Annotated in this window: 47 protein-coding genes and 3 riboswitches; of the genes, 31 read left to right on the forward strand and 16 right to left on the reverse strand. The window is 45.0% G+C overall.

Features of this window, described 5'->3' with window-relative positions; genetic code table 11:
- Positions 1–213: 213 nt before the first annotated feature.
- From BEP19_RS14885 to BEP19_RS14900, 4 genes are all read right to left on the reverse strand, one after another.
- Positions 214–507: a hypothetical protein gene (locus BEP19_RS14885; RefSeq protein ID WP_120190732.1), complete on the reverse strand. Its 294-nt coding sequence runs from the start codon at positions 505–507 to the stop codon at positions 214–216.
- A gap of 216 nt (positions 508–723) precedes the next feature.
- The gene (locus BEP19_RS14890; RefSeq protein WP_120190733.1) at positions 724–1,200 is read right to left on the reverse strand and encodes a hypothetical protein; all 477 of its coding nucleotides are present in this window, start codon (positions 1,198–1,200) and stop codon (positions 724–726) included.
- A gap of 180 nt (positions 1,201–1,380) precedes the next feature.
- The gene (locus tag BEP19_RS18195; RefSeq protein WP_120190734.1) at positions 1,381–2,889 is read right to left on the reverse strand and encodes a L,D-transpeptidase; all 1,509 of its coding nucleotides are present in this window, start codon (positions 2,887–2,889) and stop codon (positions 1,381–1,383) included.
- Positions 2,890–3,767: 878 nt separating this feature from the next.
- Positions 3,768–5,363: a putative polysaccharide biosynthesis protein gene (locus BEP19_RS14900; RefSeq protein ID WP_120190735.1), complete on the reverse strand. Its 1,596-nt coding sequence runs from the start codon at positions 5,361–5,363 to the stop codon at positions 3,768–3,770.
- A 208-nt stretch (positions 5,364–5,571) separates the two neighbouring features.
- On the opposite strand from BEP19_RS14900, the gene BEP19_RS18035 reads away from it, so the two are divergent.
- From BEP19_RS18035 to BEP19_RS14910, 3 genes are all read left to right on the forward strand, one after another.
- A complete protein-coding gene (locus tag BEP19_RS18035) occupies positions 5,572–6,069 on the forward strand; it encodes a Fic family protein (protein ID WP_245983621.1) in 498 nt (165 codons plus the stop codon).
- A 57-nt stretch (positions 6,070–6,126) separates the two neighbouring features.
- A complete protein-coding gene (locus tag BEP19_RS18040; protein ID WP_281269305.1) occupies positions 6,127–6,699 on the forward strand; it encodes a Fic family protein in 573 nt (190 codons plus the stop codon).
- A gap of 103 nt (positions 6,700–6,802) precedes the next feature.
- On the forward strand, positions 6,803–7,141 hold the full coding sequence (locus BEP19_RS14910) for a DsrE family protein (protein WP_120190736.1): 339 nt from the start codon (positions 6,803–6,805) through the stop codon (positions 7,139–7,141).
- A gap of 79 nt (positions 7,142–7,220) precedes the next feature.
- Here the strand turns inward: BEP19_RS14910 and BEP19_RS14915 are convergent, their stop codons facing one another.
- Positions 7,221–7,754, reverse strand: coding sequence for a YhcN/YlaJ family sporulation lipoprotein (locus BEP19_RS14915; RefSeq protein ID WP_170145394.1), 534 nt, complete (start codon positions 7,752–7,754; stop codon positions 7,221–7,223).
- A gap of 157 nt (positions 7,755–7,911) precedes the next feature.
- Positions 7,912–8,694: a YhcN/YlaJ family sporulation lipoprotein gene (locus BEP19_RS14920; protein WP_120190738.1), complete on the reverse strand. Its 783-nt coding sequence runs from the start codon at positions 8,692–8,694 to the stop codon at positions 7,912–7,914.
- Positions 8,695–8,831: 137 nt separating this feature from the next.
- Between BEP19_RS14920 and BEP19_RS14925 the strand changes: the two genes are divergently transcribed.
- The 3 genes from BEP19_RS14925 to BEP19_RS14935 all read left to right on the forward strand — a co-directional run bounded on the left by BEP19_RS14925 (position 8,832) and on the right by BEP19_RS14935 (position 10,650).
- Positions 8,832–9,482, forward strand: coding sequence for a L,D-transpeptidase family protein (locus tag BEP19_RS14925; protein ID WP_120190739.1), 651 nt, complete (start codon positions 8,832–8,834; stop codon positions 9,480–9,482).
- Between the two features lie 63 nt (positions 9,483–9,545).
- Positions 9,546–9,788: a hypothetical protein gene (locus tag BEP19_RS14930; RefSeq protein ID WP_120190740.1), complete on the forward strand. Its 243-nt coding sequence runs from the start codon at positions 9,546–9,548 to the stop codon at positions 9,786–9,788.
- 169 nt (positions 9,789–9,957) lie between these two features.
- Complete coding sequence (locus BEP19_RS14935; RefSeq protein ID WP_120190741.1) at positions 9,958–10,650, forward strand: polysaccharide deacetylase family protein; 693 nt, start codon at positions 9,958–9,960, stop codon at positions 10,648–10,650.
- A 107-nt stretch (positions 10,651–10,757) separates the two neighbouring features.
- Here BEP19_RS14935 and BEP19_RS14940 read toward each other — a convergent pair whose 3' ends face one another.
- The 3 genes from BEP19_RS14940 to BEP19_RS14950 form a co-directional block, all read right to left on the reverse strand.
- A complete protein-coding gene (locus tag BEP19_RS14940; protein ID WP_245983623.1) occupies positions 10,758–11,354 on the reverse strand; it encodes a cysteine hydrolase family protein in 597 nt (198 codons plus the stop codon).
- 306 nt (positions 11,355–11,660) lie between these two features.
- Complete coding sequence (locus BEP19_RS14945) at positions 11,661–13,196, reverse strand: SpoIID/LytB domain-containing protein (protein ID WP_120190742.1); 1,536 nt, start codon at positions 13,194–13,196, stop codon at positions 11,661–11,663.
- Between the two features lie 385 nt (positions 13,197–13,581).
- Positions 13,582–15,714 (reverse strand): S-layer homology domain-containing protein, encoded by a 2,133-nt coding sequence (locus tag BEP19_RS14950; RefSeq protein WP_120190743.1) that lies wholly within the window; start codon positions 15,712–15,714, stop codon positions 13,582–13,584.
- A gap of 246 nt (positions 15,715–15,960) precedes the next feature.
- Here BEP19_RS14950 and BEP19_RS14955 point away from each other — a divergent pair, with 246 nt between their 5' ends.
- Positions 15,961–17,025, forward strand: a complete 1,065-nt coding sequence (locus tag BEP19_RS14955; protein WP_170145395.1) for an S-layer homology domain-containing protein — start codon at positions 15,961–15,963, stop codon at positions 17,023–17,025.
- A gap of 218 nt (positions 17,026–17,243) precedes the next feature.
- On the opposite strand, the gene BEP19_RS14960 is transcribed toward BEP19_RS14955, so the two are convergent.
- A complete protein-coding gene (locus BEP19_RS14960) occupies positions 17,244–18,005 on the reverse strand; it encodes an SIMPL domain-containing protein (RefSeq protein WP_170145396.1) in 762 nt (253 codons plus the stop codon).
- Between the two features lie 176 nt (positions 18,006–18,181).
- Between BEP19_RS14960 and BEP19_RS14965 the strand changes: the two genes are divergently transcribed.
- The 5 genes from BEP19_RS14965 (at position 18,182) to BEP19_RS14985 (ending at position 22,482) form a co-directional block, all read left to right on the forward strand.
- Positions 18,182–19,027, forward strand: coding sequence for a decaprenyl-phosphate phosphoribosyltransferase (locus BEP19_RS14965; RefSeq protein WP_281269306.1), 846 nt, complete (start codon positions 18,182–18,184; stop codon positions 19,025–19,027).
- Positions 19,028–19,106: 79 nt separating this feature from the next.
- Positions 19,107–20,069: a lysylphosphatidylglycerol synthase transmembrane domain-containing protein gene (locus tag BEP19_RS14970; protein ID WP_120190747.1), complete on the forward strand. Its 963-nt coding sequence runs from the start codon at positions 19,107–19,109 to the stop codon at positions 20,067–20,069.
- Positions 20,066–20,482: a divergent PAP2 family protein gene (locus BEP19_RS14975; protein WP_120190748.1), complete on the forward strand. Its 417-nt coding sequence runs from the start codon at positions 20,066–20,068 to the stop codon at positions 20,480–20,482. Before BEP19_RS14970 ends, BEP19_RS14975 begins: the two co-directional genes overlap by 4 nt.
- A gap of 90 nt (positions 20,483–20,572) precedes the next feature.
- On the forward strand, positions 20,573–21,664 hold the full coding sequence (locus BEP19_RS14980) for a diguanylate cyclase (protein ID WP_120190749.1): 1,092 nt from the start codon (positions 20,573–20,575) through the stop codon (positions 21,662–21,664).
- A 134-nt stretch (positions 21,665–21,798) separates the two neighbouring features.
- Complete coding sequence (locus tag BEP19_RS14985) at positions 21,799–22,482, forward strand: superoxide dismutase family protein (protein WP_120190750.1); 684 nt, start codon at positions 21,799–21,801, stop codon at positions 22,480–22,482.
- A gap of 307 nt (positions 22,483–22,789) precedes the next feature.
- Here the strand turns inward: BEP19_RS14985 and BEP19_RS14990 are convergent, their stop codons facing one another.
- Complete coding sequence (locus tag BEP19_RS14990) at positions 22,790–23,044, reverse strand: hypothetical protein (protein ID WP_147393809.1); 255 nt, start codon at positions 23,042–23,044, stop codon at positions 22,790–22,792.
- Positions 23,010–24,602, reverse strand: a complete 1,593-nt coding sequence (locus BEP19_RS14995; RefSeq protein ID WP_147393810.1) for a hypothetical protein — start codon at positions 24,600–24,602, stop codon at positions 23,010–23,012. The genes BEP19_RS14990 and BEP19_RS14995 overlap by 35 nt, the downstream gene beginning before the upstream one ends.
- Positions 24,603–24,806: 204 nt before the next feature.
- Here BEP19_RS14995 and BEP19_RS15000 point away from each other — a divergent pair, with 204 nt between their 5' ends.
- The 13 genes from BEP19_RS15000 to BEP19_RS15060 all read left to right on the forward strand — a co-directional run bounded on the left by BEP19_RS15000 (position 24,807) and on the right by BEP19_RS15060 (position 45,075).
- On the forward strand, positions 24,807–25,016 hold the full coding sequence (locus tag BEP19_RS15000; RefSeq protein ID WP_211329364.1) for an RNA chaperone Hfq: 210 nt from the start codon (positions 24,807–24,809) through the stop codon (positions 25,014–25,016).
- Between the two features lie 124 nt (positions 25,017–25,140).
- Positions 25,141–25,638 (forward strand): Lrp/AsnC family transcriptional regulator, encoded by a 498-nt coding sequence (locus tag BEP19_RS15005; protein WP_120190753.1) that lies wholly within the window; start codon positions 25,141–25,143, stop codon positions 25,636–25,638.
- Positions 25,635–26,795, forward strand: coding sequence for an aminotransferase (locus BEP19_RS15010; protein ID WP_120190754.1), 1,161 nt, complete (start codon positions 25,635–25,637; stop codon positions 26,793–26,795). The genes BEP19_RS15005 and BEP19_RS15010 overlap by 4 nt, the downstream gene beginning before the upstream one ends.
- Positions 26,796–26,900: 105 nt before the next feature.
- Positions 26,901–27,632: a WecB/TagA/CpsF family glycosyltransferase gene (locus BEP19_RS15015; protein WP_120190755.1), complete on the forward strand. Its 732-nt coding sequence runs from the start codon at positions 26,901–26,903 to the stop codon at positions 27,630–27,632.
- Positions 27,633–27,711: 79 nt separating this feature from the next.
- Complete coding sequence (locus tag BEP19_RS15020; RefSeq protein ID WP_120190756.1) at positions 27,712–28,797, forward strand: glycosyltransferase family 4 protein; 1,086 nt, start codon at positions 27,712–27,714, stop codon at positions 28,795–28,797.
- A 501-nt stretch (positions 28,798–29,298) separates the two neighbouring features.
- On the forward strand, positions 29,299–31,809 hold the full coding sequence (locus tag BEP19_RS15025) for a copper amine oxidase N-terminal domain-containing protein (protein ID WP_120190757.1): 2,511 nt from the start codon (positions 29,299–29,301) through the stop codon (positions 31,807–31,809).
- Between the two features lie 85 nt (positions 31,810–31,894).
- Positions 31,895–33,406, forward strand: coding sequence for a stalk domain-containing protein (locus BEP19_RS15030; protein ID WP_120190758.1), 1,512 nt, complete (start codon positions 31,895–31,897; stop codon positions 33,404–33,406).
- Between the two features lie 85 nt (positions 33,407–33,491).
- Positions 33,492–34,784: a copper amine oxidase N-terminal domain-containing protein gene (locus BEP19_RS15035; RefSeq protein ID WP_120190759.1), complete on the forward strand. Its 1,293-nt coding sequence runs from the start codon at positions 33,492–33,494 to the stop codon at positions 34,782–34,784.
- Between the two features lie 457 nt (positions 34,785–35,241).
- A riboswitch (cobalamin riboswitch) is annotated at positions 35,242–35,439 on the forward strand.
- Between the two features lie 151 nt (positions 35,440–35,590).
- Positions 35,591–40,792, forward strand: a complete 5,202-nt coding sequence (locus BEP19_RS15040) for an S-layer homology domain-containing protein (protein WP_120190760.1) — start codon at positions 35,591–35,593, stop codon at positions 40,790–40,792.
- 68 nt (positions 40,793–40,860) lie between these two features.
- Positions 40,861–41,814 (forward strand): DUF4430 domain-containing protein, encoded by a 954-nt coding sequence (locus tag BEP19_RS15045; RefSeq protein WP_120190779.1) that lies wholly within the window; start codon positions 40,861–40,863, stop codon positions 41,812–41,814.
- Positions 41,815–41,816: 2 nt separating this feature from the next.
- Positions 41,817–42,710 (forward strand): energy-coupling factor transporter transmembrane component T, encoded by an 894-nt coding sequence (locus BEP19_RS15050; RefSeq protein ID WP_120190761.1) that lies wholly within the window; start codon positions 41,817–41,819, stop codon positions 42,708–42,710.
- Positions 42,683–44,359 carry an ABC transporter ATP-binding protein gene (locus BEP19_RS15055; RefSeq protein WP_120190762.1) on the forward strand — a complete coding sequence of 559 codons (1,677 nt, stop codon included), beginning with the start codon at positions 42,683–42,685 and terminating at the stop codon, positions 44,357–44,359. The genes BEP19_RS15050 and BEP19_RS15055 overlap by 28 nt, the downstream gene beginning before the upstream one ends.
- Positions 44,341–45,075: an ECF transporter S component gene (locus BEP19_RS15060; RefSeq protein ID WP_120190763.1), complete on the forward strand. Its 735-nt coding sequence runs from the start codon at positions 44,341–44,343 to the stop codon at positions 45,073–45,075. Before BEP19_RS15055 ends, BEP19_RS15060 begins: the two co-directional genes overlap by 19 nt.
- A 55-nt stretch (positions 45,076–45,130) precedes the next feature.
- On the opposite strand, the gene BEP19_RS15065 is transcribed toward BEP19_RS15060, so the two are convergent.
- Positions 45,131–45,460 (reverse strand): hypothetical protein, encoded by a 330-nt coding sequence (locus BEP19_RS15065; protein WP_120190764.1) that lies wholly within the window; start codon positions 45,458–45,460, stop codon positions 45,131–45,133.
- A 168-nt stretch (positions 45,461–45,628) separates the two neighbouring features.
- On the opposite strand from BEP19_RS15065, the gene BEP19_RS15070 reads away from it, so the two are divergent.
- Both BEP19_RS15070 and BEP19_RS15075 read left to right on the forward strand, forming a co-directional pair.
- On the forward strand, positions 45,629–46,762 hold the full coding sequence (locus BEP19_RS15070) for a S41 family peptidase (protein ID WP_120190765.1): 1,134 nt from the start codon (positions 45,629–45,631) through the stop codon (positions 46,760–46,762).
- 119 nt (positions 46,763–46,881) lie between these two features.
- Positions 46,882–47,394 carry a hypothetical protein gene (locus BEP19_RS15075; RefSeq protein ID WP_120190766.1) on the forward strand — a complete coding sequence of 171 codons (513 nt, stop codon included), beginning with the start codon at positions 46,882–46,884 and terminating at the stop codon, positions 47,392–47,394.
- A 377-nt stretch (positions 47,395–47,771) separates the two neighbouring features.
- Here BEP19_RS15075 and BEP19_RS15085 read toward each other — a convergent pair whose 3' ends face one another.
- From BEP19_RS15085 to BEP19_RS15095, 3 genes are all read right to left on the reverse strand, one after another.
- Positions 47,772–48,014, reverse strand: coding sequence for a hypothetical protein (locus BEP19_RS15085; RefSeq protein ID WP_120190768.1), 243 nt, complete (start codon positions 48,012–48,014; stop codon positions 47,772–47,774).
- Between the two features lie 309 nt (positions 48,015–48,323).
- Positions 48,324–51,149, reverse strand: coding sequence for an S-layer homology domain-containing protein (locus BEP19_RS15090; RefSeq protein WP_120190769.1), 2,826 nt, complete (start codon positions 51,147–51,149; stop codon positions 48,324–48,326).
- Positions 51,150–51,208: 59 nt separating this feature from the next.
- A complete protein-coding gene (locus BEP19_RS15095; RefSeq protein WP_170145397.1) occupies positions 51,209–52,921 on the reverse strand; it encodes a DUF4430 domain-containing protein in 1,713 nt (570 codons plus the stop codon).
- A gap of 133 nt (positions 52,922–53,054) precedes the next feature.
- A riboswitch (cobalamin riboswitch) is annotated at positions 53,055–53,247 on the reverse strand.
- Positions 53,248–53,375: 128 nt separating this feature from the next.
- A riboswitch (SAM riboswitch) is annotated at positions 53,376–53,528 on the forward strand.
- 131 nt (positions 53,529–53,659) lie between these two features.
- On the opposite strand from BEP19_RS15095, the gene metK reads away from it, so the two are divergent.
- The 4 genes from metK to BEP19_RS15115 all read left to right on the forward strand — a co-directional run bounded on the left by metK (position 53,660) and on the right by BEP19_RS15115 (position 57,671).
- The gene (metK, locus tag BEP19_RS15100) at positions 53,660–54,868 is read left to right on the forward strand and encodes a methionine adenosyltransferase (protein ID WP_120190771.1); all 1,209 of its coding nucleotides are present in this window, start codon (positions 53,660–53,662) and stop codon (positions 54,866–54,868) included.
- Positions 54,869–55,290: 422 nt separating this feature from the next.
- Positions 55,291–56,460, forward strand: coding sequence for a sensor histidine kinase (locus tag BEP19_RS15105; RefSeq protein WP_245983627.1), 1,170 nt, complete (start codon positions 55,291–55,293; stop codon positions 56,458–56,460).
- Between the two features lie 21 nt (positions 56,461–56,481).
- Positions 56,482–57,183: a response regulator gene (locus tag BEP19_RS15110; protein WP_120190773.1), complete on the forward strand. Its 702-nt coding sequence runs from the start codon at positions 56,482–56,484 to the stop codon at positions 57,181–57,183.
- A 56-nt stretch (positions 57,184–57,239) separates the two neighbouring features.
- Positions 57,240–57,671, forward strand: coding sequence for a glycosyltransferase family 2 protein (locus tag BEP19_RS15115; protein ID WP_120190774.1), 432 nt, complete (start codon positions 57,240–57,242; stop codon positions 57,669–57,671).

A 57,671-nucleotide genomic window follows, 5' to 3' on the forward strand; every position in this document is an offset into this window, starting at 1 on the left:
GGTCACAAGCGCCCTTACATTCGGGTCCTCCCCTTAATTTACGCCATCGCCTCTCTGTAAGGGCCTCACCTCCCGTTACGCAGCGAATTTTCGTCGCCCAGCAGTCTGTAACGGTCAAAAGTGCCCTTACATTCGGGTCCGCTCCTCATTAGCGTTCGAAACGCTTTCCGTGAATCATCGTGATGGCGCTGCGAAAAGAACGAGTAATGCGGCTTACTGATTACGCCAATGTTGCATCATCATTCCGTGTCCGCGCGGATGGCTTCCCTTTATATGGTAATGTTGGTACATCTGTTCCAACTCTTCCGTCTCTAAATTCGGATGCATTTGTTTCATATGCGGGCGCATCTCATCAAACGTCCACCCATAACTACCGGGTCCAGTAGGCGATCTATACCCGAAATCGGTTCCGCTTGGAGGAGTGGTTGCTGGACTGGTCGCTGCCCAAGCCCCGCCTGCCACTGCAAGTAGTCCTGTTGCCACTAACGCTAACGTCCATTTCTTCATAACCAAACAACTCCTTTCTTTTCTCCTTCCATTATCGCAGAGTATCGGCCAAAAAAGCCCGCATTCGTCCAACAATTTCATGAACAAATCGCCCTGTTTGCAAAGGGAGACAGACTCGACGAAGGTTCCGATGTCATCCCTTCAAATTTAGTATTCTTAGTATCCGCTCAAAAGTTGGCGCTCTTTCACCGCCACCCAATGCCAACCTAACGCTACCTATTTTTGTTGGCTGTAAGCCCAAAGAATCCGATAATCGGAATTTTCCTCGTCGAGCGCAACGTAGACGTCTTGTCTAATTTGCAAATCCCCAAAAATACTGTGGTAGACCAGGAGCACAGGCGCTTTTTGCGTGTCGGTTAATACGGGTGACAACGGAGACATCCGCCACGACGACTCTTCAACGAGTTCGCCAATGCGCACTTCAAACGTTTCCACCCCGAAGTCTTCCAAAAAAACGCGAGCGCGCGCTTGGATATACTGTTGCTTGTTAAATTTCTCCTTCATTAAAGGATGAAACAGTTCCCACGAGCTGCCGAAATCGCCCGCCTGTTCATATGCGTAAAACTTCTCCACAACTTCCTTTGGACCGAGCGAACTGGATAGGCTCTTTTTGGTCATGAAAAAGGGGTCAATTCGATACACAATAATCGCTAATAAACAAAAGCCGCACACAATCAGCAGCATTCTTCGCATTTGTTGACGCCGATAATGATGGGGAATGAAGATTGGTACCACCTCCAGGGAAAGCCTGTCTTGGTAAAAGTATATGCGCCGCGTAAGAAAAAAAGAGCGAGCCCTTGAGGGCTCGCTCCATCAACATCGTTTCCACTATTCGGTTTGGCGCCTTTTCAGGTCATCCCGCCACCAATCAATCTATTGAATCAAAACAGTTTGATCCACCGCGAATCCAGGTAGTTTTAGAAGAAGGGGCAACGCGGCTTCAGCCCTGCTTGTGTCAGGGGCTGTCCCTGTTACGACGAGTTTGCCGTCTTCCTCGATCACTTCCTGTAAATAGCCAGCAGGTAAGAAGATGTACAGTTCGCCGCGCCAATTGCCAGATGTCGCTTGTTTTGCAGCGATTAGCGAATTATACCAGTTCGTCATCGCTTGATCCATTTGGTCAGCGGTGATAATCTCGAACGGAACTTGCTTGCGATCGAGTTCAGTGTCGCCGATCACGTCAGGTTCACGCAGCACTTCCGGGCTGACAGGATCAAATCCGTCGATCTCAGCGTCTGATTCGCTTGGCTGGATGTCACCGATGATCGTGTGTTCGCTAGCATGCAGCCATGCGTCGCCAACCCACGTTTTAATGCGGTACCAGTCATCGCCCGCTTTTTCAAAAGCGAGTACCCGTTGCGGGCTGACGCTTTGTCCGGTGTCGCCAAGACCAAACGGTTGCTTATATAGTTTGGCGGATTGCGTCAAGGTCAACGCTGTGTCGACTTTTTTAATCTGTGGACCGCCGACAATCGCCTGTTCCGACGTATCTAGCCATGCGTTTCCGAACCACGCTTTGATGCGGTACCAATCGCCCGCCTTTTCAAAAGCGGTTACGCGTTGCGGGCTCAGTGTTTGGCCTGTCCAGCCTTTGCCTTGTGGTTGGGCGTAGAGCCTTTTTGCATCTAAAATCGTGATGGATGTGTCCACTTTTTCAATCTTTGGTCCGCCGACAATCGCTTGCTCAGCTTTAAACCAGGCGTCTCCAAACCATGCTTTGATGCGATACCAGTCGCTGCCCGCTTTTTCAAAAGCTTGTACTTGTTGCGGGGAAATGCTCTGTCCCGTGTAGCCAAGCGCGTAAGGTCGCGTATATAACTTGGCGGGGCTAAGCAATGTAATCATCGTGTCCACTTTTTCAATAGGCGGAGACAAAAGTCCTTGCATCACCGCAATTTCTTCAAAGCCGAGCTTTGACGTCGTGATCACGACGGGGGTGTACAGTTTAACTTGGTCAAATAGCCAACGGACCTCTTGATTGTGCATCCGCACGCAACCCTCCGATACATATCGGCCGATTGAATTCGGATTGGCATTGCCGTGAATCGCGTAGGTCGTTCCCCATGTTCCCCTTGCATTCAGACCCAACCATCGGTCACCGAGCGGATTGCGGGGATCACCGCCTGGAATGTTCTTTGTGTAATACGGTCGGTTTTTAATCTTGTTGACAATTTGGAACGTTCCTTCGGGTGTAAACAACTGTTCTTTACCGGTCGCAACGGAAAACGATTTTACCAGTTTACCGTCTTCATAAAAAGCGAGTCTGTTATTCGCTTTGTTTATAATGATAAATTGATTGCTTTTCGGTGATGTTGCTACCGCAGAACCTGTCCCACTTACAAATAGGCAAAACGCCGCCAAAATAAGCAGTAATCTCTTCACTCCCGTATCTCCTCCTTTAGCTAGCTTTAATTATAATAGAGAACGAAAAGTAGCGCGCTAACTTTCGTTCCGCAAGTGTCGACACTATTTTTACAAAAAAGAGGAAGGCGTCTAGTAGTATCTAGTAGGAATGGTTGGACTTGCCAGCAACCAAAAGCCTAAAAAAAACCCTTCCCCCGAAAGGGAAGGGTCAGCGACTCCCAACACTAAACGCTAGTTTAGCTACTATTATTATATAGCCAATAGGTTATAAAAGCACTATAAAATTTATGTAATAGTTCATAAATATTACAAAACGCGCGTTTCAAGTCATTTTATGGCGCTATTTCTCCCATTTGGGTTTTTATTCCAAGGTACGCAATCTCCAATTTTCAACATACAATTGATACCTCACGCCTTCCATTCGCAAGGAAAAAGGCGAAGATGCTAGCGAATTGACATTTTATGTCGATAATTGAGGAACGATTCGGCTAACAATCTACAGGCCAATCCATTAAAATGAAGATAAATGGAAAATCCGATAGAATAAGAGTGGGGGCTAGAATGTGAACACGTATTACTGTATCCAATGTAAAAAAGAGCACGTTACACAGGAGGATGCGCGATTGTTTAAAACAGGTTATACATTAAAGGAAGAAAACAAAATCCCATTAGGGCTATGCTACCAAAAACAACACAAACTAAACGCGTAAGTTTCTACCTCTAACTCATTTATGCAAAAAAGCGTCACTATAATTTTAAATGGTTTAAAGGGGCGCAGTCAATAGATTATCTTATCAATAGAATAAAGAGAAGGATCAGACGTCAAGGTCTGATCCTTTTTCCTTTACATTTCAGGACGCTGCCTGCTCGCTTATCCTCGCCATGGGCCCAGGCTATTACATCCTTTGCGCCACTTTCCGAACACGAGCGGGAAGGTGCGATAGGTCTTCCTCCGTAACTCCGCCAAGTCGTAGCATCAGCCAACCGTAAACGAGAAAGCCGGGTATGGCGGTGATCAGACAAAGCAGCCCATAACGCAGCAGCGAAGGCCAGGTAACTGGCAACTGCGGTTCCACACCGAAATAACAACCGCCCGTCACGATCAGCATCGCCAGTGAAGCGAGTAGAAATCCCGTCCACCGTTTTGACAAAATCTCCAGCGGAGCGATTTCCTTAATTGAGCGCAGGTTGAGGGCCAAAATGATAATAAACCCAAGTGAAGTCGCCGCGACAACCCCGTAGATGCCAAAGCTTGGCGTTAACGCGAAATTGGCCATTGCTTTCACCACAATTCCCGCAAAAACGTGCCACATCGGCGACGTTGTTCTCCCCATTCCTTGCAAGATAGAGGTGGAGATCGTCATCACGATTTGAAAAATACTCCCAAAACAAAGCATCGCGATAATCCACGAACCAGCCGTGTTTTTAAATAGGAAGCCATTGACCGCAAAGGCGGCAGCCGTTAAGTAAAGGGCGATCGGGGCCCCCGTAATCAACGCGAGGCGCAGGGCCAAACTGCTCATCCGTTGCACCTCGCCAATATCTTTACGGGAATAGGCAGCGGATACGACGGGTAAAATCGCTGAACCCATTGCAATCGCCAAGATCGGCGGAATAGACGCAAACGACTGGGCGCGTCCCGTCAAAATACCGAGCAACTCTTTCGCGTGATCATACCCAACATTGGTTTGCAATAAGGCGATCACTGTTGATGAATCGATAAAATAGAGCACAGGAATCGCGGTAGACGCGAAACTAATCGGAATCGACGTTTTCAACAATTGCTTGTAGATGAAGCTTTTTTTAAGCGTTTGCGCTTCGCCGCCCTGGACCTTCATTTGCTCGAGTCGATCCGCCTTTGTCCGTCTTACATAGAAAAGCATAATCGCAATTGCTCCGACACTGCCAGCAACGGCCCCGAACGAAGCTCCGGCAATCGCTACCTCATGTGAATATCCCGCATACAACAGCAATAACGGAAACGCGACTGCGGTTCCGACCCGCAAGATCTGTTCTGAAATTTGCGACAGACCCGTTGGGCTCATCATTTGCATCCCTTGGAAATAGCCGCGCATCATGGAGATGAGCGGAAACAATAACAACGCGGGAGCGATCGCTCGGATGGACAACACTGCATGCGGATCGTTACTCACGTAGATCGCATAGTAAGGAGCGAGCCCATATAAGAAAATGGCTGCTACCAAGCCTGTGACTAATGCAAACCACTGCGCCGCTCGAAACGTTTGCTGCGCTTCACTATATTGTCCCAGGGCATGATATTCCGCAATTTGTCTGCTTAACGCCGTCGGAATCCCCACCGTCGCGATAATCAACAAAATTCCATAAATATTGTAAGCAATCCCATATGTGGCCATCCCGCTATCGCCAAGAATGCGTTGCAACGGAATCCGCTGGGCAATCCCCAACACCCGCGTTACAAGCGAAGCCATCGTTAAGATGATTGCCCCTTGAATTAAGGCATTTCTGCTCATAAGGACTCCTTTTTAAATGAATGACGCTAGGTAATATGTACGCTATCCATTTTATCATATTTAAATCGGTTGCATTCAATAGATTGTGTAACAAATTATTATCATTACTGTAAACGAATCTTATTTTAGAACAGCCAAATCATTAACTAAAAAAAGGGGGTTTATTTCGTTAATCGGGTATAATGTGAAGAAAGAGGAGGATGGTTTGATGGCAATTCAAGGATTATTACCGCTTCCGATTGGTGTTGAACTGAAAGAGGCTTTAAAAATATATCGAAAGTTAGCTAAAGTGAGCAATAAAATGAGTCGACTTGATGAAAAATTCAAGCATTCAATGGTTGGCGATGATTTAATTCGCATATTATCCTTAAATGAATCCGTGCAGTCGACAAGAATTGAAGGCACTCAGGTTACCTTTTCAGAAATAGTAGAAGAACAAGATGATCCGCAGCCGAGGTGGGAAGTTACAGAGGTGAAGAATTATCAAAAGGCTTTGTTAGCAGGATTTGAGTATATCAAAAATGGATATCCGATCACGACGCGGCTGATCCAAAAGCTACATCAACTATTAATGGCTGGCGCCCGCGGAACAAACCAAGCCAGCGGTGAATTTCAGAAAATCCAAAACTTCATTGGACCTACTAACAAAATAGAGGATGCCTCCTATATTCCTATCCCCGCAAATGAAATCGATACGTACATGTAAAATTGGGAAGTATATATCAACGGTCATCCCTATGGAAAGAGACTTCCCAAAAACCATATTAATGCCGAACAAGAGATATTGGATGAAGACGTGGATCCGATTTTGAAAACAGCGATCATCCATGCCCAATTTGAATCCATTCACCCGTTTTTAGACGGTAACGGCCGACTTGGTAGAATCGTCATCGTCCTTTATTTAATCCAAGCTAAAGTGATTGCTTCTCCTATCTTTTTTGTGAGTGAAGAGCTGGAACGGGAGCGGATGCGCTACTATGATTTATTAAATGGAACGCGTGGCAATCATCCCGATTGGGCTAGTTGGCTTACCTTTTTTCTGAAAGCATGCGAACGGATGGCGGAAAAGTTAAATACAAAGCTAGACTCAGCGGAAAAGTTAGCGATCAACGGCTTAAAAGAATGTGAGAAAGATTCCGAAAAGAAGGTTTGGATGTACACATTTCACAATCCGAACACAACTGCTTCGGCCGCAGCGAATGCGCTAAACTTATCTGCAAATACCGTGCGCGCTGCATTGAACGCGTTAACTGCAAAAGAATTACTTTTTACGGATCGGCATACCAAGCGAAATAAGAAGTACAAAAATTACGAGTTATTGCGTATTTTGAGTTAGTCAAGCCTTTAGCTTCCGATTATGATAATATAGTTCCAGTGGCAAAGTAAATCTTCTACATATGATAATCTTCTATTAATCCGTGAAAGGCGCGTGAAACGATATGAAAAATAAAGTGATTTTAGTGACGACGGATCAGTTTGGAAAAGGGGATGCGGAGCTGGGGAAAGTGGTGATGGAAAACTTTTTTACACTGCTAAAACAGCGTGAAGAGTTGCCGCATGCCATCTTTTTCATGAACCACGGCGTAAATTTGCTGACGGAATCCTCCTTGGTTTCCGTTCATCTCAAGGAATTAGCGGAAAAGGATGTTTCCTTGTTGGCGTGTAAAACGTGCGTTGATTTTTATAAAATTGAGCAAAAGATGACGACGGGTGTCATTTCGGGGATGAGTGATTTTGTTGAGTTAGCGTCGCAATACGAAATCATCACGATTGCCTAACATAAACCCCAATAGAAAAGCAGGTAGAACGCGTGACTGTCGTTCCGACCTGCTTCTTTGGCGTCCAGTTAAAACCCAATCATCTTAGCGGCGTTGAGCGTCCAATTTCTTGGATAACGGCTCCCATGTCTTGATCTAATGTCTTATTTTGATGGCCGCGTTCATAAAGTGTTTGCACACGTTTGCTAAGATGATCATCGGAAGTAATGTGAAGGTTGTAGCTCGGTTGGCTCACTTTTACCTTCTCATACACTTTTCGCTCGACATCCGCTTTGTTTATCGTGTTGTCTACTTCGATGCCAATCACAATATCTGTACCCATTGCAACCGCTGTCGCTCTACTCACTTCAGGCACTCTTTGCGCAGATTTCATCGCGATGCGGGCGACTCTTGCGTCACGATCTGGAACGATCTCACGATCAGCGCGCTGCCCAAAGTTAGCGTTATACATTTGGACGCCTTCCGGATCAATCGCTGTCGTGGACTGTGTTCCGTAATTATGATGATATTCATTGACATGCGCGCCGCCATCACTGCCATAGCCGCAAGCGGACAGTCCGCTGATTAACAATGCGGGCAGGATCAGCATCTTTGTAATGTTTCGCTTCTTCATAGGAACACCTCTCAGCATAAATCATTGCGTTTTTTCCTTCCTCTTATTCATTTGTCAAAGACATGATTTATATCCCTCCCAATTTTGCTTACCGCTTCAAACATAAAAAACGGGCCAGTTAACCTGACCCGTTCATATGAGTGTGAACGTTTATTTCTTATCTAAAAGGAGCAGTTACCGTTCGACCGATGTCACGGATGATATCTGCGACATCGTTACCTAATGCTCGCACAGGGTGTCCAGAATTGTTGTTATTGTTGTTCGACATGTTGTTAGTCATATCGTTCATGCCGTTTGCCATGCGCGTAGAAACGTTGTGGATTCTAGAGTGAATCTTGCTGTCCGACGTGACGTGAATGTTATAACCAGATTGGTTTGCTTTCACTTTTTGTCGCACATTTTGTTCCACTTTATTTCTGTCTGCGCCTTGCTTTACATCAATTCCGATTACAATGTCATTACCATTTGCTATGGCCGTTGCTTTCGTTACGTTGGCGACAGAGCGCGCTTCTTTTGCAGCTGTTCGGGCTAAGCGTTGATCGTGATTGTGATTGGTCACTCCACCCGTGGCATTACGATTAAATCCAGTCGTATTTCGGTTTACACCATCGTTTAAGTCGTTACGCATGCCATTGTTGTAACCATAGCCAAAAGGACTCATGCCGTTGTTTGTATTGTTATTGCGTGTGTCATAGGAGTGAGTGCGGCCATCAAACATATTCGTTCGAGCGCCATCGTTGTTGTATGATCTTACTCCGTTGTAACTGTTATTGTACGCGCTGTCATTGTAGCGATTCGTATTGTCATACGTGTAAGGTCTCATCCCATCGTAGTTATTCGTGCGAGCCCCATCATTGTTATATCCACAAGCAGATAAAGCGCCAACAACTAAAGTAGGAATTAACAACATCTTTGTCAAAGGTTTTAGATTTTTTGACATGTGAACACCTCCTAAGCGATATTGTGTGAAAATAACGTGAAGATAGTCATGGAGACAATTGGGAATGATTCATATAGCCTAAAAGATGGGTCATACTAAAGTTGTGCTCATACTTTAAATAGGTGAAAGGTGATGGAATGAGAGCGGTCATAGTCGTCTTCGTATCATGCTGGGTAGCGCTTGGACTCCCTTTTTTTACTCCCGTTTCATTTGCTGAAAAAGAGATTTACATTAACTTATGGCATCGGACGCTTCAAATTAAGGAAAACGGTCAAGTGTTACAATCACATTCCATTGGACCAGGAGCAAAAAATACGCCGACACCGATCGGGCAGTATAAAATTGTGCGTAAGTCTAAAAATTGGGGCAGCGGGTTTGGATCGCGTTGGATGGAAATCGATGTGCCGTGGGGGATTTATGGGATTCATGGCACGAATAAACCGGGTTTAATAGGCCGCTATGTCAGCCACGGTTGTGTTCGAATGAAAAACAAAGACATCGAAGAAATTTATGAACAAATACCAATCGGAACACCAGTGATCATCGATGGACCGTTAAGCGGTCATAAAGATATTACCTATCGTATTTTGGTGCTTGGCTCACGCGGATCGCTCGTGGAAATGGTCCAAAATCGTTTGCTTGCAGGAGGCTATTATCGGGGGGTGACACATGGAAAATTTGATCGAGCCACAGAAATCGCCGTCTATTTGTATCAAAAAGAACACGATTTGCCGCAGACAGGTCAAATTCATTACGAAGATCTGCTTCAGATGGGGATCATCGAGTAACAAATGGATTTTGGGCATATTTAAATTGACGAGTAAAAAGACATATTAAGGGGGTTAGTTCAATTGGAAGATGTAAAACGTAGGGAAGACGTTCGCGATAGATCTGCGATTTGGATGGCATGGCTTGGCATTCTATCGGGGGTGATCTCCTTATTTTACGCTCCATTTTTATTTGGAGGCGTTGCCCTTATATTAGGCATTATTACTGCGTTCAGTAAGGGCTACCGACTTGGCTGGTGGGCGCTTGCGCTTGGCATAGTCAGCCCTTTTCTAAACATCATCTTTCACGGCATACGTGTGTGGTAATGAAGAAGCCCGCTTGCCCATATCCGCCGAGGTGGTAGACCATGTCCGTCCACGACCACCCCGCCAAACGCTCCCACGCTTTTTTTGCAGGTAAATATCACCTGATAGTTCGCCGTCTAAACTGGAGATAATAAAAGCAACATTTTTTTGACGGTGAGGAGTTGAAAGCTTGAGAAAAAAAGTTACGATCTTATTGACTTGGATTTTACTGTTTTGTTTCACTGTCCAGGCGACGTACGCGAGTCAGCCAAATGAAACGATATTTCGCATCGATACGAATAAAAAGCTCGTCGCGCTTACTTTCGATGATGGCCCTCATCACACATTTACACCGCTGTTGTTGGAAGCGCTCTATGAAGAGGGGGCCCAGGCGACTTTTTTTCTATTAGGAAAACAGGTCCAAGCGCATCCTCAAATTGCGGCTCGGATTCATCGCGAAGGTCATGAAATCGGGAACCACGGTTATTCGCATCGGGTCATGCGACATTTGAGTTGGAAAGAGATTCATAAGGAAATACGGCAGACGGAGCGTCTGATCGCCCATCATGTCGGAATTAAAACGCATCTTTTTCGCCCGCCGTACGGGGAGATGGTTCCGCGCATTGTTGATGTGAGTCGCTATACGGGATATCGGTTGGTGCGTTGGTCGATCGACCCGAAAGATTGGGATCAACGAAGAAATGGACAAGTGATTGCCGAACATGTCGGCGCGGTGGTCAAACCTGGTGATATCGTCCTGTTCCATGATGGGGGCGCGAACCAGGCGGAGACGATCAAAGCCGTGCGGACGATTGTGCGCAATTTGAAAAAGCGGGGCTATAAATTTGTCACGGTCTCAGAACTGTTGAAACAGAGCGGCTGACAGATGATTTGAATAAGAGAAAGCCCTTCCAATTTTTAGCGAATCGGAAGGGCTTTTGGTATGTGAAAAGATCCATATATGAGGACATTATTAATTCATGCTGTTTTTTATTTTACAATTGTTGCGTTCAACGTGTTTTTAAGGTGAGTGAGAGCATAGTCGTGTCCTTGCGGATTAAAGCTGGCGACAAGGTCCTCAGCGATCACGATGTTGATCCCGCGGTTGTAGGCGTCAATCGCTGTATGCAACACGCAAATGTTCGTGCACACACCCGCAATCAACACCGTGTCGATCCCGCGTTCACGCAGTTTAAGTTCTAAATCGGTGCCCGCAAAGGCGCTGTAACGGGTCTTGTCCATATAGTACACATTTTCTTTGTCGCGATTTTCTTGATAAATTGCTTCTAACTTTCCATACAAGTCACGACCAGAAGTGCCCTTAATATTGTGGGGAGGGAATAATTTTGTCTCCGGGTGGTATTGGTCATCCTTTAAATGGAGATCGATCCCAAATACCGTAAAAACACCATTTTCAATTGTTTTTTCTGTTACTTCAGCCATTGCATCATGCAGCGCAATCCCTGGTTCACCGCAAGTTAAAGCGCCTTGCGCGTCCACAAAATCCACCGTATAGTCGATATTGAGGAACGCCCATTTTCGATCGCCAACTGCCTCAACAATTTTATCGTACAAACCTTTTGCCACTTTCTATAACCTCCATTCTAAGATTATGAAGTCAGAAAAGTTCATTCTATCTCTATTTTATAACAATGGGTCCTAAATAACCAGTCTTATAACACAGGGAAGAGAGTCGGCAATCAATTGTTAGCTCTTTGGAATGTATATTACCGATGAGATACAAAGGATTGATGTATTCGTTTCTGAATTGTGAGGAAAAAAGCCGATAGTTGGAGTTTATAAGGTGGAAAAGTGGAGGAACGGAAATCCCGCATGAAAATCAGATTTAGTAATTTCGATTTTCATGCGGTTAATTCCTTTTGGTCCTAAGTTTTATCTTAATTGCACAAAATCATCCGCTACATACCCACTTACTTCGCCAACTTTGACGTGGTACCAGCGGTCGTGTTTTCCAATGATCTCAATTTGTTCACCAGGCTTTATCGTTTGGGTTGGTTGCGTTTGAAAATTAGGCTGCGCGCGCAATCCAACTAAGACACTTGCCTTGATTGTTCCTTGTCGACTCAAACCTGCGCTTCGTGAAGCAAGTGAGTTCGCTTGATTCGCGGTTACAGGAGCGGCCGCCAGTTGTGATGTTGGCTTTGGCGCTGCTGCCGTTGGTGGTTGTGTTGTCTGCGTTGTTACCGCATGATTCGCTTGCGCGATTTGTGTAGGTTGCGGCGACACAGGAAGCGCGGCTGTTAAGGCTGTCCCAGGATAATAAAAGGCCGTGATTTCATTGGCCGATTTCCCTTGTTTGGCCATGGCATTGGCGCCATATTGACTCATTCCAACCGCATGACCATACCCTTTTCCTGAGATTGTCCATGAATCGCCTTGTTGCCCAAGCGAATCAACAAACAAACTTTTAAATACAGTTCCACCGCCTAGCATTTGTCGAAAGGCGTTCGCAGGCACATCGCTAAAATCGCGCTGCATGAACTGCGCTGAACCATCCGCTTGCTTGACGATAAAAGTCAACCCAAGTTGTCCTTTGCTAATCCGATTCCCAGCGGTTCTTTCTCCTGAGAAAGACAGGTTCGTGATCTCCACAATTTTAATCGCTTGCTGGGCGTATCCGTTTTGCTGCAACCACGTTCTTAACGTATTGCTGATTGCTGGATCCGTTTCTTGGACTTGATTCCACCATGCATCGGCCTGTTGTAAGTCCCTTCCTTCTAAAGGTAGCTGAACCTTTTTGAAAGATAGACTCCACGGATTTTGTGGATCAAAAGGGTCCGCTTTTGCGGGTAAATAAGCATTCGGATGCCATAAGCTTCCGCTCGCTTCGATCATTCCACCGTTAGAAGAGGAATAAAGGGCGTCGATTAGGGCGCCATTGTGCATCAATACTTGCCCTTTCGTTTCATCTACGGCTCGTGACGTCCGCTCGTTCCACTGAAAACCGTTGTACACTTGATAGTTGACGGTATCATCAATCAACTGCCCTGCTCTGCGAACCGCATAGGTCCGCGCCGCGATGGACTGGGCCTTCAACGCCTCCAGTTCCCAGGAGGCCGGCATTTCATTCGGGACAACCCCTTTTAAATAGTCTTCGATTGGTAGCGTGTTGATCGGTCGGATAATAGAACCGTTCTCCAACGAAAACGTCATCTGCCCGAGATACGGCTTGCCATTGATTTTGATCACTTGATTTAACCCATATGTATGAGGAGTAACCGTGATCGTGGACCCGCGATAAATCGCCTGATCCCCTTGATAGAGCGCGAGCTGATTTTGATCAGCTTGAATGCGCAAAGCTTGCGCTGCGGGCAGAGCTTGTTGCGTTTCTTCTACCTGAAAACTTCCCATTACATCGACCGCCAAACTCGCTTGATTGCCAACCGTTCGGACTAACTTGACGGACATCGTTGGTTCCGCAGCCTCGCTTGAAGAAGGTGGGAACAAGATTGGACAGAGGAACACCGCGAGAAATGCAACGATTAAAAAGCGTTTTCCGATTAGGGGATAAGATCCCCTTTTTTTAGTAGAGTAATCGATCGTAAATCCTCCTTTCTATCAAAATGAATTCTATACTCTATTATCCTACGAAATACAATGGAAATAAAGGGGTATAAGGGTGCAAAATGTAAATCATTTTGGTAGATTGCAGGTGAAAGTGTGAAATGAGTATGTTGATTTAAACGGATACCGAGAAGAGAACACACCCTTTTTCGTTGTCCCCCATTGCAAAAATATGAGCGGTTTTTGAAAGAAAATAGCCTCTACTTAAAAGTAGAGGCTTAATCCTTCATTATTTACTGATGAATTTTGCTTTTTCGAGTAAACGAGTTAACATCGCGACTGTTTCTGCGCGTGTTGTTGGATCAACTGGATTAAAGGAACCATTGTGATCTCCCCGAACCAAGCCAATGGAAGTGGCTAGACCAACGGATTCTTTCGCGTATTCAGCGATTGTTTGTCCATCGTTAAATTTGGCTAACGCGGAGACTGCTTGACCATGTGTAATTTCGCCGCGAAGCTTTAGGAAATCAAGCGTGTTCGCTAAAATGGTGCTTGCTTCTTGACGCGTGATTGGATTGTTGGCGCGGAACGAGCCGTCCTCATATCCAGAAATTAAGCCCGCTTTGACACCGGCATTAACTGCCCCGGCGAACCAATCTGTTGCATACGTGTCATTAAATTTCGAAGCCTTATCGTCGGTTGGTAACCCAAGCGAACGGGTGATCAACGTAACGAATTCGGCTCTTGTCACGTTATTTTGCGGTTTGAATGAACTATCTTCATATCCGCTAACGATCAACTTATCGGTTAATAATTGAATGTCATTGTGAGCCCAATGTCCGCTGATGTCACGTAGTGTAATGTCGTTTTCAACAACGGTGTATGGCGTATTTGCTGTGCGCTTAAGGACAGCTACGTCTTTTCCGTTTGATTTAACAAACAGGGTTGGAACTGGAGCTACGCTTCCGTCAGCATTTAAAACAACTCCGACAGATTTAGCCGCGTTAGGCTTTTTATCCAAGTTAAACCCACGATCTACATATTTCTTTCCAAAGTTCTTGTATTCTACTTCACGGGATCCGTACTTCACAGTAATGGAGAAGTCAACGATTTTAGATACCGTCTCACCTTTGCCATTATATGAATCGGATGATTTATCGTTCAGGTTGATCTCGACTTTTGCATTGCTAAGATCGGCTTCGTCAATGTTCAGAGCGTTTGCCAGGGCTTTTCTGTTCGCAAGGCTAGCAGGCAGAACGTATTCAGCGTCTTCTGTTTGAATGATGAAGTCGTTATCTTCATTGTTGTCAGCAACCGCATCGATGTCAGAGAGGTTAAGGACAATTTTTCCACTACCTGATTTACCATTGACTGAAGCGATAAATCCTTTTGCATTGTTATTTTTGTCAAGATGCTTCGTTAAATCTTCTGCGTCTAAATTGACAACTGTAACATCATTTTTAACCTCAGTCGTTACTTTTGGCGCAATGACTGTTTTAGATGTTGGGATGATCGGCGTTAATTTAGCTGGAGCTTTAACAGATGAACCACCGCCACCGCCTCCACCAGAACCACCGCCGCCATTACCGCCGTCAGTAGGAGGTGTTGGATCCTTAGGATCTTCGGGGTCTTTAGGGTCTTCAGGAGTTTCAGGATCTTTAGGGAAAAGATAATCCTCTACCGCGCCCACTAGTTTGCTAATTGTGTCGTCATTTAGACCTCTTTCTAGGAAGTCTTTTACAGCATTTTTTCCAACTACTTTTAGGTCCTTTATTTCGAGGCATAATTCGGCTTTTAATTGATCGCTCAGATCTGAATATTTAGGGGATAACTTATCATAAGCGCTATTAATTGCCGGTTCTAATATTTTAATAATGGTCTGACTGTCTTGATTATCGATTAGTTCAAGTAAATCTTTCAGAGATAGGTTCTTTACTTCCTTTATAATCTCTGCTTTGAATTCTTCAGCGAATTCAACTACTCGGTTAACATCGACATCGATGCCTCTTTCATCAAATATTTCTTGGTGCTTTTTTAAAGCATCAGCATCTAGCGTACCATCTTCAAAAGAGATGAAAAGAGGACGGATGACTTCTTTAATCAAGTCTGCAGGCGTGAGGTCGCCTAACGTTTCACTACACTTTTGATAATCAATATCATCACCAAACCACCCTTTTACCGTGTTGCTGTTGGAGTTATGGTAAAAGTTTGTCAAATCCGTTTTTAAAGCATTTAGAGCCTCTTGCCCGGCTTTTGTTCCAAAAATTTTTGAATACAAGTCATGCGCTTCTTTAATAGATTCATTTACTGTGTCCGAAATTGAAGAAGTTGCGTAAATCGGAGCGCCAAAGGCGCCTAAGGCTAGCGTTGTCGCTAGTGATAGACTCAATACTTTACGTCTAAACTTTCTTTCTTGACCCATCAATAAATACCTCCATATGTACTATTCTAAAGTGGAACTTCTAAAACAAATTATACCACAAACCTAGAATTAAGGAAGTTTTTTCAATATAATGGGCCTTAATTGGTGATATAATTCCAGATAAATAAGCTTCTGAAATAAAAAATGTTCATAGTCTTTTAAAATTGTACAAGCATTTTTTAAAAAAAGTTATATAATAGCTTTATTGCACATAGCTGTAATTAGGCTCAATTTATGGAGGTTATGATGAAAAAGAAATTTGTTTATTCTTGTTTAGCGGCAACGCTTTGCTTTTCAACAGGACTTGTCGGACAGGCTCCCGCTGTTTTTGCGGCGGATGTCTCTAAGGTAGCCGATAAGCTGATGAAAGAAAATCCTAAAATGATTGAGGATTGGAAGGGCGCTGGGGCAACGGAAAGCGAAATAAAAAGTTTTGTTGATGATGTTGCTAAAAATGTGAAGACAGACGGGCTTACGGAGTCGAATATTAATGAACGGTTCTTGTCTTCATTTATGAGTGTGCGAGGTAAGCATAAAAACGCAGTTGATGCTGCCCTTGAAACTTTTTCGCTAGATGGCTTAAAGCCGATCCGGGATTCTGTTAAAGAAGAAGTATTAGGAAATACGAACAATTCAGGTGGTTCTAGCAATGGAGGTTCCTCATCCGGCGGTGGCGGTGGAACTACTAATAAAAATGATAAAACTGACACCGACAAATCCGATGAAAAACAAGAGGAGAAAGTAGAGGAAAAACCAACTCCCGCGCCTACACCATCAACACCTGTCTTTTCTGATATTGCAGGACATTGGGCTGAAAAAGAGATCGTGAAAATGTACGAGGCGGGGATTGTGAGGGGCACGGACGGGAAAGCGAATCCGAACAACCCAATCACGCGCGCGGAATTTGCGACTCTGTTGGTAAATCTACTTGATTTGAAAGAGACGACGCAAATGAACTTTAAAGATGCGAAGTCTGACGCATGGTACTATGAAAATCTTGCAAAAGCCTATCACGCAGGATTATTAAGAGGGTACAGCGCGGATCAAATCGGTCCAAACGATACAATCACACGCGAGCAAATGGCATCCATGGTGTACTCTGCATTAAAAATAAAGGGAGTGCCAGTGAACACGGAAAAAGCGTTAACATTTACAGACGCGAACAAAATTGCGCCGTGGGCTGTAGAATCGGTAAAAGCGACTCATGCAGCGGGGATCATCAATGGATTCCCAGACAAAACGTTTGCGCCACAAGGACAAGCGACCCGGGCTCAAGCGATCGTCATGATTTCTTTCTTATCAAACATGTAGACAATAGATCCAAACCCAAAAAAGCAGTTCAATTTTGAACTGCTTTTTTTGTTGCCGATTCTGGACCGAGCGGCCCGTTCACATCCACAATATTCGATAAAAAAGCGATGTGGATTCGGTCATCGCGCTAACGTCGGGTTGCGCCCCAAAACCCCATCCACAATATTCGATAAAAAAGGAGGACGCCCCAACTATAGCGTCCTCCCTTGATCCCAACATTAAAATTCAAATGTAACTTGTACTTGTGAAGTGAGGGTCAATTGACCGTGATTAATTGTTGTTGCTGTTGAATTTTGCATGGCGGCTTCTCCGTCAGCTGCAATTGACATTGCGTTGCGATACTGTAGCGGAGCGACAGTTCCAAATTCTTGGATGGCAACAACTTCTTTGACCTGTTTGCCTAAACCTTTGGCTAACGCGTCCGCCTTTTTTCTAGCGTGATCCACTGCTTTTTGCAGCGCGATCATTTCATATTCATCCACTTTTTCCGCGCCGAACCGCACGCTTTCAATTCGATTTGCTCCTGCTTTGGAGACGGCGTCTAACAACGATCCAATCTGATCCATCTCACGATATGTAACTTCCAAGATGTGTTCGGAACGATACCCTTTCAGGACGTTTTGTTCATTTTCCCAGCGATAATCGGGGTGTGTGTCGTAACGGGATGTTTTCACATCCGCTTCACCAACCCCTTGTTGCTTGATCGCCGCTTGGATTTCTTTAAATAATTCAGCGTTTTTTTGTTGAGCTTGTTGAGCGGACTGACCTTCCGTGATGAGTCCGAACTGAACATACGCCACATCCGGAGTCATCAAAACATCCCCTTTTCCAGCGACAGTAATGGTATTTCGCGCAACTTCAGTCGCCGCGCTCACTGGCGTAGCCTGAAAATGGGCGGCCAACCCACCAACCAAAGCCAGGGATAACGCTACACGAACAACCAATCCCTTCGATCCGTTTTGCATTGAAAATAAATTCATCAAATCAATCATCTCCTCAATAGTCGTCTATAGAATAGAGACGCTGGATATCAATGGAAGGTTGCGCCGTTTAGCGCCGCTCCGCCCCAACAAAGTTTTCGATTGTTGCCGATTGATAGATTATGCTACTATATTAATGTTACTTTGCGGAGAGGAGGGACGAGAAGATCCGCCCTATTATACGTCAGTTGCGTCCCAAACAGTGGACTAAAAATTTACTCGTTTTCGCCGCGGTTGTGTTCGCGGGGAAGTTTCTAGATATTGATTCCGTTTTTGATTCGTTGCTGGCATTCGTATGTTTTTCGTTCATTGCCAGTACTGTTTATATTTTCAACGATTACATGGATATCGAAAAGGATCGCTTGCACCCAGAAAAAGCAAAGCGCCCACTTGCGTCCGGAGAGTTAAAAAAGTCAACGGCGGCAATCGTCGCCTTATTGCTTTTTTCCGTCTCGATGGTTGGTTCGTATGCGCTGCATCCTACCTTTTTCGTGATTCTCTGTTTCTATTTTATCGTCAATGCGTTGTATTCGGTCTGGCTCAAACACGTTGTCATCATCGATGTGATGATCATTGCCTTGGGCTTCGTGTTGCGTGGATTTTCTGGAGCGGTCGTAATCGAAGTTGAAATGACGTCCTGGTTTATCCTGTGCACGATGTTACTCGCTCTGTTTTTAGCGCTGAGCAAAAGGCGTCACGAACTCGAATTGTTCGCGGAAGATCCCGCTCGTCAACGAAAAGTGCTCGAACATTATTCGCGCGGATTACTCGATCAGATGATTTCCATCGTCACCTCAGCGACGATTATGAGCTATTCGCTCTATACAGCGACGGTGAGCGATGATGTGCAGATGATGTGGACGATTCCGTTTGTCGTTTACGGCATTTTTCGCTATCTTTACCTTGTGCACATGAAAGACGGCGGGGGCAGTCCTGAGCGTGTGTTGCTTGACGACAAACATATTCTCGTCACCGTTGTGTTGTATGCGTTGAGCGTGATGTTTATTAAATTATACTATTAGTGTTGGTGTCCAAATTGGAGCTCTGGCGTGCCAAAGAGAGGCGCCTCCACTTAATTTAGCTTAAAAAAAGGAACCGTTTATGGATACAACTCGATTAAAAAAGCGTTTTGGCTATGGTCTCGCGTTTGGCTTTCTCGTCATCGTCGGTTTTTCGATTTGGGGGGATTTTCGTCAATTGCAGGACCAGCTGATTCAATTCCAATGGGGCCTGTTGCCCCTTATTTTTCTGTGTACATTGCTCGGTTACGCCTTGCGTTTTGTCAAATGGGAGCTGTACCTGCGCACATTGCAGATCCGTCTAACGATTCGCGAAAGCGCGGTCGTTTTTTTGAGCGGGTTGGCGATGACGATCACCCCTGGAAAAGCGGGTGAGTTGTTGAAAGCATCTTTTTTACAACGGTTGAAAAATACGCCGTTCGAGCGAGCCGCCCCGATTGTCGTTGCCGAGCGGGTGACGGATTTAGTGGCCATGTTGTTGCTCGCTGGCTGGGGACTCACTCGGTTTAGCGAAGGAATATGGTTGTTGGTCTTAACGAGCATCGTGTTGTTGTCGGGGATGATTATCCTTCAATTCCGTGGGTTGTGCCAACGTTTAATGGACCGATTAAGAAAAATGTTGAAAAGCAAAGGGCATTGGGTCGATCGGATCGAGCGTTTTTACGATAGCTCGTTCGTTTTATTCCGCTTTTCAACTTTTGCGCTGACTTCGTTGATCAGTGTCATCTCGTGGTTATTCGAGTGTCTCGCCTTTCACCTCATTTTCAGCGGACTTGGCCTGACACAACCGTTTGTTGACGCTGTGTACATCTTTTCCTTTTCGACGATTGCGGGGGCTGTTTCGATGTTGCCTGGCGGACTCGGGATCGCTGAAACGAGCATGGTCCGCTTGTTGATTGGGATTGGCGTGGAAAGCGGGGAAGCGTTGGTCGCCACGTTATTCGGTCGGTTTGCGACATTGTGGTTCGGCGTGTTCCTCGGCATTGTCGTTTGGTTCGGTTGGGGTAATCGTTTGATTCAAAAAAAGGGGGAAGAGCGGCAATGAATGTAACGTGGATTTATGCGGTTTTGCCCCTGATCGCTTGGTTTTGTTCAGGAGTCCTGAAATTCGCAATCAACTATGCGCGGTTTGGCGCGGAAGCCCGCGAGCGGATTGGCAACGGCGGCTTCCCGAGCACACATACGACCGTCGTTAGTTCGGCGGTGATGTTAATCGGTTTTAAGGAAGGGTTCAACACCCCTTTATTTTCGCTCGGTCTCGCCTTTTTGATGATCACGATCATCGATGCGACAGGGGTGCGGCGCGCGGTGGGCGATCATGCCCAACATCTTAATCGACTGATTAAACCGTCTCAACAGAAAAAACTGCGAGAAAGTCAAGGACACACAAAATGGGAGGCGCTCGGCGGCTTAGCGCTTGGGGCTCTATTGGGTTACATCGGAGCGTGGATACCATGATCCGTTTTAAGCAGCTGTTGCAAGGCTAAGGTAAATAATTGCGCGAATCGAGAGGGAAGTAACGTATTTCGTCCTGAAATTTAGGAGGAGGTGAAGAGGATCGTTAAAGATTTGTTCGTCAACGGTTCGATCATTATTTCGTTTCTCTTTTTGGGAGGACAACTTTTTAAAGGTGAAACATCGACGAAGTCGAAGATAAATGGAAAAGTGTTATTGGGGATATCGTGCGGCTTGTTGGGCGCCGTTCTCATGCTTTTTGCGATTCAAGTTAAAGAGATGATCGTCGATATGAGGGTCGTCGCCCTCGCGATTGCCACGGTTTACGGCGGTTGGATCGCATCACTTGTTGCCGCGTCGATTATGATTGTGGCCCGCTTCCTCATATTGGGCGTCAATTACATTTCTTTGATCGCGGCAGGAGGCATCCTCGGTGTATGTTTATTTGGTGTAATCGTCAGGCGTTTTAATACGTTATCCACGTTTCAAAAGTACGCTTTAGTGAATGTGTTCGGGATTTGTTACAGCTTTTTTGTGTTCTCCATCGTCGTTGATCAACGCGATGAGTTGATTGCGTTATGTATCCATTACGGTTGGATTTCTATTTTGACTGCATCGTACAGTTATTTTGTCGCGGACTACTTATTTAAATCTTACGAGCTTTTTAAGAGGTATGAAAAAGAATCCAAGGTCGATTACTTAACTGGGTTGTATAATGTGCGCCAATTTGATGCGTTGTTCAATGACCAGCTACGGATGGTTCAAGAGCGTAAAGAGGTCCTTTCTATGTTGATGATTGATATCGATCATTTTAAAAACGTCAATGATACATACGGTCACGGCGACAGCGATTTGGTTTTGCAAAAAATGGGTGAGGTTCTAAAAGAGACAGTCCGTGGCTTTGACATCGTTGCTCGCCATGGAGGCGAAGAATTTGCCATTTTGCTGCTGGATTGTCCACATGAACGGGCCCAAGACATAGCGGAAAGGATTCGCCTTGCCGTTGAGGAAACGGAATTTCCGATTTCGGAAGATCGCATGATACGTATAACCATCTCGATCGGACTTGCCACTTATCCTGAAACAACAACCAACACACAACAAATCATCCACCAGGCCGATACAGCTTTATACGCTGCTAAACGATCTGGTCGCAACCGTGTATGCGCGGCCGAGGCCATGTAGGTGTAGGGGATTCATGAGGTGTGACCAACCACTCATTTGCTAGACTACGAAACTCCCATTTCACCCGTTTATCCTTTTAAATCTCCTTAAATTTTAGTAGTCTTGAATAAAATTTACATACAGTGGAGGTTTTTATGAAAAGATTTGTGAGTGGTGTGATTCTTGGAACGTTTTTGACGAGTGGAGCTGCTTTTGCCGCGGTGAAGGGGGACATCAGTAGTATGAAAATATTACTTAGTGGACAAGAGAAGATGACTTCTTATGGCGGCCCCGTCGTGATCGATGGTCGTACCTATCTTCCGCTTCGTGATGTAAGTGGCTGGTTCAACAGGCCTGTTTATTGGAATGAGCAAACGCGGACGGTATCGATCGATCAACCGCTGGTGACGCTCATCGATTCAAATGGTAAAGAAATCGGAGCGATATTGCTGAAGCAAGAGGCGGGCGGTGTGAACCTAACTCTTGAAGCGGTTGGATTGACGCCTGGTAAACATGGTTTCCACATCCATGCCTCATCCTTTACTGGGACTGATTTTTCGGAGGCGGGTGGACACTTTAATCCAGACGGCGCGAAACACGGATATAATCATCGAGATCATGAAGGGGATGCCCATCTTGGTGATCTTGGTAACATCGAGGTCGCGGTGGATGGCTCGGTAAAAACGGAAATTTTCGTCCCTCGAGCGACATTGGAAAAAGGACATCCCAATTCGATCCTTGGCAAATCGTTTATTATCCATGCGGAAGAAGATGATCTAACGACAGACCCAGCTGGAAACGCAGGGGACCGTGTCGCTGGCGGGAATATCCCGGAATAAGGAATAAGCGCATTGAAACCACCGAAAGGTGGTTTTTTGTTGCGGGAGGGCACCGAGCGTACTTAGAGAAACAGTGCCAAATCTTTAATAATCTTTTTAAATTGGCTTAGCTTACCCGTGAGGCATTTTACTGATATTGAAGCTCTGGACACTTTTTTGAAATTAATCGAAACGAAACGAATGACATTTCAAGAGTTTGAACAAAACGAACTAATAGGGGTAGGGATTTCGCCCGGAGATGGACCCGCGTATCCATGCGAAAGTCGCCCACATCCCGCGAAAGTTGCCTATATCACAAAAATCCCGCCTATATCGTGAAAAAGTCGCTCATAAGCGCGGAAAGGTCTCCCATATCCCAAGGGAGATCGCACTGGAACCCAAACCAGATCCTCCACGAGGTCATCCTTCGCAACAATTGAAAGAAATAAGGAAAAAACCACCTTTCGGTGGTTTTGGATTGAATGAACGCGGCGCGTTCCGAGCGCTTGAGTGGACTCGCCCATAACGCGCCGATCACCACCATGCGCCTATTCCGCGCCAGCAGAGCCAGCGCCTTGTCCATCTCTATCGCCGCCTCCGCTGTCATCTCGCGCCGCCCGCCACAGCAAGCTAATCGCGATCGCGGTGTAAAGCGCGAACACAGGGTGGCAGGGGAACGAGTAGCGGGCGTTTCCTTCGAAGATCACCGTAACGACGGTGATCACGCAGGCGGGCAAGCTGAATGCGATGAGTAGTAAACGCGGTTCCCAAGCCGCAAGCCCGAGCCCTTCCGCGTTCTCCTCTTTGCGCCGCCAATACCGTCGCGCCGTCGACACCAGCCCTGTCACCATCGGAATCACCCCGATGAAAAAAGCGGAAGCGACCATCGCATGGGAGACGACAGACCAGCGTTGAATGGTTTCGCGAGTATGTTCAGACACGACGTCGTGTTGCCCTTCGACCGCCCATTTCCAATCCCAATTTCGATAGAAGTTTTCATAGAATCGATAGAGTGTCAATTGCATGAAGCGGCCTGGATTGTCCTGAATCCAGCCCCACGCTATTTTTTTCATTGCGGCATCCGTTTCCACCTCAAAACGCGGGTCCGTTTCAGGATAATAAGAGTTTGCCATCGGACTGCCTGGGATTGAATACGGATCCATCCACATTCCGGTCGCGTCGTCGTTGTTATTGATGTAGAGCACATATCCGCTATTTGTCGTTAACGGCACGAATGCGTTAAATACAAAATAATTGCGGATTGACCATGGCGCGATCACGGCGATCGACACAGCAGCGACGAGTGCCGTGCGTGCGATTCCTTTCCACACTCCGCCGCGCGCTTCTTTTAATTTAGCAAAAGAAGGAGCGACGAAGCGTCCGATTTCCGCGAGGAACAAGATGACTCCGAACACAGGGGAGAGGGGCTTGACCAAACTCATCACCCCAAGAATCACCCCGGCGGGTATTAACCATAGCCACTCGCGCCCTTCGCGTTGGGCAAACATGCCGCGTTTTGCTTCGTTTCCTGAGCTATCGCCTGATCGCCGTCGGCTTCGTCGACTGCGTTTTCGTTCTTGCTCATCATCGGCTGATTTCACTGCATTGGCTTTTGGCCAAGACAACACATAGCAAGCAAAGAAAGCTAGTAATAAGAAATTAAATAAGTGCTCGCTGCCTAACACATTGACATAAAACATTTCTTTCGGTAAATACAAGTAAACCAATGTCGCCAGTAACGCGACTTTTTCCGATACCATGCGCTTCGCCAGAAATAAAAATAAAAATGCGGCTCCAAGACTAAGCAGCCAGTTTAATATTTTTGCAAGTAATAAACTTGGACCGAAGATGGCGAAGAACACCGCTAAAAAGCCAGGGTAACCGACCCCTTGGAAAGCTGTTTTCCGATCGAACATCACATATCCATTGCCTTCCGACAGGCTAATCGCCGCTTGGTAGTAGCGGACAAAATCGGAGACAGGCTCCGTATCAATGTTGAACACGAGCCAGCCGCGAATCATAAAATTTAAAGCCAGCAACGCCCAAAATCCAAATCGAATAAACCTCATCTCATCACCTTTTCTCTTTTTAGCTGTCGGCGTCGGGCGGTCTATGTATAAGGGGATTATTTTCCCAATCAAATCGTGTTTCTTCTATATAATAGACAAAACGAAAAATGTGACCGATTGCATCCGTTTCGACAAGCGCATTCATTGTTTCAAGATTGATCGTATGCAATCTATGGAAATATGTCAATTTAATCTGTTTAATCCGTCTGATTTTTTGGAAACAAGTTGCATTCTATGGTAAGATAAATGAAAAATATGGAAAGGGCTTGGGGACCGATGGCAGAGAAAGTGAAAATGAATGTCCAACAAGATGAAGTATTGAACGAATCAAAAGTAAACAGCAAACAAGTTAAATTTATTTTGAAAAATGGCGTACATATGGATGGCATCGTAGAGGCGTTTGATCGTTATGTCGTCGTCATTCGTCAAGAAGGGGACAAGCAGGCGATGATTTATAAATCTGCTTTTTCCACGATCATCTCATAGTGAAGTGAACGAAAGCGGGGTTGATGGGCGACTAATGAACGCAAAATCAACCTTTTTGCTTTTTTGCTCCGTTTTTAGTGTACATATGATAAAATAGTAAGCAAAAAAAGGTGGAAACAAACACGTGAAAAAGGAAAAGTTGATCGAACTCCTTTGTTTGCTCGAACAAGACGGACGTCAAACGAATGAGCGCCTAGCGACATTACTTAATGTGACGGTCGAAGAAGTTGTCGAGGCGATTGCCTATTTAGAAAAAGAACAGATCATCCTCCGTTATCCTGCCTTAATTAATTGGGACAAAATTCAAGGTGATGAACAAGTGACGGCGATGATCGAAGTGAAAGTGACGCCGCAGCGTGATCGGGGTTTTGATGAGATTGCGGAACGCATCTATCGCTTCCCTGAAGTGAACGCGCTTTACTTGATGTCCGGATCTTATGATCTGTCGGTCATTATCGAGGGAAAAAGCATGCGCGAGGTGGCCTTGTTTGTCGCTCAGAAGCTCTCCACATTAGATCCGGTCATTTCAACCGCGACTCATTTCATTTTAAAAACGTACAAGCATGATGGAGTTATTTATGAAAAAGGCGACGATGACCGCAGGATGGTCGTGAGCCCATGAACCCGCGCTTATCACAAACCATTCAATCGATCCCCCCTTCCGGCATTCGAAAATATTTCGAATTGGCGAGCACGATGGAAGATGTCATTTCACTGGGGGTTGGTGAACCTGATTTCGTGACTCCGTGGTCGATTCGCGAAGCGAGCATTTCCATGTTAGAGAGGGGACACACATCTTACACGTCGAATAGCGGACTTCCTGAATTGCGTTTTGAAATTGCTCATTATTTAGCGAATGCGTTCAATCTTTCGTACAGTGATCAAAACCAAGTGTTGGTGACGGTCGGGGCGAGCGAGGCGATTGACCTGGCATTGCGGGCGATTCTCGATCCAGGCGATGAAGTGCTGATCGTCGAACCGTGTTATGTATCGTATGAACCCGTCGTCAAACTAGCGGGCGGCGTCCCTGTTGGGGTCCCAACCGATGCGCAGACTGATTTTAAATTGACCGCAGCTCATATTGAGGCGAAGGTGACGCCGAAAACGAAAGCGATCATTTTTTGTTATCCGAACAATCCAACGGGGGCGACGATGACGAAAGAAGATTGGGAACCGATCGTCAGCCTCATCGAAAAACATAACTTGTTAGCGCTATCCGATGAAATCTATGCGGAGTTAAGCTACGATATACCTCACACGAGCCTTGCGGAAATGCCTGGCATGAAAGAGCGGACAATTCTTATCTCGGGTTTTTCAAAAGCGTTCGCGATGACGGGCTGGCGGATCGGCTTCGTTGCTGGACCCGAAGATATCGTGGAAGCGATGACCAAAATTCATCAATACACGATGCTGTGCGCCCCTGTGATGGGTCAGTGGGCGGCGGTTGAAGCGTTGCGTAATGGAATGAAGCACAAAGATGAAATGGTGACCAGCTATCGGCAACGCCGCAATTTCATTACAGAAGCGTTTAATGAGATTGGACTGGACTGCCTTTTGCCAGAAGGGGCCTTCTACGCATTCCCATCGATCCGTTCAACAGGACTCACATCCGACCAATTCGCCGAACAACTGATTACTGACGCGCATGTCGCTGTTGTGCCAGGGCATGTGTTCGGGGAAGGCGGCGAGGGACATATTCGTTGTTCCTATGCCACATCCTTGCAAAACATTGAAAAAGCGGTCGAGCGGATTGGGGAGTTTTTAAAGCAGAACAAATAAGACGAAAGAGGGAAACCCGACAGGTTTCCTTCTTTTTTTTGGCAAGGTATGGTATAACTAAAACAGTGCTTCATGCATATATAAAAAGGTGGAGTAACAGCTGATATGAAACGAGTAACCATCTTGGGAGTTTCTTTTTCCAAATTAAATATGGAAGAGACGCTGAACAAGCTAACCAACGTTGTTGCCAGCGACTCGAACAAGCCTTACCACGTCATCACCGCCAATCCAGAAATTGTCGTTGGAGCGGATCAAGATCCGGATCTCAAGCAAATTACCGATCAAGCGGATCTAATCACGCCGGACGGGATTGGGATTGTCATCGCCTCCAGATGGCAAGGCGATCCTGTCGCGGAACGGGTGGCGGGCTACGATTTATTGCTCAACTTATTAGAGCGGGGCAACGAGCTCGGCTGGTCCTTCTTTTTCTTAGGGACGAGCGAAGAGGCGAATCAAGAGGCAACAGCGATCATTCATGAGCGCTATCCAAACTTGATCATCGCAGGACGTCATCACGGTTTCTTTAAAGACAAAGAAGCGGAATTGATTGAACAGATCAACGAAGCGCGTCCCGATGTTTTGGTTGTCGCGCTAGGGGCGCCAAGGCAAGAACAGTGGATTTTTAAACAAAAAGAAAACTTACATACAAAAATCGCAATCGGCGTCGGCGGCAGCCTTGATGTCATCGCGGGTAAAGTGAAGCGAGCGCCGATCTTCTGGCAAAAGTTAAATCTAGAATGGTTTTACCGACTCGTCATGCAACCAACGCGGTGGAAAAGACAGCTTGCCTTGCCTAAATTTGCGATAAAAGCCTATTTCGAAGCAAAAAGGAAATGAAACACGTTTGACGGGGAAAAGGGAACTTACTACAATGATTGAGGAAGTATTGACCAGACAGACTGGAGAGGATTTATGAATGGCAGTTTATGTCATGTATCTTGCTATTGCTATGGCTCTAACATTAGTCGCAACTCCATTAGTCAAAAAGCTAGCCGTCCGTTGGGGCGCTGTAGATAAACCGGATCATCGAAAAGTACATACGCGGATCATGCCGCGCTTAGGTGGACTAGCTATCTATATTAGTTTTGCCATCTGTTTTTTCTTGTTCGTGCCAAAAACAAAAGAAGCGCTTAGTATTTTTATTGGAGGAACGATCATTGTTATCACGGGAGCAATCGATGATCGTTACCAAATCTCGCCGAAAGCAAAGTTGCTCGGTCAAATTATTGCTGCGACGATCGTGATGGTTGGTGGGTTGCGCGTCGAGTTGTTCAACCTACCGTTTGATGGTCAAATTAATTTTAGCTGGCTGCTCAGTATTCCGATCACGATGTTGTGGGTAGTCGGGGTGACCAATGCAGTCAACCTAATTGACGGATTAGATGGTTTGGCGGCAGGCGTATCGGGGATTGCCTTGCTGGCGATGTCCGTGATGGCCTTCATGATGGCGAACACACTGGCGATTTTGTTCGGTGTGATCCTGCTTGGGGCCGTGATCGGATTTCTATTTTTCAATTTTCACCCCGCCAAAATATTTATGGGGGATACCGGGTCGCTATTTCTAGGTTTTAATCTGGCGGCGCTATCCGTGTTAGGATTCAAGCAAGTTGCTTTAATGGCGTTCATCGTGCCAATCTTGATTCTTGGCGTACCGCTATCTGACACCTTTTATGCGATCGTGCGCAGATGGCTACATAAAGAACCGATCTTTCAACCGGACAAAAACCATTTGCATCACTGTCTGCTTTCAATGGGTTATTCCCACCGAAAAACAGTGATCGTTATTTATTCGATCAGCGCTGTGTTCGCATTGTCGGCCGTACTGTTGTCTCAGTCGAAGCAGTGGGCAGCTGTCATTTTTATTGGCGTCTTGCTTATCTTATTGGAGATGGGTTCCGAGGCAGTCGGCTTAATGGGAAAAAAGACGGGACCGCTATTAAGGTTTGTACGACTGTTCCGAGTGCGTGAAGAACGCCTAGAGAACACGCGATCAGGAAAATAGACAAGTATAAAAAGAGGCTGTTTCAACGGAATGCAACACATTCTGTGGAAACAGCCTCTTTCTTTATAGGGATGCTTGAGGTGGAATTATCCAAGGGTGGAAATTACCAGCCAGGTGGGGAAGAAACTGGGCGTTGGCTTTCTTTGCGGCGGATAGTATACTAACAATTGTGCGAAGGAGAGATGACCCGCTCCGATGATATACATAAGAACGGCGAATGTATGGAGCTGCGAATAGTCTCTATAAAAAGTTTTTTTAAAACCTCCGCAACCTTTTAGAAACCCGCGCGTTTAACTATATGAGTATAACTTAATAGGGCCATTTGCCGAAGCGGTAAAAAAACCCTTTGCAAAATTTTACTGTTGAGTATATACTATTAAACGTGTGAGCTTTTCACACTCTACTATTCTACATATTGTAATAGCGAGTGGGGAAGCAACAAATAGAGATAAATAAAATAACTCTCAACCTAAACATAAACGAGGAGGAGAAACAAAGGTTATGAAACTTAACAAAAAAGCTTTTAGCGTAATGACAACAGCAGCTATGGTTGCATCCGTTGCAGCTCCATTTGCAGCTACAACTGCGGATGCGGCAGCAGGATCAATACAGGCAACATCTGTTCCAACAGTATCTGATGGAGAGCAAGAAGTAGGTACTGTCCGTGTAATTGTACCGGCTGGTACTCGTATTTCAAAAGGTGACAGTGTTATTATTAAAGCGCCTTACGACCTGATTGGAAAGTTTGGCGGGAAGAACAACATTAACGTACCAGAGAGATTTTCTGGTGACGCTAACGCGTTTTACAATGACAACTCCGATAGTAACTTAAGTGATGAGGCTAAAGAGGCTCAAGAGAAGGCTGATGCAGCTCAAGAGAAGGCTGACGATGCAAAAGAAGCAGCTAAAACTGCTAAAGAAGCTTACGATACTGCTAAAGAAGCTTACGATGAAATTGCAGCTGACGAAGATGCCGATGAAGCTGACGTAGAAGCTGCAAGATCTAAAATGGCTTTAGCGTTAGTTGAGTCGAACGAAAAGCAAGAAGCAGCTGACAAAGCTCAAAAAGAAGCTGATAAAGCTCAAGAAGCAGCTGACGAAGCTAAAGGAATTGTAGCTGGTGATCAAATTCTTGTTTCTGCTAGTCAAACAGGAGCAGATAGAATTACTGTAACTTACAATGGTCCAACAACTAACCTTACAGAAGATGGTGTGTTCTTCGTAAACTTCGGTTCGTTAGATGTTGATAAAGGTGACAGTGGCCCTGCTGAAGCTACATTCGAAGCTTCTTCCAGCAGTTCATTCCCTACAGGGAAAGTTACCGTTGCTAACGTTGCTTCCAAAGGTGAAGTTCAAGTATCCTTCAGCAGCTTAGACAACAGCAACAACCGTTTTGACCCGACTATCAACCTAGCTGAAACAGTACCAGGTTCATTTGCTAGAGATGGCGAAATTAAAATCAAATTACCAAGCGGTTACAAATGGGCTAATGCTACATCTAGTGATCGCACTTCCGAGTATGGATTAACTGTACGTGACGTAGTAGTTACTTACGGTGACAAATCTGTGCTAGATGGATTAACTTTAGATACAAATAAAGGTGAAGACGAATTAATCATCAAATTTGATTCCAAGTCTAAAACCTCTCAAGCAACAAAGATTGAAATTAAACCTGATTTCGTAGTAGACAATGATAGCAAAGTTAAAGACGGTGATATCATTGCAAGAGTTTCAGGTAAAACAAAAACAGATATTTCTTCCGCTAAAATTGGATCATACGGTGAATATGGAAGTAAATTGTCTGTAGAAGATGCAACTGAAATTGTTTCTGGTAAAATCGAACAAGAAATTGGTACGATTGTTATTAAAGAAACAATTAATGAGAGCTTAGTTGAAAACCGTACAGTAACACTAACGCTACCTGAGAGTGCTCGTTGGAATGAATCTACTCTTGGAGACTTCGATTCCAATAAGTCTGTTGATCTAGTGTTTGTTGGTTTAACCGGTACTGACAAGCGCACAGCTAAGTTTGAAGTTCGTAACGTAGGTGATAAAGATCCTGCGAAATTAGAACTTGAGAATGTTGAGGTTGCAGTTGATCCTTCTTTTGAAGGAGATCTAGAAGTTGAAGTGGCTGGTAGTGCGGGTGTTGAAGGTAAGGTGATTGTAGCTGAAGTTGTTCAAGCTGTATCGGTTACAACTGATGTTGTTCCTAACGTAAGTATCGGTCTAACAAATCAAGAAGGAGCTTCCTTTACACTGACTGAAAAAGCTGCTGAAGCTTTAGAAGATGATGGACGTGTTGAACTTCTATTACCTGAAGGTGCTAAGTTTAACGGAACGCCTAAGGTTACTGTTGGAAGTGGAGATATTTCCATTAGTGATGTAAAATTAAGCGATAATGATAGAGCTCTTATCTTTACAATTGACTCTGACAGCACAGAAGCTAGCGAAATTAAAGTTTCTGATGTGAAAATCCAACTTGACCGTACGTTACCTGAAGGTGATGTAAAGGTTAAAGTTCAAGGCTCTGCGGTGGTTGAAACTGCAGCAATCGCAAACCAAAACTGGAACAAATACACAACTGAATTCACAATTGCTAAAGTTGCGACTGCAGCACCTGGAATTAATAAGGGTTCAACTGTGTTCACAATTGGTAGCACAACTTACACTGTAAGTGGTGTTGATAAAACTGCAGACGTTGCTCCATTCATCGAAAACGGACGTACGTACCTACCTGTTCGTTTCGTAGCTGAAGCAATCGGAGTTACAGAAGAGAACATCATCTGGAACGACGCAGCTCGCACAGTAACAATCATTAAAGGTGACCGCGTAGCTCAATTAACAATCGGTAGCAACATCTTAACCCTAAATGGCGTTGCTGTTCCTATGGACGTAAATGCTGTTATTAAAGATGGTCGTACTGTTCTTCCACTTAGCTTTGTAGGGCAAGCTCTTGGAGCGGACATTATCTGGAACGACGCTGACCGCACAGTTACAGTTAACCAATAATTATATTAATATGCATTTTAAAAAAGGGTTCTCCGAGAGGAGGCCCTTTTTTACTCAAAACTAGTCATGCGGAGTTGAAACTACGATGAAAAAAAGATTTAGCTATCTCTTATCTCTATCACTTCTAGCTTCATCGCTATTATCGGTAAATGCGGCTCAGGCAACAGGCGTTCAAGTGCAGATTAATGGTCAAGTTCAACAATTTGATCAACCCGCAATCATTTATAATGATTTTACGATGGTTCCCTTACGTGGCATCTTTGAGGCCCTTGGAGCTGATGTGAAATGGGATGATAGCGCGCGGAGGATTACAGCGACAAAAGATACGACAGAAGTAAGATTAGACCTTGGATCTAAAACAGGATTTGTCAACAGTAAGCCAGTTCCATTAGATGTCGAAGCTCGGATTGTGGAAGGAAGAACGATGGTTCCTCTTCGTTTTATTAGTGAAGCGTTCGGATCTGAGGTAAAGTGGGACAATAAAACAAAGACTGTTTTGATTACAACAAATCAGCCTGCATTACAACAGGTCGACAAAGACAAAGACGAATCTACAAGTAGTGATCAAGGGGAAGCAACTGTTGGGGAAGGTCTAACATATGAGCAAGCCATCAAACTCGCGTTTGAACACAGCAAAGATTTAAAATCAGCTAAAATCGATATTGAAAAAGCGGATAAGTCGTTAGAAGGGGCGAGCGATGCGATTGATTTCATTCCTGCTGCGGGTGGAAACCAAGCGGCATCAAGCGCTTTCACCGGTTGGAACAAAGCTCAGACTGCCTACTTTATGGCGAAGAAACAATATGAGATCAAAGAAGAAACACTAGAATTCGATGTAAAATCGGCATACAATGAAATATTAGTGAGACAAGAAGCAAAGAAAGTAGCTCAAGTAAGTCTGGAAAATGCGCAGTTGAAAAAGCAAGTGATCGATGTAAAAAAGGATAATGGGATGGCGAGTTCTTTTGAGGCAACGCAAGCTAACTTTGCCCTAGAAGAGGCAAAAGCAAATTTGGATGCAGCGACAAAAGGGTTAGCTGACACATACGCTAAATTTAATAGATTGATCGGCAAAAATGCGAATGAACAAGTTGTGTTAGCATCGAAGCCAAACTTTGAAAAGTTGGGGAATGTTGATCTTGATACGACTGTTTCTCAGGTTGTAACAGGCAGCTCAGCAGTTTGGTTAGCGGAGCAGAACGTTCATTTAGCAACACTAGATGTGAAGTACTTTACATTTTCAGGTACGACGAACGATAAAATTGCTTATGAGCAAACTCAGTTAGAAAAAGATCAGGCTCAAGTTTCCGCTGCAAGCACGAAAGAACAGATTGAATCCGCGGTACGCTCGATTTACTACAACATTCATCAGCTTGAGCAACAACATGATGCTCTTAAATCGAACTTGGAAAAAGCGCAGGAAGCGTTAAAATTAGTTCAAGTTCGTTATGATGCTGGAATGGCAACAGCGGAAGATATGTTTGAAGCCAAACTAGCAACGGAACAGCTACAACAACAAATGCTCGGTCTAGTGACCCAACATGATACGCTGAAGCTGGCGTTAAAGAAACCATGGGTAGCGGGAACAAGTAGATAATGCTCTTAAAAGAATCGCAATCTGTTATGCGATTCTTTTTTACATGCTTTTCTATTATAATGGAATAGAAGGAGATGATTAAAAAATGAAGAAATTGCTCACTGCATCCATCTTATCTGTTGGTTTGCTCTTCTCATCTATCGTAACTGTTGATGCTTCAGGCACGATTTCCTCCACACAAAATCCAACCGTTGCTGATGGATTTCAACAATTAGGGAATATTCAAGTTGTCGTCGATGCCGGCAGTTTGAAACAAGGGGATGCGCTTGTCGTCCGCTTGCCAGACTTCGTTTCGTTAACCTTTGAAAATGGGATCCATCCCCACTTTGGCGGGATGCAAAATCGTTTGGTCGCTCCGCTTACCTTTAACGGGCAGCCGAACTGGAATGGAAAAAAGGCTCCCTTTTCAATCAGTCAACCCGATCAACGGCGCTTGGTGATTACATCTTTACTGGATCAAAAAGTTGATCAAGATTTTGTGTTCTATTTACAATTTGGTTCCGTACATATTGACCGTAGATCGTATGGGGCGGTCAATGTAAATTTTGAACCCTCGCCTGGTAGTGGCTTTCCAGCTGGAACCGCGTCAATCGGGAAAGTTTACGGTGAAGAGACGACATTTGAGCTGAGTGCTAGCGGGTTTAAACAAAATGGTGATGAGATGAAATTTAAGCTGCATATTGAAGAAGACGATGCTGTTGCTCTAACGAGAAATAAAGAATTGCGTGTTCGTTTACCGCAAGGATTCGCATGGGATGGACTAAACAAAGAACTAATGATTGAAGGTCAAGCAGGGGATCTGCGAGTGAAAAAGAACTTCAGTCAAGAGATTAGCATTGAGCGCCTTAATGCGACATTAAATGTACCGGGTAAATGGGAAATCCCGCTTCAATTCATAGCCGTTGATCCGTCAAAAACAAAGCAAGGTGAGATCAACATCGATCTTCAGTGGGATAAACTACATCAAATCACGATCGGTTCCTATGAAAAAATGATAAAGAAGGAATACGTGACGTTTAAAGTAGGCAGTACAACTTACCTTAACAATAAAAACGAAAAACGGATGGACGTAGCGCCTTACATTAAAAATGACCGAACGTATCTACCAATCCGCTATGTCGCTGAATCTGTCGGCGTACGTGACCGCCATATCGTCTGGAATGACGTCGCGCGAACTGTCACCTTCTCAGCGGGGAAATCGGCGCAACTACGAGTCGGAAGTAATATCATGGTCGTTGATGGCGAAGAAATCGTCATGGATACTGTGACCGAAATCAAAGATGACCGTGTCATGCTGCCAATCCGCTACATTAGCGAAGCCTTTGGTAAGAAGATTGACTGGGATGACAAGGAACGCACGGTGACGATTGAGAAGTAGTTTAATGATAATAAAAGATATATGTAGCGTCCGTAGTTAATTACGGACGCTACAGAGCGTGTGATCAATTTGCGAATAGGGATGCTTTATAATCAAATAAGTTTCGCGCGGATAAGCGTATCTGCCATCACACTGGACTTCGCATAAAAGAGTCAAATCTATATAAATGAAAAAGGTAATCTGTCCGTGATGGAAGAAAGCCTACTCTCCACTTGTTTTCGCTCATAAGCTAACAGGCGCTGCCGAGAATCCAATCAAATTTTTAAAATTTCCTCAAAAATTCATCTTAAGATACTGCATGCTATATTGTTAGCAATAAAATTCTTGGGGATGACAGCTAAGTTTTTATAGGCTATAGTAAATAAGGAATTGACTTTCGACAAGTCTAGCTCTTTGCGAAAGAATACATAGTCAACAGATAACCATTTATAGGGTTATCGTTGAGTCTACAATTGAAAAATGTTGATGACATAGGTTCCGAGTAGATGCTTGCTAGTTTATGATTCTACTTGGTTAATAGGGAAGCAGGTGAAAGTCCTGCGCGGTCCCGCCACTGTAAAAGAAGAGTCCTTGCAGAGATACCACTGGGCAACTGGGAAGGTTGTAAGGATAATGACGCTTGAGCCAGAAGACCTGCCTATCGTTCATACACCATGAGACTCTACGGACGATGGAGGGGTGATGTAACAGGTGAAGCGAATGCCTTATTTCATACTGTAAATACCTCTTAACTTGGAGTTAAGGGGTATTTTTTGTGCGTAAAGGAGTATTTTTGAACAACAATGAATATCAGTGGAGGCATATGAATGTCGAATAGATTAAGTCCGACCCGTCGTTTAGGGTCAATTTTATTAAGTTTTGTACTTATTTTTCAATTGTTTGGCAGTTCTCTCGGTTATGCGGCGAATCAACATGAGGCTGCGGATTTAAGAAACTCTCGCGCGCTGGATGGAACAAGCGAGTTGGAAGATGATTCAGAGGCTAATGGACAAATAGAATCAATAGAATTAGTAGAGGCGGAAGAAGGAACAGAACTAGCTGATTCGAAGGATTCTTTGGAAGCGGACGATGCGCCTAAAGAAAGCGTTGAACAAGCCGTTGAACAAAATGATGATAAGAAATCATCTGAAGAATCATCTATGGATGAGCCAGAAGATGGAAAGGTTGTCGAAGAAAATGTGGAATTTACCAAGGAAGAATTTGAACTAGACGAAGCGCTACCAATCGTCTCTGCCAAAGAACAACTGGATAAAAATCTCGCTTTTCTTGTCGAAACGGTGGATAATCCAACGTTTGGCATGATTGAGGGAGAGTGGACGATTCTGTCCTTAGCGCGAGCGAATTACACTGTGCCGCATGGATATTATGAACTCTACTACGAGAACGTGGAAAGAGAAGTTTCGATCGAGTTTGAGAAAGAACGAAATCAAGGGAAGCTGGATCGGAATAAAGGAACAGAACATTCTCGCTTGATTTTAGGCCTAACCGCAATCGGAAAAGGCTTTGACGATGTGGCAGGATATGACATAAGAGAGGCATTAGCCGATTTTGATTTTGTGACGAGACAAGGCATCAATGGTCCGATTTTCGCTTTGATCGCGCTGGATACAAAAGGGTTCGACGTCCCCGTTCAAGAAGGAATCGACAATCCGTTAACGAGGGACAAAGCGATTGATTATATTTTAGAACGTGAAATTGACGGCGGCGGGTGGGCTCTAGCTGGAAATATATCTGACCCTGATATTACTGGGATGGCGATTCAAGGATTGACGCCCTACTACGATACGCGTTCGGATGTAAAAGAAGCAGTCGATCGAGCGGTTGCTTGGTTGTCCGAAGCTCAGAAGGAAGACGGAAAATACGCAAGCTGGGGCGTGGTTAATAGCGAAAGCATCGCGCAAGTGATTGTTGCCTTGACAGCGCTCGGGATTGACCCGCATACCGATGAGCGATTCATTAAAAATGGAACATCAGCAGTTGACGCATTGCTTACCTTTGCAATTCCAACGGGAGGATTCGCTCATAACGTAGACGGCAGTGTCGACGGAATGGCGACAGAACAAGGAACTTACGCGCTGGTTGCTTATGACCGTTTTGTAAACGGGCAAAATCGACTGTACGATATGACGGACGTTGTTTCTCGTGAAGAACCAGCAGAAGACGATGGGAGTGGGGGTGACGAACAGCGTTTTTCAGTTAAAGAGCAACTTGATAATACGCTAGCCTATCTAGTTGAAACTGTAGACAACCCGGCAATTGGCACGATAGGCGGCGAGTGGACGATTCTCTCATTGGCTCGAGCAAACTATCTTGTGCCAGATGGTTATTATGATCGGTATTACCGAAACGCAGAAAATGAAGTTGCTAAAAAGTTCGAAGAAAATGAAGGAAAACTTGATGTACACAAAGGGACGGAGCACTCTCGCTTAATTTTAGGATTGACCGCCATTGGCAAAGACGTTGGTGATGTAGCGGGATACGACATTAAAGAAGCTTTGGCTGATTTTAACTATGTCAAATGGCAAGGGATTAATGGCCCAATCTTTTTCCTTATTGCGTTCGATACAAAAGGTTATGCCGTCCCAGCTAAGGCCGAGGTAGCGAATCAGACGACGAGGGAAAAGGCGATCAATTTTATTTTAGAAGAAGAGATTGACGGTGGTGGATGGGCTTTATGGGGGACTACTCCAGATGTTGACATTACAGGGATGGCGATTCAAGCATTAACACCGTATTACGAATCTGACCCTAAAGTAAAAGCAGCCATCGATCGGGCGATTGATTGGTTATCTGACATCCAAGAGGCAGATGGAACCTATACTAGTTGGGGATCGCCAAATATTGAGAGTATTGCGCAGGTCATTGTAGCCTTAACAGGACTAAATATTGACCCGCATACGGATAAGCGATTTGTTAAGAACGGAACATCAGCGTTAGAGGCTTTACTTGCCTTTACAGCTTCAGAAGGTGGGTTCAAACATATATCGACTGGGAAAGTAGATCCCATGTCCACTGATCAAGGAACCTACGCGTTAGTCGCTTATGACCGATTTGTAAACGGCGAAACTCGACTGTACGATATGACGGATGTTGTTTCCACGGAGGAACCGACAGAAGAGCCTGAAGAAAAGGATCCGAGTGAGTCATCGCTTACAGTCTCTGGTTTAACAGATGGCGAAAAAGTAACATCAAAAGAAATCACATTTACCATTAACGGCCAAAATGTGAAAGACCTGCTTGTCAAATTAAATGGGGAAACAATCACGGGAACGGACGGTACGTACCGCGCGACGCTAACGGACGGTAAAAATACGATCACTATCGAAATAACCGATGCAGCGGGTAACAAGCGAGATGAGACGTACACCCTATTTTATGAGCGTACGAGTGGTTCACCGGGCAACACAAGTGACTCTTCTAAGAAAGGTTCAATCACACTATCCATCGACAAGCTCACGATAAATCGCGGCTATGTTTTACCAGCTACAACAGTTGAATTTAGCGCAGGCGAAAGCGTGTGGGATGTGCTGCGACGTGAAATGGATGAACGCGGTATATCTTACTCATCTTCGTTTTCAGGAAAATACAACAGCATTTACGTTGAATCGATCGCTGGCGACGGCGAATTTGATCATGGCAGCGGCAGCGGTTGGATGTACAATGTTAACGGTAAGTATCCTGATTATGGAGCGAGTAGACATACATTAAAAGACGGTGACGTTGTTCAATGGCGTTACACGACAAATCTAGGCCAAGACCTTGGACAGGACATGAGCCGCTGGGAAGACCAGCCTGTTCCAGGTGGTGGTGTTCCAGTCGCAAGGAAGCCAGGAGATAAAAATCCTGTCTTGCAAATTCCTGAGGATGTAAAAGAAGACCATACGGTCAAAATCTCTAAAGATTTGCTTGATACGGAAAATATTACGATCAAGCTTCCAAAGGGAGCGACAGCAAAACAATTTATCAATTTAGCGGATGTAAAGGATCGCATTCCAAAGGTGACGATTGAGGCTGAAGATAAAAGCTTTGTAATCGAGAAAGATACGAAGTTAATGTCGGGGAACGCGCTTTTGGAATTGTTTACTTCCCTAAGTAAGGATGAAAAAGTAGACGATATCATTACAAAACAACATCCGGATCAGAGCATTAAAATCGAAGATGCTTTTTCGATGGGGAATGCTGAGGGGACAGTTATATTTGATAACCCTGTTACACTTACTTTGAAAGGGAAGGGTAAGCAAAATCATCAAGTCGGTTTCATTGAACAAGATGCGTTTACGCCGATTGAAATCTATGAATCGGACAAAGAAGGGCAACGCGCCACAAAGGGTGAAAAACTACAAACGTATGCCTATGTGGATGGCGATGACCTCATTATTAAAACAAATCACTTTACGACGTTTGTTTTATATACAGAACAAAAGCTAGAGTCGGAAGTTAAATCGAGCGCAACAGCAGTTGAATTAAATCTCGCGAACATCTATAAAGACGCGGATCTCATTGCCAATTGGGCTTATCCGTCGATTCAGGAAGCGACGCAAAGAGGTTTAGTAGGTGGCTACAATGGCAACATTCAACCAAAACACAATGTGACGCGGGCTGAGTTCGCGACGATGTTTGTTGGCGCGCTTGGCTTAGACAGCCCGACGGACAAGACGATTTCCTTCACGGACGTAAAAGAAGGCGATTGGTTCTATCCAGCGGTCAATGCCGCATATAAAGAAGGGATTGTATCCGGTTATGACGGCAAGTTCCATCCGAATAAGACGATTAGTCGTGAAGAGATGGCTTCGATGTTGCAACGAGGCTTGCGTTTAGCGGCGCAAGGCGATCCGATTTCCTTTGCGGATGAACAACGCATCGCTGACTGGGCGAAAGCAGCGACACAAGCGGTCGCCTCGACTGACATTATGGTTGGTTATGATGGCGCCTTCCATCCGAAAGATCAGGCGACGAGAGAGATGGCTGTTGTTGTCGCTTTGAAGGCGTACCATTATAATAGAGAGGGAGCGTTGCCTGTCGTTCAGCCAACGGTTGTTAAACCGACAGTTGAAGACAAGGAGCAACTTGTCCACAAGGACGTTCAACAACAGATCGCTCAAACAGCGGCTCATATTCAGCAGACCAATCCATCTCCGATTGTCGCGACGATTGGCGGAGAGTGGTCCGTGTTTGGGGTCGCTCGTTCGGGAGAACCTGTTTCGAAACAATTCTATGAGAACTACTATGCCAATTTAGAAAAAACGTTAACTGAAAAATCAGGCGTGCTGCACCGTGTGAAATATACGGAGTACGATCGCGTGATCTTGGCGTTAGCCGCGCTCGGTAAAGACATTACGAATGTGGCGGGCTATGACTTACGCGAACCGCTCGCTGATTTTGAGACGTTGACGATTCAAGGCATTAACGGTCCGATTTTCGCCTTAATCGCATTAGATAGTCAAAACTATGAGATTCCAATCGTCGAAGGCGTGGCAACGCAAACGACGCGAGAGCGATTGATCGAATTTATTTTAAATCGAGAAATTGCGGGCGGCGGTTGGGCATTGGGCGAAAATCCAGTTCAAGCCGATCCTGATATTACAGGGATGGCGATTCAAGGCTTAACGCCTTACTACGAGACGAATCCAGACGTTCGCGCGGCCGTTGATCGCGGCATTGCGTGGCTGTCCAAAGTCCAAAAGGCGGACGGCGGATTTGCGAGTTGGGGTTCAGTCAACTCAGAAAGTACAGCCCAAGTGATTGTCGCATTAGCTGGCCTGGGCATCGATCCGCATACGGATTCAAGGTTTGTCAAGAACGGCCAGTCGGTTGTTGATTCGCTGTTAAGTTTTGCGGTGTCTGGCGGTGGTTTTTATCACGTGAAGCCAGGCGGCGTAAGCAATGGCGGAGCGGAACCAGGCGTTGTCGATCCAATGGCGACGGACCAATCTTTATACGCGCTCGTTGCGTATCAACGATTCGTGAACAAAGACAATCGTCTTTATGACTTAACCGATGTAAAATAAAATACGTTTGTTGCAAAAGGAGGGTGGAAGAAATTTCACCCTTCTTTAAAATTAACGGAGGTGAAACGATGAGAAACAAAAAGGTCATTTTTGGAGCGGTGATCGCCGTCCTGCTAATCTTAGCCTTTTTTATTGGAGGCGACCGCGATGTGACTCCCTTGCAATCGGAGGAGGCAAGCACAACCACGCGCCTTTCTGACAGCGGCGCTGATAATAACAAGGAAAAAGAAGAATCGGATTTCGAAGAGGAGACGGAAAAATCAGATTCAGCTGCGCAAACATCCGACGAAAAAGAAGTAAAACCAGCTGAAGAGGGTGAAGCGAAACAAGCAGCTGAGCAAGATTCCGTTGCGCAAGAAGGGAAGCAAACGCAAACAGCAGAACGCGCTCCACCGGAGCAAGCGACGCCAGCGAGTCCACCCGCGGCTCCCGTTGAGAAAAAGGTAGATCACGCGCCCGCCCAACAAAAAGCGGAAAAGGCAAAAATCATCGCTCAAGATCAGGCAAACAAGGATAAAAAGGATAAGTACCTCACGGACCCTGTTCCCGCAGGAAAGCCAAAGCCTGTTGAACCGCAAGATGTCATCGTCGATAAAAAGAAACCATTGACCGCGACGCTGTCCGTAACGAGTAAGACGATTTTAAACAATATGCATCTCTTCAATAAAAACAAGCTGGAGGTGCTGCCCGCAGACGGTGTCATTTACGCGCCGCGGAAGGTGACTTTTTATGAAGGAGAGTCTGTTTTTGATGTGCTGTTAAGAGAGATGCGCAGCAATAAAATTCATATGGAGTTTACGATGACGCCCGTCTACAATAGCCATTATATCGAAGGGATTAATAATATTTATGAGTTTGATTGCGGCGAACTGAGCGGTTGGATGTATAAAGTGAATGGCTGGTTCCCGAATTACGGGGCGAGTCGCTACTATTTGAAAGATGGCGACGTAATTGACTGGGTGTATACGTGTGACTTAGGTAGGGACATTGGCGGCGCAGCGGGGGTTATAGGGGGACAATAAGCATGACAAACGATCCTTTTGCTCGACTTCATCCAAGCATTATTTTTTTCTACTTTGTGTCCGTTATTTTATTTAGCATGTTTTTCATGCACCCTATTTTTCAAGCGATTGCTTTTATTAGCAGTTTTACGTATTCGATTATGTTGAAAGGCAAAAAAGGGGTGACATTCAATCTCCTTTATTTAATGCCGATGTTACTCGTTATGGCTATTTTAAACCCCGCGTTCAATCATCAGGGGGTCACGATTCTATTTTATTTAAAAAGCGGCAACCCGATTACGTTGGAATCGATCTTGTACGGGGTGGCGGCGGCATTTATGTTTATCACTGTTATTTTATGGTTCTCCTGTTATAACGCGGTTATGACATCGGATAAATTTATTTATTTGTTCGGCAAAATTATTCCAAAATTATCGTTGGTTTTTTCGATGACGTTGCGGTTTGTGCCGATGTATACCGAACAGCTGAAGGAAATCGCCCGCGCTCAAGAGGCGCTAGGCAGGGGCGTGGCGCAGGGAAATGTGATCCAGCGGGCAAAAAACGGGATGAACATTTTATCGATGATGACGACATGGGCCTTGGAAAATGCGGTCGAAACAGCAGACTCGATGAATTCAAGGGGCTATGGTCTGCCCGGCAGAACGAGTTTTTCCATCTTCCGTTTTGATCAAAGGGACAAACTTATGCTGCTCGCCCTGATCGGATTGGATGCAACCATTTTCATCGGCGCGGCAATGGGAGAGAATACGATTCGATTTTATCCTTCGATAACGTTAGCGGATCTGACGTTGTTCAGTCTGGCCATCTATCTAGCCTATTTTATTTTTTGCGTCATACCGATACTTCTACATCTACAGGAGGCTATGAAATGGAAGCGTATCGAATCGAGCATGTAAATTTTACGTATCCCGAAGCGGACGAGCAGGCGCTAAAAGACGTTACGCTGATCATTGAGAGCGGCGAATTTGTGACCGTGTGCGGGCGGTCTGGATCTGGAAAAAGCACGTTGTTACGGCATTTGAAGCCAGTCCATACGCCGCATGGGAAGCGAACAGGAGATATTTTTTTCTTTCAGGAGCCATTGGAGAAGCTGGACCCGCGTAGACAAGTGTCGGAAATCGGGTTTGTGTTTCAAAACCCGGACAATCAATTAGTGACTGAAAAGGTTTGGCATGAGCTCGCGTTTGGTTTGGAAAGTTTAGGATACGATCAACAGGCGATCCGACTTCGCGTCGCGGAAATGGCGAGTTACTTCGGAATACATACGTGGTTTCATCAGAAGGTGACAGACTTGTCGGGCGGTCAAAAGCAGATTCTAAATTTGGCGTCGATTATGGCGATGCAACCTGCTGCGCTCGTGTTGGATGAACCGACCTCTCAACTGGATCCGATTGCGGCCGCTAACTTTTTAGACACGTTAAAAAAGATCAATCGCGAGCTTGGGGTCACGATTATTTTATCGGAGCACCGTTTGGAGGAAGTCGCGCCCATTTCCGATCGACTGTTTGTGATGGATGAGGGACGGCTGATCGCTGATGGGACGCCAAGAGAAGTGGGCGTGCGATTAAATCAGATCAACCACCCGATGTTTTGGGCGATGCCGACCGCGCTGCGTCTAGCAAAAGGCGTGGAAGACGCAGCGGATTGTCCACTAACGATCAATGAAGGACGACGCTGGATCGATCACTACATGAAGGATAAACAACATCATTACACGGCGCCTGCCGGGCAAGAGGGTGACGCGCTTGAATCGAACAAGCCTGTTATCGAGTTGAAGGAAGTATGGTTCCGCTATGAGAAGAAGTCAACGGATATCATCAAAGATTTATCGCTGACGATCCGACAAGGGGAGTTTTGTTGCATCGTCGGGGGCAACGGCGTCGGTAAATCAACCGCGCTATCGGTGATCAGTGGGTTGAATACGCCGTATCGGGGACGCGTCTTCTTACATGGCAAAGAAGCGCGTAAGATTCCAGTCAAGGAGCGGTTTACGAATAACTTAGGGATTCTCCCGCAAGACCCGAAGAGCTTATTTTTGAAGAAGACGGTAGAACTCGACTTAAGGGAGATGATTGCCGAAAGCCGCATGAGTGAAGAAGAGCGGGAGCGAAGGATTAGGGACGCGTTGGCGTTGGCCGAATTAGAAGATAAGCGTTCGATGCATCCGTATGATTTAAGCGGAGGCGAGCAACAGCGGGCGGCGCTTGCAAAAGTGTTATTATTGGAGCCACAGATATTGTTGCTGGATGAACCGACAAAAGGACTGGACGCCTTTTATAAAGAGAAATTCGCTGAGATGCTGCTTAAGCTAAAGCAGCAAGGGGTGACGATTGTGATGGTTTCGCATGATATTGAGTTTTGCGCCAAATTTGCGGATACATGCGCCCTGTTTTTTGATGGAAGTATCGTCACGAAAAATGAGACGAGAATGTTTTTTGCGGGGAACAGTTTTTATACGACCGCGGCTAACCGCATCGCCCGGCATATTTGCCAAGAAGTCGTTACGACCGAGGATGTGATTGAACTATGTCGGACAAGCAGCTAACGGGCGGGAATCGAACAAAACGAACGGCTTTGTCCGCCTTTTTTATTTTGTTCGTTATTCCGCTCACGATTTTTGTAGGAATCTTTTTTTTAAATGATCGAAAGTACTACTTTATTAGTTTGTTGATCATCACATACACTTTGATTCCATTCGCGATGGTGTTTGAAAAGAGGGAGCCGCAAGCACGCGAATTGATTATTATCGCGGTTCTCGCTTCGATTGGCGTTGCGGGGAGGGCTGCATTTTTCATGTTGCCGCAGTTTAAACCGGTTGTCGCGATTGTGATCATTACGGGGATTAGTTTAGGAGCGGAAGCGGGGTTTTTGGTCGGGGCGACGGTCGGCTTCGTTTCTAACTTCTTTTTCGGGCAAGGGCCTTGGACCCCGTGGCAAATGTTTTGCTTTGGAATTATTGGCTTTTTGGCGGGTATTTTATTTCAAAAAGGCTGGCTCAAAAAAACGAAGCTTTCTTTGTGCATTTACGGCGGACTAGCGACCTTTTTCATTTATGGGGGATTGATCAATCTTGGCAGTCTGCTCATGTTTACCGCTGAGTTTTCCTGGAAGGCTTTGCTTGCCGCGTATATTTCAGGCTTTGGGTTTGATCTTGTGCATACGATCGCGACTGTCTTTTTCTTATACGTCATCTCGCAGCCTTTTATTGAAAAGATCGATCGGATGAAGGTGAAATATGGTTTGTTGGATGGAAGGGAGTGAGCAACAAAAAGTAAGACTTCCGTTAACGGAAGTCTTACTTTTTACGCGTGTAACACTAATGTTTAAACTCGCTGCCTTCTTCTTTCATGAATTGCTCATAAATTTTGCGCATTTCTTCTTCTTCGGCAGGGGCTAATTTTTCTTTTTCGTTTTCTTTGACCGCTTTTTCCAAATCCTGCTGGATCGCTTCCTCATCCGCTGCGGTGAGCTTTCCATTTTTGCGGAGCGCGGCGTAATAGGTTTGTCCCGCCTCGAGCGTTAATTCTTTTAAATATTCATGCTCGGGCATTCTGCCGTAATTCGATAAAAACTTACGATACACTTCTTTTTTATTTTCGAGTTGTTCCTCTTTATCTGGTCCAAATAATGATTTTAAAAATGACATGCAATCACCGCCTTGATTTATTTCACCTAATGTTCATCATAAATGATCTATGCTTAAATATCCAACGTTATAGTTCGATCTACTCAAATTACCAAATCTAGCTCGAAAGCCCACCAGACCTTGCCTAAAATTTGGTAAACTAGATATATAGACTAAGGGAGGTACACGATGTTAAAATGGTTTTGCAATCTTTTTACAATTACCATACTTACCGTTTCTTTATACGCTCAACCTGTCGCTGCTGAGGAAATCAGTTTAGATGAACTGAGAATGTTAGAAGTTTTCGATTTGCTTAAAACTCATCACATAAGCGAGCCGAATGATCAGAACCTGTCTTATGCAGCTGTTCAAGGGATGGTCGCCTCCCTCCAAGATCCCTATACAGCGTATTTTTCGGACGAAGAGCTCGATTATTATTTGGATAGCATTGAGGGGCAGTTCTCGGGTGTCGGGATCGTTGTTGGCGATGAGCAGGGGATATTCACTATTTATGAAGTGTATCCGGGTTCTCCAGCGGAAGTCGCCGGTATTCGGGCGGGTGATCAGTTACGGGCTGTAGATGGACTTTCCGTGAGCGGGCAAGCGTTTGAAACAGTGATGTCGCAAGTGAGCGGGCTTGAGGGTACGAGCGTTTCGCTCACGCTTTCGCGCGATGGGCAGTCTTATACTGTTCAGTTGGAACGGGCGATGATGCAGTTGCCGCAAGTGTACGCGGAATTACTGCCCGAGGAAATTGGGTACATTTACCTATCCACATTTACTGAATATTCGTTCGAACAATATAAGCAAGCGCTCAGTTCACTCAAAAAACAAGGGGCGCAGGCGATCATTTTGGATTTACGGGATAATCCCGGCGGTTTGTTAGATGCGGCGAACCAAGTTGCGTCCTCCTTTATTCAAAAAGGGGCGTTGACGATTGTTAAAAATAGCGAGGGAAAAGAATACCCGATCCCGATTTTACAGTCGGTCGAGAAAGAAACGTTGCCGTTAGCGGTGCTGGTGAATGAATATTCGGCGAGCGCGTCTGAAATTGTTGCGGCGGCGTTGCAAGATTATAAGCGGGCGACGATAATTGGCTCAGGTCCGACCTTTGGCAAAGGGACGATCCAGGAGTTGGTTCCGTTATATTTCGGCGGTTATTTAAAGATGACCGTTGAAGAATATTTTTCCCCCTTACATAAGCCGATGAATCATGTTGGCGTCACGCCTGATTTGCTCGTCCAAGATGAGCATCAACAACTTCAGGCAGCAATCGATCACTTACAGCGGGTGATAAACCAAAAGTCCGTGATGATTGACTAGGTGGGTCTATCTTACCGTTTGCGCCTTGCGCGCATGAATGTGGGTGGGTCGATTATATATTGAAAAGGGAAGCGTTTTATTAATTAAATCTTATTTTTATATAAAAGGAGAAGGATAACATGCGTAAACGTAAACTTTTAGCGGTATTGACGACAATGGCCTTAGCGACTGCAGCTGTACCCGCTTTTGCGGAAACGCCAGATTCAGAGGTGACCGAAGAGGCCGTGGAGACGACAGAAGCAGAGACTGCCGATGATGAGGTGGCTGAAGATACGGAAGCTGTGGAAGCGGTAGACACGACAGAATCAGAGGTTGCGGAAGAGGACGCTGAGAGCGCAGAGGCGGAAGTAGCGCCAGCCCCACAACCAACGATTCCGCCAGTTAGCGAAAAGGTAAGAGTTGGTTACATTCTTAACGATAAAGAAGAAGCTACTACACACACTTACACCTATTATGTCGTATCCCATTCACCGCAAGGGAAATCGTATTGGGCAACAAGCATAGACGGATCAAAGAGTCTTTGGTTCCATGCGCACGAAAACAAAGGCGAATATCTTAATGTGAACGACAATTTCAAAGCAACCTTTGATAAGCAAGGTAGATTGCTATCCATCGAAAAAGTTAATTTATAAGAGTTAAGCAGAGAGGTCGACCATCCCGTGGTCGGCCTTTTTGTCGTTTGGAGAGTGGCGGGCGCTAAGTTTGGGGTGAGGGGACGCCCCGTCATGAGCGCGCGAAGCGCTGCTTGGGATATGGGCGAGTCGAGATATTCACTGTGATATAGGCGGGAACTTGGGCCTAAGTGTCATCTGGAGATGCAGTTAAAATGTAATGGTGGTTTTGAAAATCAATTTTGAACGATAGAGGATAGGGATTTAAGGTGAAATGGTTTGATGTTCGGAATTGCGATGGATCCGCTTGGAGTCGGGTTAGTATGACATCAACTTGATTTTTCCGATCAGCGCTTAATCGAGCATAGTACTTTGCGGCATTTTTTGAAAAGATAATTTTATAGATCATCTTTTAAGTCCCGCCAGTCTATGCATTCTTGTTGCTTGTACTCGCGCATTGCTTTTTCCGCTAAAAACTTTTCTTCTTTCGACATGGGGGTGTCGTCACACTCAACGAACATCCCATCGATCAAGGTAAGGCTGCCATTGATAAGTTTACGGAGCAATTTATAAGCTGATTGATTATGTCGTTCTTCTAGTGAATCAATTAATTTATACAGATCTTCCTTACGAATACTCATTCGTCATCACCTCTCTAATGATTTGCTTTTATTGTAACGCATATTAGGATTGCATGTTAAAGATAGTTGGGTGTTCTATTTTGAAAAATTACAAAAAAGCTGTTAGTCGGCATGGGCGGATCGTCTTATCAGGATATAGGCGATAATTTTAAAATATGAGCGAGGATATTTAAATATAGGCGACAATTTCAGGATATAAGCGACTATCGTGGCGATATGGGCGAGTCTGCTGATATCTCGGCGGGATTTGGCCTTTCTAAAGAGGAAAAAAGAGTTGCCCCAAAGGGACAACTCTTCTACATATCGATGTTATTCGGTTAAATGGTCCACAAGTTTCATGGCTACGACAGCCGCCATTTCTCGTGTGACAAAATCGTTTGGTTGGAAGTACCCGTCATAACCAACCATGAATTTATTCGCGTAAACGGCAGTGATCGACGCTTTCGCGTAATCTTTCGCCTGTGTTAGATCCTTAATTTGTCCGTCTGCTGTTGCTGTTTCAAGATGTAATGCGTTGTTTAACATCACAGCTAAGTCTTGACGTGTGATCGACGCGTTCGGAGCAAAGCTGTCTGTCGAAACGCCTTGGACCCAGCCTTTTGAATAAGCGCCTGTGACATAGCCGTCATACCAAGAACCGCTAACAACGTCCGCAAAAGTAGAATTGCCTGCTTCAGCTGGCGTTTCGTCTAATACATGGTGTAACAAAGTCACGAATTGCGCCCTCGTTAAGCGGTTTTTCGGTTCAAACATTGGGATATCCGCGTTTGTGCCAGACATGATTTTTAAATCATGCGCTCGGTAAACGGCGTCTTTTGCCCAGTCCGCGATTTGCGCGTCATCCACGTAGTTCGTACGCGCTTCTTCGATAGTCGGTTGTGACACCGCCGGTCCAGCCAATTGATAGATTGAACCTTTGCCTTGCGTGTACAAATCGTAAGCGACAAGGGCTGCCAATGCTTGTTCGGTTGCCATTGGATTCGTTCCGTTTCCTTTTATGTGAGCAAACCCGCCGTCGGCTTGTTGATAGCTGAGTAGCGCGGAAAGCAGGTCGCCGTCCGCTTTTACAAAACGGGCGTCTAGCGAATTCACGCCAAGCGCGCTAAGTCCTTGAATCACTTGGGCGATGCTCTCGCTCGATGTTTCTCCAAATTCTTCATACCCGCCATTTTTTAGTTGGGTAGCGGATAAATACTCAATCGCTTTCTCGATCGCCTTGCTTACGTTTGGTTGTTCCTGTTGGTATGGAGCGAGCGCGGACAAAGCCATTGCTGTAATGTCTATGCTGCTGTCGCTATTAGCTCCCAATGGCCAACCGCCATCTTTGTTTTGACGGTCAAGCAGCCAGTCAATTAGCTTCGTTCTGTCCCACTTGGCGTTGCTAGGTACATCATAGTTTTTACTATCTAAGGCGATTAAAGCAAAAATCGCTCCGTTTGTGCCTTGCGCTGTTAGATTTTCATGATTGTAGATCTTTTCAATTAAGTTATACCCTGCGATCGCCTTTGGATCGGCTCCTGCGGCGCTCACGCCAAGTACCATCCGCTCTAAGTCGGTTACTTTACGGAAGCTACCTTGGTTATCTGTTAGCGTCTTTTCAACGGTTGGCAGATACGAAGCTGGGATGTTCGCGCCTGCGCGGTAAAGAGCGAATGCTTCCCAGTCGGAAATAGCTTGTCGTTTTGAGATATGATCGACTGTTTTGTTTATGTTCGCAGAGACATCTCGTTTCGTTAAAGATAATTTATTGCGATCGATTACCGCAAATTGAGTGAAGTGATCGACTAGCCCGGTGACGACACCTGTACTCGCATCAATGACAGCTGGAATCGGAATCCACTCGTTTGTTGTTTCGTCTAACCAGACCAAAGCGAGTTGACTTAAATCAGCCACCTCTAATGGCGCTTGAATCGAAATGAAAACTGGTTCTTTAAACTTCAATCCTTTTGGACCAAACGTGTAAATTGCTGAAACAACCTCAGGTCGACTTGGTATTTGCTTTTGTACACTGATCGTTGTTTGAGTGGCCAATGCATCAGCGGGAATGATTAAGCTGACCTCGTTTTCCTTATCGGCAATCGTCTTGGCTTGGCCGGGTTGAACGGTTTCCGAAAGTTGAATCTTATTCTTTTGCAGCGTTTCCTTGAGTTGCTTTATTTTTTCTGCTGTCATCTTGGTGTCTTTTTTAATAACGTTAATGACAGGTTCTGTCGTATCTTTTAAAGGCGTTTTGTTATTGGCTGGGAGCTTAATATCTTTTAAAGCATCCTCTTGATCCTTGGATAATGTACCACCACCCGTTGTTGGCGCTCCTCCTTTAATGGCCTCCTTAACGCCTAGATCATTCCCGCCATCTTTCGTATATTTCCATTCGACTCGATCACCGGGATTTAACGTAACAGCCCCAGCGCTTTCGGATGGGGAAATATTATTTACAAAAAACAACCAACCGCTTAAAGGTCCATGATCAAACTCGCGCAGGCCAGCGATACCATTGACGTACACTGTACTACCTGAACCGCTTGCTTGGACGGAAGCGCCTAATGCGCGAATCAGCACGGAATAAGGCGTGTCGTTTGTTTTGAAATCAACTTGTTGACTAGAAAAGATGGTCCCCGAAACCCCATGAACACTTAGTGTGACGGATTGCTTCGCAGGTGTTCCACCACCATCTGGGGTTGTTCCAGGGTTAGGAGGATTGGTGGTAGGAGGCGTACCCTCGTTATTTTCATTACCTGGATCGGGATCGACGGGCTTAACACCACCATTATCATCTTCTTGCTTTTGATCGTCAGGGGAGGGGACGGCAGTGAACTCTTTCGTTGCAATTGTCGTTCCTCGTCCTATTTGAACTTTGTAATCTCCTTCCTTGGCGGAGGAGGGCAATTTAAAGCTTAAGCTGTATTTCCCGTTAGCGGGTTTAATTTGATCAATATAAAGGAGTGTTCCGTTTGGTTGATAAATTTTAACGATTAATTCAGATAGAGATGTATTCCCATTCAATTGTACGGTCTGTCCTAGGTTCGTTTGAGCGATTTCATTAATTGTAATCTTCTCTGCCCCAAGCGCATGGATCGGGAACAAACTAACTAGAAGTGTTAAAGTGAGTAAAATTCGTAAAAATCTACTTTTCATTTCAAACCTCTCTTTCCTTAAGAAACTAAACCCGACTGGTAGGTCGGGTTTAACTTTTGTTACTGTCTTAGTTCAATTGGAAAAGCAAGCGTCTTTCCAATGTTCATGGGATTAGTTAATTGATCAAGTAAAAGCACTTTGACTCTATAATCATCATCTTCAGATACGTTGAAAAAGGCCGACACTTCTTTTTCAGCTTCTATCGATTCTTTTAGGGATACCATACTAATTGGTTCTTCATCTTTGAATAGTTGAAAAACAATATATACAGGATCATTATCTTTATCATCGACTTGAGAGATTTTTGTAGTTATATATATTCCGCTTTCCCACTGAATCGATGCCGAATTAATCTCATAAGGTTTTAGAGCAGGAGGAATGTCTCCCGCATAGTGAATTTCACTATAGAGAGTTGACTCTCCCTTATCATAAAAAAGATTTAAAGCAGCTAACGCCTGCAATGCTTGTGGTGTTGCAAAGAGGTCTTCTTTACCGCCTTGTTTGCTGCTGAAAGCGCCGTTATCTAGTTGAAAACTTAATAGATCAGTAACAGGGTTGTTTCCATTCTTTTTTGTAAATTCAATCCCTTGTGGATCCTCGCCTGCAGCTGTTAAAGCCTGAATGACTTGCGCGGAAGATTGGCTGTTATGTCCAGTAAACATGTCGATATACCCGCCATTGTCAGCTTGCATTTCTTTCAAGACTTGAATACCTTGGTTAATTGCTTCTTCAACTTCAGGTCGATTTTTGTGTGGGGCTAAAGCATAAATTCCCATTGCTGTCATATCTACAGTCGGTTCGTCCCCAAAAAAGGTCCAACCACCTTTAGCCAGCTTCCCCTTAACAATTTGCTCAATTAGTATCTCGCGTGTCAGCTGCGTATCAGCGGTCTCTTCCGCTTTCGCGGTATCTAAAGCAATGAGAGCAAAGAAGCTAATGTTAATTGAAGGGTTCGAATAATTTTGCAATTCTTTGACTAGGTTATTTCCGCCAAAAGATGTCGGATCGTAACCTAATGATTGAATAGCTAAAATAGATTTTGGAATTTGCCCCTTGTTCGCTATTAAATTTCTATCTAGTAGAACTTCCGCGTAAGAATGATCATTGGTGGTGTAAGGACCGCGATTAATATCTTCACCTAAGGAGTTTAGCGCCAGTACTACATCATCATTTCCTGGTACCCCTTTTTCGCGGTAATAGTTAATTATTTTATTTGTAGCTTTTTCTATTTCTTGCGTCAGTACATTGGTATCTTCTATCTCCGCGTTGTCTTTGGGTTCATCGACTTCCTCTTCGTCTTGGTCCCAAGTCCCCCATTCCGTATAATACACAACGATCTCATCATCGTCTTGCACTGGGAATTGAGCCATTCCAAGGTCATAAACTCTTTCATCTAAGGTTTCATTTCGATAAACGCTATACAGCCATCCACCAGTTTCGTTCGAGATAATCTCGTTAATGGCCTCAATGTAGGGGGTGTCATACGAATGATTCACTTCGTAGGTTATATCCTCTTCATCTAAAACTTCGATCAACGCATCGTAGGCTGTAGTTTCCCGACCTTCGATATTCTCTAACGTAATCGGTCTTTCTAGGATCACGTCATCTTTGGCTTCAACACGAATTGAGACGGTTGTTGTATTCTCGGTCGTTACCTGCGCATCAACTTCTACCCCATCCGCCTTAACCAAGCCAGCTGGCGTGATCAGCGAAAAGATCATCGCAAACATGACCAACCACGAGAGCCATATATGTTTCACTTTGTAATTCATTTCTTTCCTCCTCATTTTTTGAATTAAAAAGACGCCCCTACAAAAAAAGAGGACGTCTCGATTGATCATATTACAAAATGACGCGTGTTTAGATCGCTTTCAACAGCCACTCCCTATAACCCGTAGGTGATGTGTCTATCTTTATCTAGCGGCAGGTCTCCTGACTTAGCGTCAACTCGCTTGTTTCTCCTTCCCAACCTTAATATGATCAGTGGACTTTTTGAAATAGCGATCAGCTTCACAGTGGCGGGGACCGTGTCGGAATTGTAACCGACTTCCCTTTTAAAACACGAATAAATAATGTTACCGATAGAAAAATATATGTAATTGTCTACGGTGATCATAACCTAGGGTGTTATTTTCTGTCAATATCCGATCGTTTACGACAAAGGAGCAACTGTCGGAAAAGATTGACAAGCTTTCTGGCATCCGCTATTCTTAGTCAGAACGGATACTCTTATTCCGAGAAGGCATGAGGGACTGGCCCGATGACGCCCGGCAACCTACGAACTGAATTCATATTTTTCCATAAATAGGGAAGGATAGAATGAGGCCGTGTAAGGTGCTAACCAGCAGGATGAGTTTTATTTGTCCTGGAAAATAAGAGGTAAAAAGGATTTGAACGCGATAACCTTTTTCCTCACGGGGGAAAAGGTTTTTCTTTTTTATCGCCTCTTGATTATTCGGAAAGTAACCCGTATCTATATAGCTATTTTTTGAAGGAGGTACGTGAAGTATATGGCTTTACAAAAAGGACGTCATCTTTTCACATCTGAATCTGTAACGGAAGGACATCCCGATAAGATTTGCGACCAAATTTCGGACTCGATCTTGGATGCGATCTTGGAGCAGGATCCTAATGCGCGGGTTGCCTGTGAAACGGTTGTTTCAACGGGGTTAGTGTTAGTCTCTGGGGAAATTACGACAACCTCTTATGTCGATATTCCAAAAGTGGTTCGCGAAACGATTCGCGAGATTGGTTATACGCGCGCAAAATATGGCTTTGACGCGGAGACATGCGCGGTGCTTACGTCGATCGATGAACAATCCGTTGATATTGCGCAAGGGGTCGATCAGGCGTTAGAAGCGCGTGAAGGCCAAATGACCGACGAGGAGATTGAAGCGATTGGAGCAGGGGACCAAGGGTTAATGTTCGGTTTTGCTACGAATGAAACTCCGGAATTGATGCCTTTACCGATTTCCTTGGCTCACCAATTGGCTCGTCGTTTGACGGAAGTTCGGAAAAATGGAACGCTTACTTATTTGCGTCCCGACGGTAAAACGCAAGTAACAGTTGAATATGATGGGGACAAGCCTGTTCGCGTTGATACGATTGTCATTTCTACGCAACACGATCCTGAGACAACACTGGAGCAGATTAAGGCGGATCTACATGAGCATGTGATTGGGCCAATTGTTCCCGCGCAATATTTGGATGAGGCGACGAAATACTTTATTAATCCAACAGGACGTTTTGTAATTGGTGGACCGCAAGGCGACGCGGGTTTAACCGGACGTAAAATTATCGTGGACACGTATGGTGGTTACGCTCGTCATGGCGGCGGCGCTTTTTCTGGAAAGGATCCGACGAAAGTGGACCGTTCCGCGGCGTATGCGGCGCGTTATGTGGCTAAAAACATTGTTGCCGCCGAGTTAGCCGAAAAGTGTGAAGTGCAACTCGCCTATGCGATTGGGGTTGCCCAACCGGTCTCGATTAGCGTCGACACGTATGGCACCGCTCGGATTTCAGAGGAAACGATTGTGGAATTAATTCGTAAGCACTTTGACCTGCGTCCAGCGGGTATTATTAAAGAGTTGGACCTGCGTCGTCCATTTTATCGCGCGACCGCGGCTTATGGTCACTTTGGACGGACCGATCTAAACGTGCCTTGGGAGCGAACGGATAAAGCGACATTATTAAAAGATGAAGCGAAAGCATTCGTGTAGGCTGCGATTTAAACGACAACTTTATTTTTTGAAAAGGGCAGATGAACGTATTCGTCTGCCTTTTTGCTTTTTTCAAGGCATGGAAGTAAATTTACTATGTACACTAGTAATAGAAGGTTAAACAGGTTAAGTTTTTGTGTGAGAATGTTTGCTTGAGGAAAGGCCCCCATAAATAGAAAGTCCCTTCCGAAGCATGTGGATGTAGGAGAGTCGATGCAGCTTGGGATAATCACTTTGGGCTAACTTTCCTTTTTATGGTTAGAAAAGTTAGCATTTGTTGATATTTGAGAAGCGAGTCGGTATGATTTTAACTATACTAAATAAAGATCTAGTACCTTTCTGAAGTAGTTTGGATGAATCATTTCATAACAAACAAATGAAAAAATAGTCGCGTCGTTGAGGGCGTGATGGGATAAAAGGAAGTGAGCGTAACTTTGCCATTAAATATTGATCTCACTCACTTGGATGATGTTTTAAAGAAGACGATTTCAACAGTGGAAGGCAGTAAGGGTCAAATTTTTGATATTGCCGAACAAGCGCGTCAGGAAAGTTTGTCGGCGACGCAAGAACTTGAACGAATACAACGTGATATCACGGACTTGTTAGAGTCCAACGATAGACTGGAAGAACAGTTCCAAGCGAGTCGGAGGCAGTTGGCTAATGTGAGTAGAGGTTTTGAACGGTATGAAGAAGCCGACGTTAAACAGGTGTACGATATTGCCAGTCAGCTGCAAGTAGAGTTATCGATCGCCAGGGAAAAAGAGTCTCACTTACGAACACGGCGCGATTCCTTGGAGCGACGATTGCGGAATCTGGAAGGCACCATTGAAAAAGCGGATAATATTATGGCCCAAATGCAGTTTGTGTTAACTTTTCTTTCGGGTGAGTTGGAAAATATTAACATAGCCTTTGAGTCGGCCGAAGAACGACGGATGTTCCCGATGCAGATTATCCAGGCGCAAGAAGATGAGCGTAAACGGGTCGCTCGCGATATTCACGATGGTCCAGCTCAATCGATGGCTAACGTCGTCGTTCGCAGCGAATTTGCGGAGCGTATTTTAGCTCAAGGTCGGATTGAAGAGGCCCAACAAGAATTGAAAGATTTGAAAGAAACGGTGCGCAATACGCTAGGTGAAGTGCGTAAAATCATCTTTGATTTGCGTCCGATGGCGCTTGATGATCTTGGCTTGATCCCGACGCTTCGAAAATACGTCGACGACTTTGGTCAGCGGCACCACATCGGTGTAGAATTAATAACGGGCGGAGAAGAACAGCGCTTGCCTTCCACGGTGGAAGTTGTCACGTTTCGCATGATCCAAGAGGCAATGAACAATGCGGCCAAGCATGCTAAAGCAGATCATGTCCTCGTTCGATTGACGTTTTCTCCCAATTGTGTAAATGGAGAAGTGCGAGACGATGGAATCGGCTTTGAATATAAAAAAAAGACAGGCCAGCCGTCGTTTGGTATTATGGGAATGAAGGAAAGAATGAAACTGCTACGTGGCGAGGTAGAAATAGAGTCTTCGCCAGGAGAGGGAACGAGTGTAACTTTTACCATTCCGTTGCAGGCGGAAGTAGGCATAGTAAGTTGAAAAAATAAGGGGGGATAACGAATGGAAAGCACAATTTCAATTGTCATTGTCGATGATCATCAACTTTTTCGCGAAGGCATCAAACGCATTTTAGAAATGGAACCCACTTTTGAAGTTATCGGAATCGGGTCCAATGGCGAGGAAGCGTGTCAACTAGCGGAAACGTTAAAGCCGGATGTGTTTTTAATGGACATTAACATGCCTATTATGAATGGCGTCGAAGCGACTGAGCGCATTAAAGCGATTGCGCCAGACAGTAAAGTGATCATTCTATCGATACACGATGATGCAAACTACGTTCATGAAGTTATTGCGTCAGGAGCTTCTGGTTATTTGTTAAAAGAGATGGAATCAGACGCGTTAATCGAGGCAATTCAAGTTGTCGCGGGTGGAGCGGCGTATATTCATCCAAAGGTGACGGGAAAGCTGATTACCGAATACCGACGCTTAAGCACGTTGCAAGAAGGGTCTGAAGTAGCTCATGTGGAGGTTGGGAGCGATGAGACGGGAGACAGCCCGTTCACTGCCTTAACCCCGCGGGAAAGAGAAGTATTGCAGCTGATGGCGGAAGGTCGCAGCAACAAAGCGATTGGCGATTCCTTATACATTAGTGAAAAGACCGTTAAAAATCACGTTTCAAGCATTTTGCAAAAGCTCGTTGTGCAAGACCGCACACAAGCAGTTGTTATTTCCATCAAAAATGGCTGGGTAAAAATCAGCTAACATTCACCCTCGGCTCCGTTGCGGAATATCCTAATAGCAAAAAGGGAGGGGTATCCGTGATCGCGACGCTAATCCTTTGGTTATTTGCTGTCTACGGGGTATTCACCATCCTTTTTCAATGGATGATGCGTTACAATCCGTACGCTCGGGGCCGTGAAGCATGGAAAGTCCACCTGCTCGTGCATAATTCTGAAATTTGTTTGGAAGGAGCGATTCGCTCGCTCGTTCACCTTTCGCGTCTAAAAGGACAGCCGTTACAGCTCGTCGTTTGCGACTATGGATCAACGGATCAAACAGAACGGATCTTGCGAACATTTCAAAAAGAAAACCCTTACTTATTCGATCAGATAGAAGTAGTAACAAAAGGAAGCTATTGTCTCATTTCCATGGATGAAACAGAAAAAAGGGATTTCTGGATGACAATCGATCTGCGAAGTAATGATGTACCTTCTGGCGGCGGAGGTGGAGCCACTCTTCAGACAACTTAA

The sequence above is a fragment of the Ammoniphilus oxalaticus genome (assembly GCF_003609605.1).
GTDB classification, from domain to species: Bacteria; Bacillota; Bacilli; order Aneurinibacillales; family RAOX-1; genus Ammoniphilus; species Ammoniphilus oxalaticus.

Coding starts and splice junctions, on each gene's coding strand:
- BEP19_RS14885 (WP_120190732.1), bottom strand. CDS start 507: ATGAAGAAATGGACGTTAGCGTTAGTGGCAACAGGACTACTTGCAGTG.
- BEP19_RS14890 (WP_120190733.1), bottom strand. CDS start 1,200: ATGCGAAGAATGCTGCTGATTGTGTGCGGCTTTTGTTTATTAGCGATT.
- BEP19_RS14900 (WP_120190735.1), bottom strand. CDS start 5,363: ATGAGCAGAAATGCCTTAATTCAAGGGGCAATCATCTTAACGATGGCT.
- BEP19_RS18035 (WP_245983621.1), top strand. CDS start 5,572: ATGGCAATTCAAGGATTATTACCGCTTCCGATTGGTGTTGAACTGAAA.
- BEP19_RS14910 (WP_120190736.1), top strand. CDS start 6,803: ATGAAAAATAAAGTGATTTTAGTGACGACGGATCAGTTTGGAAAAGGG.
- BEP19_RS14915 (WP_170145394.1), bottom strand. CDS start 7,754: ATGAAGAAGCGAAACATTACAAAGATGCTGATCCTGCCCGCATTGTTA.
- BEP19_RS14920 (WP_120190738.1), bottom strand. CDS start 8,694: ATGTCAAAAAATCTAAAACCTTTGACAAAGATGTTGTTAATTCCTACT.
- BEP19_RS14925 (WP_120190739.1), top strand. CDS start 8,832: ATGAGAGCGGTCATAGTCGTCTTCGTATCATGCTGGGTAGCGCTTGGA.
- BEP19_RS14945 (WP_120190742.1), bottom strand. CDS start 13,196: ATGTCCGTCAAGTTAGTCCGAACGGTTGGCAATCAAGCGAGTTTGGCG.
- BEP19_RS14950 (WP_120190743.1), bottom strand. CDS start 15,714: ATGGGTCAAGAAAGAAAGTTTAGACGTAAAGTATTGAGTCTATCACTA.
- BEP19_RS14955 (WP_170145395.1), top strand. CDS start 15,961: ATGAAAAAGAAATTTGTTTATTCTTGTTTAGCGGCAACGCTTTGCTTT.
- BEP19_RS14960 (WP_170145396.1), bottom strand. CDS start 18,005: ATGAATTTATTTTCAATGCAAAACGGATCGAAGGGATTGGTTGTTCGT.
- BEP19_RS14970 (WP_120190747.1), top strand. CDS start 19,107: ATGGATACAACTCGATTAAAAAAGCGTTTTGGCTATGGTCTCGCGTTT.
- BEP19_RS14975 (WP_120190748.1), top strand. CDS start 20,066: ATGAATGTAACGTGGATTTATGCGGTTTTGCCCCTGATCGCTTGGTTT.
- BEP19_RS14985 (WP_120190750.1), top strand. CDS start 21,799: ATGAAAAGATTTGTGAGTGGTGTGATTCTTGGAACGTTTTTGACGAGT.
- BEP19_RS14990 (WP_147393809.1), bottom strand. CDS start 23,044: ATGGACAAGGCGCTGGCTCTGCTGGCGCGGAATAGGCGCATGGTGGTG.
- BEP19_RS15000 (WP_211329364.1), top strand. CDS start 24,807: ATGGCAGAGAAAGTGAAAATGAATGTCCAACAAGATGAAGTATTGAAC.
- BEP19_RS15010 (WP_120190754.1), top strand. CDS start 25,635: ATGAACCCGCGCTTATCACAAACCATTCAATCGATCCCCCCTTCCGGC.
- BEP19_RS15015 (WP_120190755.1), top strand. CDS start 26,901: ATGAAACGAGTAACCATCTTGGGAGTTTCTTTTTCCAAATTAAATATG.
- BEP19_RS15020 (WP_120190756.1), top strand. CDS start 27,712: ATGGCAGTTTATGTCATGTATCTTGCTATTGCTATGGCTCTAACATTA.
- BEP19_RS15025 (WP_120190757.1), top strand. CDS start 29,299: ATGAAACTTAACAAAAAAGCTTTTAGCGTAATGACAACAGCAGCTATG.
- BEP19_RS15030 (WP_120190758.1), top strand. CDS start 31,895: ATGAAAAAAAGATTTAGCTATCTCTTATCTCTATCACTTCTAGCTTCA.
- BEP19_RS15035 (WP_120190759.1), top strand. CDS start 33,492: ATGAAGAAATTGCTCACTGCATCCATCTTATCTGTTGGTTTGCTCTTC.
- BEP19_RS15040 (WP_120190760.1), top strand. CDS start 35,591: ATGTCGAATAGATTAAGTCCGACCCGTCGTTTAGGGTCAATTTTATTA.
- BEP19_RS15045 (WP_120190779.1), top strand. CDS start 40,861: ATGAGAAACAAAAAGGTCATTTTTGGAGCGGTGATCGCCGTCCTGCTA.
- BEP19_RS15050 (WP_120190761.1), top strand. CDS start 41,817: ATGACAAACGATCCTTTTGCTCGACTTCATCCAAGCATTATTTTTTTC.
- BEP19_RS15055 (WP_120190762.1), top strand. CDS start 42,683: ATGGAAGCGTATCGAATCGAGCATGTAAATTTTACGTATCCCGAAGCG.
- BEP19_RS15060 (WP_120190763.1), top strand. CDS start 44,341: ATGTCGGACAAGCAGCTAACGGGCGGGAATCGAACAAAACGAACGGCT.
- BEP19_RS15065 (WP_120190764.1), bottom strand. CDS start 45,460: ATGTCATTTTTAAAATCATTATTTGGACCAGATAAAGAGGAACAACTC.
- BEP19_RS15070 (WP_120190765.1), top strand. CDS start 45,629: ATGTTAAAATGGTTTTGCAATCTTTTTACAATTACCATACTTACCGTT.
- BEP19_RS15075 (WP_120190766.1), top strand. CDS start 46,882: ATGCGTAAACGTAAACTTTTAGCGGTATTGACGACAATGGCCTTAGCG.
- BEP19_RS15085 (WP_120190768.1), bottom strand. CDS start 48,014: ATGAGTATTCGTAAGGAAGATCTGTATAAATTAATTGATTCACTAGAA.
- BEP19_RS15090 (WP_120190769.1), bottom strand. CDS start 51,149: ATGAAAAGTAGATTTTTACGAATTTTACTCACTTTAACACTTCTAGTT.
- BEP19_RS15095 (WP_170145397.1), bottom strand. CDS start 52,921: ATGAATTACAAAGTGAAACATATATGGCTCTCGTGGTTGGTCATGTTT.
- metK (WP_120190771.1), top strand. CDS start 53,660: ATGGCTTTACAAAAAGGACGTCATCTTTTCACATCTGAATCTGTAACG.
- BEP19_RS15110 (WP_120190773.1), top strand. CDS start 56,482: ATGGAAAGCACAATTTCAATTGTCATTGTCGATGATCATCAACTTTTT.